The 57671-nt window shown below is 44.3% G+C and carries 54 protein-coding genes (1 of these 54 only partly in view); 16 read left to right on the top strand and 38 right to left on the bottom strand.

What is annotated here, in order from left to right:
• Positions 1–274: the 3' portion of an aspartate 1-decarboxylase gene (gene panD / locus RG47T_RS23655; RefSeq protein WP_074492403.1), read on the top strand. The gene continues 77 nt to the left of window position 1, outside the view; the window shows 274 of its 351 coding nt (coding positions 78–351); its start codon lies off the left edge, out of view; the stop codon is at positions 272–274.
• Here the strand turns inward: panD and RG47T_RS23650 are convergent.
• Entirely contained in the window at positions 267–539 is a 273-nt protein-coding gene (locus RG47T_RS23650; protein ID WP_074492400.1) for a hypothetical protein, read from the bottom strand. The genes panD and RG47T_RS23650 overlap by 8 nt on opposite strands.
• 68 nt (positions 540–607) lie before the next feature.
• On the opposite strand from RG47T_RS23650, the gene carB reads away from it, so the two are divergent.
• Positions 608–3427, top strand: a complete 2820-nt coding sequence (gene carB / locus RG47T_RS23645; RefSeq protein ID WP_074492398.1) for a carbamoyl-phosphate synthase large subunit — start codon at positions 608–610, stop codon at positions 3425–3427.
• 460 nt (positions 3428–3887) lie between these two features.
• Here carB and RG47T_RS23640 read toward each other — a convergent pair whose 3' ends face one another.
• Positions 3888–4364, bottom strand: coding sequence for a DUF4920 domain-containing protein (locus RG47T_RS23640; protein ID WP_074492396.1), 477 nt, complete (start codon positions 4362–4364; stop codon positions 3888–3890).
• 310 nt (positions 4365–4674) lie between these two features.
• Here RG47T_RS23640 and RG47T_RS23635 point away from each other — a divergent pair, with 310 nt between their 5' ends.
• Positions 4675–5955: an NHL repeat-containing protein gene (locus RG47T_RS23635; RefSeq protein WP_139235664.1), complete on the top strand. Its 1281-nt coding sequence runs from the start codon at positions 4675–4677 to the stop codon at positions 5953–5955.
• Between the two features lie 102 nt (positions 5956–6057).
• On the opposite strand, the gene radA is transcribed toward RG47T_RS23635, so the two are convergent.
• The 8 genes from radA to RG47T_RS23595 form a co-directional block, all read right to left on the bottom strand.
• Positions 6058–7527 (bottom strand): DNA repair protein RadA, encoded by a 1470-nt coding sequence (gene radA / locus RG47T_RS23630; protein ID WP_074492393.1) that lies wholly within the window; start codon positions 7525–7527, stop codon positions 6058–6060.
• Between the two features lie 157 nt (positions 7528–7684).
• A complete protein-coding gene (locus RG47T_RS23625) occupies positions 7685–8704 on the bottom strand; it encodes a ferredoxin--NADP reductase (RefSeq protein ID WP_074492391.1) in 1020 nt (339 codons plus the stop codon).
• Positions 8705–9700 carry a zinc-binding dehydrogenase gene (locus tag RG47T_RS23620; protein WP_074492389.1) on the bottom strand — a complete coding sequence of 332 codons (996 nt, stop codon included), beginning with the start codon at positions 9698–9700 and terminating at the stop codon, positions 8705–8707.
• Positions 9701–9848: 148 nt separating this feature from the next.
• Positions 9849–10460, bottom strand: coding sequence for a superoxide dismutase (locus tag RG47T_RS23615; RefSeq protein ID WP_074492387.1), 612 nt, complete (start codon positions 10458–10460; stop codon positions 9849–9851).
• Positions 10461–10533: 73 nt separating this feature from the next.
• The gene (locus RG47T_RS23610; protein WP_074492384.1) at positions 10534–11010 is read right to left on the bottom strand and encodes a nucleoside deaminase; all 477 of its coding nucleotides are present in this window, start codon (positions 11008–11010) and stop codon (positions 10534–10536) included.
• Positions 11007–11381 carry an SdpI family protein gene (locus tag RG47T_RS23605; RefSeq protein ID WP_074492382.1) on the bottom strand — a complete coding sequence of 125 codons (375 nt, stop codon included), beginning with the start codon at positions 11379–11381 and terminating at the stop codon, positions 11007–11009. Before RG47T_RS23605 ends, RG47T_RS23610 begins: the two co-directional genes overlap by 4 nt.
• Entirely contained in the window at positions 11382–11717 is a 336-nt protein-coding gene (locus RG47T_RS23600) for a tRNA-binding protein (protein WP_074492380.1), read from the bottom strand.
• A gap of 138 nt (positions 11718–11855) precedes the next feature.
• Positions 11856–12533: a hypothetical protein gene (locus RG47T_RS23595; RefSeq protein ID WP_074492378.1), complete on the bottom strand. Its 678-nt coding sequence runs from the start codon at positions 12531–12533 to the stop codon at positions 11856–11858.
• Between the two features lie 85 nt (positions 12534–12618).
• Between RG47T_RS23595 and RG47T_RS23590 the strand changes: the two genes are divergently transcribed.
• Positions 12619–13809 (top strand): class I SAM-dependent rRNA methyltransferase, encoded by a 1191-nt coding sequence (locus RG47T_RS23590; RefSeq protein WP_074492375.1) that lies wholly within the window; start codon positions 12619–12621, stop codon positions 13807–13809.
• Between the two features lie 340 nt (positions 13810–14149).
• On the opposite strand, the gene RG47T_RS23585 is transcribed toward RG47T_RS23590, so the two are convergent.
• The 9 genes from RG47T_RS23585 to RG47T_RS23545 all read right to left on the bottom strand — a co-directional run bounded on the left by RG47T_RS23585 (position 14150) and on the right by RG47T_RS23545 (position 22131).
• On the bottom strand, positions 14150–15448 hold the full coding sequence (locus RG47T_RS23585) for a hypothetical protein (protein ID WP_074492373.1): 1299 nt from the start codon (positions 15446–15448) through the stop codon (positions 14150–14152).
• A 44-nt stretch (positions 15449–15492) separates the two neighbouring features.
• Positions 15493–16860 (bottom strand): DUF4097 family beta strand repeat-containing protein, encoded by a 1368-nt coding sequence (locus RG47T_RS23580; RefSeq protein ID WP_074492371.1) that lies wholly within the window; start codon positions 16858–16860, stop codon positions 15493–15495.
• Positions 16841–17401 (bottom strand): hypothetical protein, encoded by a 561-nt coding sequence (locus RG47T_RS23575; RefSeq protein WP_074492368.1) that lies wholly within the window; start codon positions 17399–17401, stop codon positions 16841–16843. The genes RG47T_RS23580 and RG47T_RS23575 overlap by 20 nt, the downstream gene beginning before the upstream one ends.
• Positions 17398–17958, bottom strand: coding sequence for an RNA polymerase sigma factor (locus tag RG47T_RS23570; protein ID WP_074492366.1), 561 nt, complete (start codon positions 17956–17958; stop codon positions 17398–17400). The genes RG47T_RS23575 and RG47T_RS23570 overlap by 4 nt, the downstream gene beginning before the upstream one ends.
• Positions 17959–18021: 63 nt before the next feature.
• Positions 18022–18561 (bottom strand): AAA family ATPase, encoded by a 540-nt coding sequence (locus RG47T_RS23565; protein ID WP_074492364.1) that lies wholly within the window; start codon positions 18559–18561, stop codon positions 18022–18024.
• Between the two features lie 103 nt (positions 18562–18664).
• Positions 18665–18961 carry a GIY-YIG nuclease family protein gene (locus RG47T_RS23560; RefSeq protein WP_074492362.1) on the bottom strand — a complete coding sequence of 99 codons (297 nt, stop codon included), beginning with the start codon at positions 18959–18961 and terminating at the stop codon, positions 18665–18667.
• Positions 18962–19010: 49 nt separating this feature from the next.
• A complete protein-coding gene (gene pnuC, locus RG47T_RS23555; protein ID WP_091690827.1) occupies positions 19011–19628 on the bottom strand; it encodes a nicotinamide riboside transporter PnuC in 618 nt (205 codons plus the stop codon).
• A gap of 111 nt (positions 19629–19739) precedes the next feature.
• Entirely contained in the window at positions 19740–21794 is a 2055-nt protein-coding gene (locus RG47T_RS23550; protein ID WP_074492358.1) for a M13 family metallopeptidase, read from the bottom strand.
• Positions 21795–21888: 94 nt separating this feature from the next.
• The gene (locus RG47T_RS23545) at positions 21889–22131 is read right to left on the bottom strand and encodes a helix-turn-helix domain-containing protein (protein ID WP_074492355.1); all 243 of its coding nucleotides are present in this window, start codon (positions 22129–22131) and stop codon (positions 21889–21891) included.
• Between the two features lie 396 nt (positions 22132–22527).
• Here RG47T_RS23545 and RG47T_RS23540 point away from each other — a divergent pair, with 396 nt between their 5' ends.
• Both RG47T_RS23540 and RG47T_RS23535 read left to right on the top strand, forming a co-directional pair.
• A complete protein-coding gene (locus tag RG47T_RS23540) occupies positions 22528–23667 on the top strand; it encodes an acyl-CoA dehydrogenase family protein (RefSeq protein WP_074492353.1) in 1140 nt (379 codons plus the stop codon).
• A 115-nt stretch (positions 23668–23782) separates the two neighbouring features.
• The gene (locus RG47T_RS23535) at positions 23783–24985 is read left to right on the top strand and encodes a TlpA disulfide reductase family protein (RefSeq protein WP_074492350.1); all 1203 of its coding nucleotides are present in this window, start codon (positions 23783–23785) and stop codon (positions 24983–24985) included.
• Between the two features lie 124 nt (positions 24986–25109).
• Here RG47T_RS23535 and RG47T_RS23530 read toward each other — a convergent pair whose 3' ends face one another.
• The 6 genes from RG47T_RS23530 to RG47T_RS23505 all read right to left on the bottom strand — a co-directional run bounded on the left by RG47T_RS23530 (position 25110) and on the right by RG47T_RS23505 (position 32109).
• Positions 25110–26420 carry an amidohydrolase gene (locus tag RG47T_RS23530; RefSeq protein ID WP_074492348.1) on the bottom strand — a complete coding sequence of 437 codons (1311 nt, stop codon included), beginning with the start codon at positions 26418–26420 and terminating at the stop codon, positions 25110–25112.
• Positions 26421–26529: 109 nt separating this feature from the next.
• Positions 26530–26835, bottom strand: a complete 306-nt coding sequence (locus tag RG47T_RS26240; protein ID WP_171972592.1) for an FKBP-type peptidyl-prolyl cis-trans isomerase — start codon at positions 26833–26835, stop codon at positions 26530–26532.
• A gap of 396 nt (positions 26836–27231) precedes the next feature.
• Entirely contained in the window at positions 27232–28977 is a 1746-nt protein-coding gene (gene aspS / locus RG47T_RS23520) for an aspartate--tRNA ligase (RefSeq protein ID WP_074492343.1), read from the bottom strand.
• A gap of 256 nt (positions 28978–29233) precedes the next feature.
• Positions 29234–30019, bottom strand: coding sequence for a CPBP family glutamic-type intramembrane protease (locus tag RG47T_RS23515; protein ID WP_074492342.1), 786 nt, complete (start codon positions 30017–30019; stop codon positions 29234–29236).
• A gap of 115 nt (positions 30020–30134) precedes the next feature.
• The gene (locus RG47T_RS23510; protein ID WP_074492340.1) at positions 30135–30995 is read right to left on the bottom strand and encodes a 3-keto-disaccharide hydrolase; all 861 of its coding nucleotides are present in this window, start codon (positions 30993–30995) and stop codon (positions 30135–30137) included.
• Positions 30996–31095: 100 nt separating this feature from the next.
• Positions 31096–32109, bottom strand: coding sequence for a dipeptide epimerase (locus tag RG47T_RS23505; RefSeq protein ID WP_074493715.1), 1014 nt, complete (start codon positions 32107–32109; stop codon positions 31096–31098).
• 36 nt (positions 32110–32145) lie between these two features.
• Between RG47T_RS23505 and RG47T_RS23500 the strand changes: the two genes are divergently transcribed.
• Together RG47T_RS23500 and RG47T_RS23495 are read left to right on the top strand one after the other, a co-directional pair.
• Complete coding sequence (locus tag RG47T_RS23500; RefSeq protein ID WP_245770797.1) at positions 32146–33153, top strand: hypothetical protein; 1008 nt, start codon at positions 32146–32148, stop codon at positions 33151–33153.
• A 279-nt stretch (positions 33154–33432) separates the two neighbouring features.
• A complete protein-coding gene (locus RG47T_RS23495; protein ID WP_074492335.1) occupies positions 33433–34548 on the top strand; it encodes a hypothetical protein in 1116 nt (371 codons plus the stop codon).
• A 70-nt stretch (positions 34549–34618) separates the two neighbouring features.
• Here the strand turns inward: RG47T_RS23495 and RG47T_RS23490 are convergent, their stop codons facing one another.
• The 8 genes from RG47T_RS23490 to RG47T_RS23455 form a co-directional block, all read right to left on the bottom strand.
• Positions 34619–35233, bottom strand: a complete 615-nt coding sequence (locus RG47T_RS23490) for a rhomboid family intramembrane serine protease (RefSeq protein ID WP_074492333.1) — start codon at positions 35231–35233, stop codon at positions 34619–34621.
• A gap of 2 nt (positions 35234–35235) precedes the next feature.
• On the bottom strand, positions 35236–36978 hold the full coding sequence (locus RG47T_RS23485; protein ID WP_074492330.1) for a M14 family zinc carboxypeptidase: 1743 nt from the start codon (positions 36976–36978) through the stop codon (positions 35236–35238).
• Positions 36979–37000: 22 nt separating this feature from the next.
• Complete coding sequence (locus RG47T_RS23480) at positions 37001–40159, bottom strand: ATP-dependent helicase (RefSeq protein WP_074492329.1); 3159 nt, start codon at positions 40157–40159, stop codon at positions 37001–37003.
• 88 nt (positions 40160–40247) lie between these two features.
• Positions 40248–40874: a thiamine phosphate synthase gene (locus tag RG47T_RS23475; protein ID WP_074492327.1), complete on the bottom strand. Its 627-nt coding sequence runs from the start codon at positions 40872–40874 to the stop codon at positions 40248–40250.
• Between the two features lie 233 nt (positions 40875–41107).
• Positions 41108–42787: an alkaline phosphatase PafA gene (gene pafA / locus RG47T_RS23470; RefSeq protein ID WP_083627504.1), complete on the bottom strand. Its 1680-nt coding sequence runs from the start codon at positions 42785–42787 to the stop codon at positions 41108–41110.
• A 90-nt stretch (positions 42788–42877) separates the two neighbouring features.
• Positions 42878–43984, bottom strand: coding sequence for an acyl-CoA dehydrogenase family protein (locus RG47T_RS23465; protein ID WP_074492325.1), 1107 nt, complete (start codon positions 43982–43984; stop codon positions 42878–42880).
• A 2-nt stretch (positions 43985–43986) separates the two neighbouring features.
• On the bottom strand, positions 43987–44607 hold the full coding sequence (pnuC, locus tag RG47T_RS23460) for a nicotinamide riboside transporter PnuC (RefSeq protein ID WP_074492324.1): 621 nt from the start codon (positions 44605–44607) through the stop codon (positions 43987–43989).
• Between the two features lie 12 nt (positions 44608–44619).
• A complete protein-coding gene (locus RG47T_RS23455) occupies positions 44620–47055 on the bottom strand; it encodes a TonB-dependent receptor (protein ID WP_317041625.1) in 2436 nt (811 codons plus the stop codon).
• Positions 47056–47704: 649 nt separating this feature from the next.
• On the opposite strand from RG47T_RS23455, the gene RG47T_RS23450 reads away from it, so the two are divergent.
• The 3 genes from RG47T_RS23450 (at position 47705) to RG47T_RS23440 (ending at position 49118) form a co-directional block, all read left to right on the top strand.
• The gene (locus RG47T_RS23450) at positions 47705–47974 is read left to right on the top strand and encodes a hypothetical protein (protein WP_074492322.1); all 270 of its coding nucleotides are present in this window, start codon (positions 47705–47707) and stop codon (positions 47972–47974) included.
• A gap of 62 nt (positions 47975–48036) precedes the next feature.
• Positions 48037–48513, top strand: coding sequence for a hypothetical protein (locus tag RG47T_RS23445; protein ID WP_074492320.1), 477 nt, complete (start codon positions 48037–48039; stop codon positions 48511–48513).
• Positions 48514–48566: 53 nt separating this feature from the next.
• Positions 48567–49118: a GNAT family N-acetyltransferase gene (locus RG47T_RS23440; RefSeq protein WP_074492318.1), complete on the top strand. Its 552-nt coding sequence runs from the start codon at positions 48567–48569 to the stop codon at positions 49116–49118.
• Between the two features lie 74 nt (positions 49119–49192).
• On the opposite strand, the gene RG47T_RS23435 is transcribed toward RG47T_RS23440, so the two are convergent.
• From RG47T_RS23435 to RG47T_RS23425, 3 genes are read right to left on the bottom strand one after another with little or no spacing between them, the layout of a single operon-like run.
• On the bottom strand, positions 49193–50098 hold the full coding sequence (locus tag RG47T_RS23435) for a prohibitin family protein (RefSeq protein WP_074492316.1): 906 nt from the start codon (positions 50096–50098) through the stop codon (positions 49193–49195).
• A 27-nt stretch (positions 50099–50125) separates the two neighbouring features.
• On the bottom strand, positions 50126–50317 hold the full coding sequence (locus RG47T_RS23430; RefSeq protein WP_074492314.1) for a DUF6358 family protein: 192 nt from the start codon (positions 50315–50317) through the stop codon (positions 50126–50128).
• A 1-nt stretch (position 50318) separates the two neighbouring features.
• A complete protein-coding gene (locus tag RG47T_RS23425) occupies positions 50319–50633 on the bottom strand; it encodes a rhodanese-like domain-containing protein (protein WP_074492312.1) in 315 nt (104 codons plus the stop codon).
• Positions 50634–50755: 122 nt separating this feature from the next.
• On the opposite strand from RG47T_RS23425, the gene RG47T_RS23420 reads away from it, so the two are divergent.
• From RG47T_RS23420 to RG47T_RS23400, 5 genes are all read left to right on the top strand, one after another.
• Positions 50756–51874 carry a DUF4407 domain-containing protein gene (locus tag RG47T_RS23420; RefSeq protein ID WP_074492309.1) on the top strand — a complete coding sequence of 373 codons (1119 nt, stop codon included), beginning with the start codon at positions 50756–50758 and terminating at the stop codon, positions 51872–51874.
• Positions 51875–51898: 24 nt separating this feature from the next.
• Positions 51899–52192, top strand: coding sequence for a nucleotidyltransferase family protein (locus RG47T_RS23415; RefSeq protein ID WP_074492307.1), 294 nt, complete (start codon positions 51899–51901; stop codon positions 52190–52192).
• Positions 52182–52448, top strand: a complete 267-nt coding sequence (locus RG47T_RS23410) for a HepT-like ribonuclease domain-containing protein (RefSeq protein WP_083627503.1) — start codon at positions 52182–52184, stop codon at positions 52446–52448. The genes RG47T_RS23415 and RG47T_RS23410 overlap by 11 nt, the downstream gene beginning before the upstream one ends.
• Positions 52449–52583: 135 nt before the next feature.
• On the top strand, positions 52584–54449 hold the full coding sequence (locus RG47T_RS23405; protein ID WP_074492305.1) for a M61 family metallopeptidase: 1866 nt from the start codon (positions 52584–52586) through the stop codon (positions 54447–54449).
• A complete protein-coding gene (locus RG47T_RS23400; protein ID WP_083627581.1) occupies positions 54449–55753 on the top strand; it encodes a M28 family metallopeptidase in 1305 nt (434 codons plus the stop codon). The genes RG47T_RS23405 and RG47T_RS23400 overlap by 1 nt, the downstream gene beginning before the upstream one ends.
• Here RG47T_RS23400 and RG47T_RS23395 read toward each other — a convergent pair.
• Complete coding sequence (locus RG47T_RS23395) at positions 55746–56249, bottom strand: GNAT family N-acetyltransferase (protein ID WP_074492302.1); 504 nt, start codon at positions 56247–56249, stop codon at positions 55746–55748. The genes RG47T_RS23400 and RG47T_RS23395 overlap by 8 nt on opposite strands.
• Before the next feature lie 102 nt (positions 56250–56351).
• Positions 56352–57671, bottom strand: a 1320-nt coding sequence (locus tag RG47T_RS23390; RefSeq protein ID WP_216351100.1) for a glycoside hydrolase family 9 protein, incomplete at its 5' end; no start/stop codon positions are given.

Below are 57671 nucleotides of genomic sequence, written 5' to 3'. Positions count from 1 at the left end.
TACCATAGACGCAGATCTGATAGATGCTGCCAATATTATACCCAACGAGAAGGTGCAGATTGTAAACAATAACAACGGCGCACGCTTTGAAACCTATGTAATAAAAGGTGAGCGGGGAAGTGGTATTGTATGCCTTAACGGCGCAGCTGCACGCCTGGCCCAGGTGGGCGATATTGTGATCATAATCTCTTACGCATCTATGGAGATGGAAGAAGCGCGTAATTTTGAACCTGTTTTGGTATTTCCGGATACGGATAATAAATTAATTAAGTAGTACTTATTGCTTTCATTAAAATAAGAATAGGCGTATTTGTGTAAGCATGCCTGCTCCTGTTCAAAATACCACTAAACCCTATTTTCATACCGCACAGCCAAATATGATGTGCGGGTGGAGTATGGCAATCGTCAGCCTGCTTTAAGTATTTATTTTCAATTTTTATCATCTCATTATAAAAATCAAAATATTTCTCACGCGTAACCTCTAAAGTCCTATCTTTGCATCCCGACGCTGAAAGTCGGAATTTTTGCTTCCAGCGCATAGTATTTACCGGTAAAATATCATTGCTTTTTTGATGTTTGCCTAATAACTTTTGACTTTAAAAACACTATGCCAAAAGACACCTCCATTAAATCAGTTTTAATTATTGGTTCAGGCCCTATTATCATAGGCCAGGCTTGCGAATTTGATTACGCAGGTTCACAAGCTGCCCTTTCGCTGAAAGACGAAGGCATTACCGTGTCAATCATCAACAGCAACCCGGCAACCATCATGACCGATAAGGTTATTGCCGACCATGTTTACCTGTTGCCGCTTAACACCGCGAGTATCGAAAAAATACTCCAGGAGCAAAAGATTGATGCTGTGCTACCTACTATGGGTGGCCAAACGGCATTAAACCTTTGTATAGAGGCAGATGAGCAGGGGCTTTGGGAAAAGTATGGTGTCCGCATTATCGGTGTAGATATTGCAGCCATCGAAAAAACAGAAAACCGCGAGGCTTTCCGCCAGTTAATGGTTGATATCGGCGTAGGGGTGGCAACATCAAAAATTGCCAATTCGTTTTTAGAAGGTAAGGAAGCTGCGCAGATTATCGGCTTTCCGCTGGTAATTCGCCCAAGCTATACGCTGGGTGGTAAAGGCGCAGGCTTTGTACACAAAAAAGAAGATTTTGATGCCGCACTAAGCCGCGGCCTGCAGGCATCACCAACCCACGAGGTATTGGTAGAGCAAGCTGTTTTAGGCTGGAAAGAATACGAACTGGAGCTGTTGCGTGATAGCAATGATAATGTGATTATCATCTGCTCTATCGAAAACTTTGACCCGATGGGTATCCACACCGGCGACTCGATCACCGTGGCCCCGGCCATGACCCTAAGCGACCGCTGCTACCAGGAAATGCGCGACCAGGCAATTAAAATGATGCGCGCCATTGGTAATTTTGCAGGCGGCTGTAACGTACAGTTCTCTGTTAACCCGGCTGATGAGGCCATTATCGCTATCGAGATTAACCCACGGGTATCCCGCTCATCGGCGCTGGCATCAAAAGCAACAGGTTACCCTATCGCCAAAATAGCTTCTAAATTGGCTATCGGTTATAACCTTGACGAATTAGAAAACCAGATCACCAAAACAACTTCGGCTTATTTTGAGCCAACGCTGGATTATGTGATCGTAAAAGTTCCACGCTGGAACTTCGATAAATTTAAAGGCGCCAACAAAGAGCTTGGCCTACAGATGAAATCTGTAGGTGAGGTAATGGCTATTGGCCGCAGCTTTAGCGAGGCTTTACAAAAAGCTTGTCAGAGTTTAGAGATTGGCCGTGCCGGCTTAGGTGCAGACGGCCGTCAAAGCCGCAACCTTGAAGAAATTATGCACAGCCTGGAGCATCCAAGCTGGGACAGGTTATTCCACATTTATGATGCCTTGAGCCTTGGTGTACCTATCGAATCGGTGCGTAAGGCAACCAAGATAGACCGTTGGTTCCTGAACCAAATTCAGGAACTGGTTAACCTGGAGGCAGAGTTGCGCCGCTATTCGGTAAACAACATTCCACGCGATATCTTCTTCAACGTTAAACAAAAAGGTTTCTCAGATCAGCAAATTGCCTGGATACTGGGTGGCAATACTACCGAAGAGGATGTTTACCAACGCCGCAAGGTATTAGGTTTAAAACGTGTTTATAAAATGGTTGATACCTGCGCTGCAGAGTTTCAGGCTAAAACACCTTACTATTACTCTACCTACGAGGGCGAAAACGAATCTATCGTATCAGACAAGAAGAAGATCGTAGTATTAGGATCGGGCCCTAACCGCATTGGCCAGGGTATTGAGTTTGACTACAGCTGTGTGCATGGTTTGTTAGCCGCTAAAGAAGCAGGCTACGAAGCCATCATGATTAACTGTAACCCCGAAACCGTATCTACCGACTTTAACATGGCCGATAAGCTATATTTTGAGCCGGTGTTTTGGGAACATGTACGCGACATCATCGAACTGGAAAAACCGGAGGGTGTGATTGTGCAGCTTGGTGGCCAAACAGCTTTAAAAATGGCTGAGAAACTGCATGAGCATGGCATCAAAATTATCGGTACCTCATTTAACGATATGGATATCGCCGAAGACCGTGGCCGTTTCTCTGACTTGTTGAAAGAACTGGATATCCCTTACCCTAAATATGGTGTTGCAGAAACTGCTGAAGAAGCAATTGAAGTAGCGCACGAAGTTGGCTACCCTGTACTGGTTCGCCCTAGTTATGTATTAGGCGGGCAGGGCATGAGCATCGTGATCAACGACGAGGATTTAGAGAAAGCAGTAGTTAACCTGCTTAAAAACTTACCGGGCAACCGCGTACTGATTGACCATTTCCTGGATCGTGCATCAGAAACCGAGTCTGACTCGATCTGCGATGGTGACGATGTACACATCATTGGTATGATGGAGCACATTGAGCCTGCAGGTATCCACTCCGGCGATTCATTTGCGGTATTACCTCCATTTGATTTGAGCGAAAGCGTAATTAGCCAGATGGAAGAATACTCTGCCAAAATTGCCCGCGCATTAAATGTAAGAGGTTTGCTCAACATACAGTTTGCGGTTAAAAACGACAAAGTATTTGTGATCGAAGCCAACCCGCGTGCATCACGTACCGTGCCTTTCATAGCAAAGGCTTATGATGTACCTTACATTAACATAGCGGCCAAAATTATGCTGGGTGTTAACAAGCTTAAAGATTTTACCATAGAGCGTAAATTGGTAGGTTATGCCATTAAAGAGCCTGTGTTCTCTTTCGATAAATTCCCGGAAGTAAACAAAGAATTAGGCCCCGAAATGAAATCGACCGGCGAAGCCATCCGCTTTATCCCTAACCTCGAAGACCCTTATTTCCGCCACTTGTACAAAGAGAAATCGATGTACCTGAGCAAGTAAGTTTTTTTAGGATAAAGGACTAATGATATAAGGACAAGGGAGAAATTCCTTGTCCTTTTTTTGTTATTAAGCTATGACCGTCATTGAGGTGGTTATTTAACGGTTGCTACAAACTACTGTGATGAACCTTCAATAGCCTAATAATTGTGGCATCTTAATTTTCGGGCAGCATAACACTGGCCTCAGCACACCCTTTAATAGAAAATTGAGCAGCCACGAGTTTTCTTTTTGGTACTTTTTCTTTTGCGGAAAAAGAAAAAGTACATCCACTAACGATTCATAACTCACACTACATTCCTAATGGAAAACGGATTTCTGCTGTATTTAGGGGCAGGGCTAATTGCTCTGAGCTTGTTTCTACAGCAATTACGATTCCCCAATCTCAGGAGACACAAAGTATTGTGTCTCTACGGTGTACTTATCTTGTTTCTTGGCTCTTATTTCTTGTCTCTCTCCTCAACTATTTATTCACCATTAACCCCTTCACTTCAAAGGTTATTTTTTCTTTAGGGTTTGTTTTAACGCTGTGCTGCTTTTTACCTTGCACGGTATCACCGGCCAGGTGTTGCAGGTCATCGGCTATAAATTGTTTTTCGGCAACGCCATCTATAATTACCTCGCGGCCTTTTAGATCTACAGGGAGTTTGATGTTATAATCCCGAAAATGGGCAGCTATAATTTTGCCATTGCCTGCATCCATTTCAAACCAGCCGCCTTGCTGTTTGGTAACGCGTAGTACACGGCCATAAACTACCACACTGGTACGGGTACGTTTACCCATAAAAGCTTCGAGTTTGCCGGCCGGCATTTGGTTAATATTAGAGGGCGAACTGCCAAACACCATGCCGTGAGGCAAGGGGGTGTGCTTTTGAGCAAATGCAGTGGTTGTTGTTGTAAATAGTAATACAAACAGGGCCAGTTTGGTTAACGGTTTCATAACCAGATAAACAGCGTTAAACTCATTTCGTTTAGTTAATATTGTTATTTGGTTAAAAGAAAAGCCCGCAGGGGTAATAAAAATGTTAAAATATAGTTAAAGTGGCAGCTTACAGGATTGTATAACCGATACAATCATTTAGCTTTGCAAATAACCGGCATACACTATTTATATAGCCGCATTAAAATTCAGTAATTTAGTTTATACCTCAGTGAAGAAAAATCTACTCGTAAGGATTACGTTAACAACAGCCTTTATTTTCGTTGTATTATTTCAGTTTAGTTGCAGTAAAGATTCTAATACTACAACTGTGCCCACTGTTTTAACTAACAGCGTTATTGCAGGTGTAACACCAACCTCTGCCACAAGTGGCGGTAGCGTTACTGCTTCGGGTTCTGCTACCGTAACTGCCATTGGCGTTTGCTACAGCACAACATCACAAACACCCACTGTTTCCGACAGTCATACAACAATTACTACCATTGTTTCAAGTTTTTCGAGCGATTTAACCGGCTTAACATCCGGTGCAACCTATTATGTACGCGCTTATGCTACAAGTACTGCAGGTACAGGTTATGGGGGTGTTATTAAATTTACAACCACCACAACAGCCAATGCTACCACCGCTGTTGTAAGCACTTTTGCAGGTAACGGTGCAGGCGGTTTAGTAAACAGCACTGGCACAGGCGCACAATTTTACACCCCGCTTGGTATGGCGGCAGATGCGCAGGGCAACCTTTATATAGCAGATCAGTTTAACCACGTTATACGTAAAGTTACCCAAGCGGGGGTAGTAACTACCTTTTGCGGTAGCGGTGTTAACGGCCATGCAGATGGTTCTGCTACTACAGCGGCATTCTATAGCCCCAATGCTATTGCCTACGACTCGGCAACCGGCAACTTATATGTTACCGACCAGGGTAGTAATTTAATTATCAAAATAACACCCGATGGTACCGCAACTACCCTTGCCGGTATTGGCGCACCAGGTTATGTTAACTCTGCAACTGCCCTTAAGGCTGCCTTTAATAACCCGCAAGGCATTGCAGTTAGCAAGGCTAGTGGCAACATTCTGGTTGCCGATGCCGGCAACAATCGTATCCGTTTAATTACACCGGCTGGTGTGGTAAGTACTTTTACCGGAAGCGGCTATACCAATAGCCAGGTTGACTCTACCAGTGCTTATGCTACATTTAGCAAACCCAGCGGTTTGGCTTTCGACTCGAAAGGCAATTTATATGTGGCTGATAACCTTAATCACGCTATCCGTAAAATTACTACAGATGGTACAGTTAAAACTTTTATTGGCAACTCTGTACAAACAACCCTGGTTGGTAACCCTATCGCCATAGCTTTTGACAGCAGCGACAATCTGTATATTACAGATGTTACCGGCCGTGTGCTTAAATATAATTCTGCAACCAGTATTCTCTATGATCTGGCTGGCACCTCTGGTACTTATGGCTACGCCGATGGGGTAAACACAGCAGCGCAGTTTAGCTCGCCCAACGGTATTGCCGTTTTTGGTGGTAGTATTTTTATAGCAGATGCAGGTAATAACCGCATCCGTAAAGTAGTTGTGACTAACTAAATTTACAGTAACACGATATTGAAAGAGCCTTTCTGTTTTATGCAGAAAGGCTCTTTTATTTTATAATAAATTTCTATCCAGGTTATTTTTCCTCGTTTACATCTATCCAAATAACAGGCTAAAAACCTCTTCGATACTGGCCACAGGGATAATCTCTATCGTGTACCTCGACAAGTCTATCCGTTGATGCTTATCCTGCTTGGCCGATGGCAGGTTATATTTGGATATAAAGATCCGTTCGAAACCTAATTTTTGAGCCTCTGCAATCCGCTGTTCAACCCGGTTAACAGCGCGGATCTCGCCAGACAATCCAAGTTCTCCTGCAAAACAGGTTTTAAAGGGGATAGGCATATCCTCATGCGAAGATATAATAGCAGCCGCCAAACCAAGGTCAATCGCAGGGTCTTCTACCCGGATGCCCCCGGTAATATTCAGAAACACATCTTTAGCACCCAATCTGAAGCCACAGCGCTTTTCTAATACGGCAAGCAACATATTCATACGGCGGGTATCGAAGCCCGTAGCCGAGCGCTGAGGCGTGCCATACGGCGAAGTGCTCACCAGGGCCTGCGTCTCGATAAGCATGGGCCGTAACCCTTCCAGCGTGGCCGAAATTGTGATCCCGCTCAACGGCTCATCGCGTTGCGACAATAAAATTTCTGATGGGTTAGATACCTCGCGTAAACCAACGCCCAGCATTTCGTAAATACCCAATTCTGATGCCGAACCGAAACGGTTTTTCACAGCCCTTAAAATACGGTAAACGTGATGGCGGTCGCCCTCAAACTGCAGCACGGTATCCACCATATGCTCCAGTATCTTCGGGCCGGCTATCATACCATCTTTGGTAATATGGCCGATCAAAATTACCGGCGTACCGCTCTCTTTAGCAAAGCGCAGCAGCTCGGCGGTACACTCCCTAACCTGCGACACGCTGCCCGGCGTAGATTCAATATGCGACGAATGCAAGGTTTGGATCGAATCAATAACCACCAACTGTGGTTCCAACTGTTCTATCTGTTTAAATATATTTTGGGTGGAAGTTTCGGTAAGGATGAAGCATCCAGCCCCCCCACTCCCTAAAGGTGGCGCAGAAGTTGGATCTGCATCATTAGCTCCGCCTTTAGAGGGTTGCGGGGCAGTAGCCAACCGTTCAGCCCGCATCTTAATCTGCTTCTCGCTTTCCTCGCCCGATACATAGAGCACTTTAAGTTTGGGCATATTAAGTGCCAGCTGCAGCATCAGGGTAGATTTACCGATGCCGGGCTCGCCGCCAATCAGTATTAATGAGCCTGCTACAATGCCCCCACCTAATACGCGGTTAAATTCGCCGTCAGGGGTAACGTAGCGTAGCTCCTCATGCACGGTAATATCATGTACGGCTACGGCCTTGTTGGCACGTTGCTGGGTGGTAGATCCGGTATTTTTCCAATCGGGTACAGCAGCATTGGGCTTCTCTATAATTTCTTCAACAAAAGTATTCCATTGCTGGCACGACGGGCACTTGCCCAGCCATTTGGCCGATTCGTAGCCGCAGCTCTGGCAGAAGTAGGATGTTTTAATTTTAGCCAAAATCTTGATTGGTAATTTGTCGATTTAAAGATAAGAATAATTGCTAATATAATTAGCTTTTTAGTGGCAGATTTGGTAATTTTATACTTAAGCGCGTTTAAAACACGTGCGATATTTCAAGTGGCGGATTTGGTGTTGAACGAGAAAGTAATTTTATCTATCTAAATTCAATTACCACATCATCAGTCAACGCATGCCCGGTACAGGTTAATACATAGCCGTTTTTCAAATCTTCGGGTGTTAGCACTTCATTACTTACTACTTCAACTTTACCGCTGGTGCATTTGGCAAAGCAGGCCGAGCATGCGCCACTGCGGCAACTGTAAGGTAATGGGATATTGTTTTGCAAAGCCGCTTGCAGTATCGACTGGTTTTCGCCGGCTACCAGATCATGCCATTCGTTTTTAAAGAAGATCCTGATTTTACGGGGTGGGAAGTTGGTGATATTACTGATTACCGGGATGGTTTCGAGCACAAAGTTTTCCTTCCGGATATTGGCCGACTGTACGCCCATGTAATGCAGCGCAAACTGCACCATCCGCATATAAGGGAACGGCCCACAGATATAAAACAGCGTATCGTGGTAATGCTGATTAGTTAACTGCTTAACCAGTTTTTCGAGCATTAAATTATTGAGCCGGTTGGCTTCATCGCTAATGAGATACTTAACCAAAAACTTGCCGGGATGGGCGGCTGCCAATTCATCAAGCTGCGGCTTAAAAATAATATCGTTATTAGACTGGCTGCTGTAAATGAGCACCATTTGCAGATCTAAGCCCCTTAACAAAGCATGCTTCAGTTGGGCAAAAACAGGCACAATACCGCTACCTGCGGCGAAGTAAATTAATCGGCGATGGCTTCCACTTTCAGGAAGTATAAACCGCCCGGCGGGTTGTATGGCAGTTAACTCATCGCCCGGTTTGGTATGCGAAAGCATAAAACGGGAAATCTCCCCGTTAGAGATCCGTTTAATGGTGATGGATAACAGCTCCTCATCCGGCGAAGAACTTAAGGAATATGACCGTGTAATTTCTTCGTCGTGGTGGGTAAATATTAGCGTAATAAACTGGCCGGCCTCGTAATGTACCTGCTGACCGTTTGCCGGGCGAAGATAAAAGGTGGCCGTATCGCTGGTTTCCTGTTTTATACTGTCTACAATTAGCTGGATGGTATTCATTTAGTTGGTCAATACTAGCTTGCCAAATTGGGCTGCATATTCCATTTTACCAAAAGCCTTTTCGGCATCAGCCAGGGTAAATACCTCATCTACAACAGGTACAATATGGTGGTCGGTTACAAATTTCAACATGGCAGCAAATTCCTCGTCTGTCCCCATTGTGGTACCCAGTAACTGAATCTGTTTCCAAAATAACGGCCGGGCATTAAGCTCGGGAATATTACCCGCTGTGCCACCAAAAAACACCACACGCGCACCCGGATTACACAAATCTATCACCTTATTAAAATCACTTCCAAGAGCGCTGTCAATTACAATATCGAAGCCGCCTGCCATATGTTTTAATTCTTCGGCCCAGTCTTGCGCCTTGTAGTTTACCCCGGCAGATGCGCCCAAATGCCTGGCCCGTTCAATTTTTTCGCCACTGCCAGATGTTACAAATACTTTGCAACCTGCTGCTACAGCCCATTGCAATGCAAAGCTACCCGTGCCAGAGCCCACACCAACCACTAAAACCTTATCGCCGGCCTTGGCCCTGGCTTTGGTAAATAATGCCCTGTATGCAGTTAAACCTGCCAAAGGTATAGCCGCCGCCTGCTCCCAGCTTAAGTAAGCAGGCTTATGATGCAGTTTGGTAACGTTCACTTTTACATATTCGGCCAAGGTACCATGCTCAGGCAAACCCAGGATCTTAAAATCTTTACCCTGAAATTCGGGATGGTCGCCCCAGTCCTTACCGGGATTAATGATCACTTCCTGGTTTAGCCAATGCTTGTCGGCCTCGTCATACACCTCGGCTACAATACCGGCACCGTCAGACCCTAATACAGACGGATATTGGATGCCTGCATATTTACCGATGGTAATCCAGTAATCGCGGCGGTTAAGTGCCGCTGCCTTAACCTGCACCAATGCTTCGCCCGGGCCTAATATCGGCTTGTCAATCTCTTTATATACAATTGGCCGTTCGGCACTTTCTAATACTATTGCTTTCATAGAGCCCCCGACCCCCTAAAGGGGGAGAATGTTGTTTTATAAATGAATTACTTTTTACTTTAAACAAGAACACCATTGCAATGTGTGCAATGGTGTTCTTGTATTTTGCGCCTAAGCCCTCTCCCCCTAAGAGGGTTGGGTGAAGCAATTAGACCGTAGCTTTTTTATAAAGCTCAGCAACATGGTTCCAGTTAACTACATTCCAGATGGCTGCAAGATAGTCAGGACGACGGTTCTGATATTTCAGGTAGTAAGCGTGCTCCCAAACATCGATACCGAAAATTGGAGTACCTTTTACTTCAGCGATGTCCATTAAAGGGCTATCCTGGTTAGGGGTTGAAGTTACAGCCAATTTTTTATCCGGAGTAACAATTAACCATGCCCAGCCAGAACCGAAACGGGTTGCACCAGCTTCGCTCACTTTAGTTTTAAAATCGGCAAATGAGCCGAAAGTGCTTTTAATAGCATCAGCCAAAGCGCCTGTAGGTTCGCCGCCACCACTTGGTGAAAGCAAAGTCCAAAACATGGTGTGGTTAAAATGACCACCACCATTGTTGCGTACTGCCGGTGGAAATTTTGAAATATTTTTGATGATATCTTCAATATTACTGTTGGCTTCTGGTTTGCCCTCAAGCGCTTTGTTTAAATTGGTAACATAAGCCTGATGATGTTTGCCATGGTGAATTTCCATAGTCAATTTATCAATGTGTGGTTCCAGTGCGTCGGTTGCGTATGATAGCGCCGGTAGTTCGAATGCCATAATCGTATTTTTAAGGTTAAAAAGAATGTGTTACAAATATAAAGCCCAATGTTTAATATTTGTTCTCTTTATGTCAAGTTTTCTGCCTGCGGCTTTTAAAGAAGTCTTTTACCAGCTGGCCGCACTCGTTTTCAAGTATTCCGCCGGTAATTAAAGTTTTGGGGTGGGTTATTTTCTGATTTAAACGGCCAAAACCCAATTTAGCATCATAAGCGCCAAACACAATACGCCCCACCTGGAACCAATATGACGCGCCCGCGCACATTACGCAAGGCTCCATGGTTACATAAAGGGTACAGTCCGGTAGGTATTTACCGCCGATATAGTTGGTAGCAGCCGTAAGCGCCTGCATTTCTGCATGTGCCGAAACATCATTGAGCCGCTGGGTAAGGTTATGCCCCCGGCCAATGATTTGCCCTTTGCAAACCACAATGGCACCAATCGGGATCTCGTCTGCAGCCAGTGCAAATTTGGCTTCGCGCAGGGCCTCGTTCATAAAAAAGTCGTCGGGCGAAATCGTGGCTTCACCCTCAAAGTTGATATACCTCATAAGTTCTGTTTAGTACCAAACATCTTCTTTAAGTGCTTTTCGGTAAAGTAATGCATAATGATGGCCATAGCAAGCCCTGCCGCCAGCGTACTGAACGCTTGAATCATGTTCATTAGTTTTTCGGTTGTACCCAATAAATGCAATACCAAAGATAAGGCCATACCGATCAATACAAATAAAAACCCGATTTTGACCCATAATTTGGTGCTGTAGATATTGCCTTCGTCCCAGGTTTGCTGATTTTGCATAGAAGTATTAGTACGGTAGCCATACCAGCCGTTAATATATTTAGGTGGAAATGTTCTTTGTATAAGCCCGTTCAGCAGCATAATAACGCCAATGAATTGCGGACCAGAAACCCAGTTTATCATTTATATTAGTTTGCTTCCGTTGGGTACCGGGCGTTCAATTGCAGTTAGTACAATGTCGCCATTCTCGTCAGCCAATCCTGTCACTAAAAATTCCGACATAAATTTACCAATTTGTTTCTTCGGAAAGTTAATTACGCCCAAAATCTGCCGACCAACCAATTCTTCCTTCGTATAATGCTTGGTGATCTGTGCACTCGACCATTTAATGCCGTGCTCGCCAAAATCAACCCTTACCTTATAGGCAGGTTTGCGGGCCTCGGGATAATCAACCGCTTCCAATATAGTGCCGGCATGCAGGGCTACCTTCTCAAAATCGTTCCAGGTGATGGGTTCCATGAGGGCAAAGATACTTCAGTTGTCGGTTATCAGTTGTCTGTTGTCAGGAAAATTCATGGAAAATCTTGCCGTCGATGGGTACGGACAACAGATAAAACCATCAAATCTTATATTCTCTTCTTTTTAGAGGGTTTTAAATTAATGCTTTATTTTATAAAGGCTATCTATGAACTTAGGCAAATTGGTAACAGGCTTTAGGTTCCTATCCTTATTATTTCCCAAATCTTCAAAATCATAATACCGGACTTTAGTTACGCTATCATATTCACCCAAAACGTTATCCATCGCAATTAATCCATAATAATTGACTTTATCGCTATCATGGCTTTTGAGACCTTTAACATAAATGATTAGGTCTAAGCTGTCATTTTTTATTATGGGATAAAAAAACATTTGTGAAGGCCTGAAATAAATATCCTGATACTTTAAAGTAAAATTTTTATTAGCTCTCTGTCGAAATGCAGTAACCGTCCATCCTTTTATTAGCGGTGCACTATTCACGATGTTTTTAACAGCAGAAAAATTGTTTTTATCTCCATTCGCAGAGATCAAAATATCTCTAACTCCTTTATATTCGTCAGATACCTCAACGGCTAAACCTTCACTTATTGGATGTAGATGTTCTAAAATTAAATCCAATTTTTGATCACGATTTTTATCATCGAGATATTCAAATTCTGTTTTATGATTACTAAACCACTTCCAAAAGACACTCACTTTATCATCTTGTATCGACTTATTCGAATTAAACGAAGAAAGTAAAATGAATACTGTAAAGGCTAAAAGTATAAAGGGTTTTATATGATAGTTATACATTGTGAAAGATTTTCGATAAATATATAAATCTCCACGATGAAAATCATTGCACCGACAACTGCCAACCAAATCTTATCTTTGCACCATGATTGATGTGATCCTTAAAAAAGGGAAAGAAAAAGCGGTAATGCAAAGGCACCCATGGTTGTTCTCGGGCGCAATAGATAAGGTGAAGGGCAAGCCGGCCAATGGCGATGTGGTGCGCCTGCTGAGTACGGATGGTAAGTTTATGGCTTACGGCTTTTACAACGATCAATCGCGCGTGGCGCTGCGCCTGCTGGAGTGGAACGAGGATGTGGCTATTGATGGCGACTGGTTCCGCAAGAAAGTGGCGGTTGCAGTAGCGAGCCGTGCCGAATTATTGGCTGATGGCAGTACCAATACCTGCCGCTTGATTTTTAGCGAGGCAGATTACCTGCCGGGATTAATTGTTGATAAATACGCTGATTATCTTTCTTTACAGATCCTGACATCGGGTATAGAAAACAATAAAGCTGTTATTATTGATGAGTTGGAGAAGCTGTTGAAGCCTAAAGGCATCTTCGATAAAAGTGATGCATCATCGCGCGAACATGAGGGGCTTGGCGCATCTAACGGAGGCGTACTGGCCGGCAACCATCCACCCGAAATTGTGGAAGTAAAAGAGAACAATGTAGTTTACGGTATCAACATTGCCGAAGGCCAGAAGTCAGGCTTCTATTGCGATCAGCGCGATAACCGTCACCTCGTAGCTGCCCATGCTAAAGGCAAAAAAGTATTGGATTGCTTTTGCTATACCGGCGGCTTCACCCTCAACAGCTTAAAAAATGGTGCAGCATCTGTTACCAGTGTAGATAGTTCGGCATTGGCGATAGAGACGCTGAAACAAAATATTGAACTGAACGGCTTAAATGCCGATCTGATTAGAACCTTTCAATCTGACGTAAACAAACAACTACGTAAATTCAAAGAAGAAGGCGAAACGTTCGACCTGATCGTGCTCGATCCACCCAAATATGCGCCATCGCGCTCTGCGCTCGACCGCGCCGCACGTGCCTACAAAGACTTGAACCGCATTGCCATGCTGCTATTGAATAAAGGCGGCCTGCTGGCTACCTACTCCTGCTCGGGTGCTATGGATATCGATAACTTTAAACAGGTGCTTGCCTGGGCCGCTTTAGATGCTGGCAAGGAAGTACAGTTTATCCACCAGTTTTGCCAGCCCGAAGACCACCCCGTTAGGGCTTCTTTTCCGGAGGGAGAGTATTTGAAGGGGCTGCTGTGCAGGGTTTTGTAGGAAGACCGAAAGTCCGAAAGTAGACAGAAACACACACCGTGAATGTTGCCGCAATTTGCAGTGACCGTGCGTCCCCTCTCGAGAGGGGAATTGTAGGGTAGTGGTGTTTGCATTAACTTTAATAAGGGGTGTGTTGTGCACCGAGCATAGCCGCCCATCGTCCTGAGCTTGTTTCAGGGTCTCTCAGAGTTTACTACCTACCCATCTTATGGCTTAGCGTGTGGGATCCTGAAACAAGTTCAGGATGACGGATTGAGACTATAGTTTTAACAAAGCAACCCTGCTTTTAAGGGCAAGGGCTGCATTTAAACAAACTAATTATACGCTTCTTTAATTACGGCTACTGATCGAACTTAATGCTGGTAAAGTTTGATTTAATGGTAACTGTTTTATCTGCACCACCTTTGCCGGCGTGCCCTTTGTAGGTTTTGTTGGGGTTGTAGTAGGTGTGTTCACCCTCGGCAGGGGTTTTGCTGGTTACGTTAACATTGGCATCGTCATAATTAAAGCCACCCATTTTGGTGCTTACATCAAAGTCGAAACCATCGTTAGCGTTTAACAATACCTTGCTAAAAGAGGCATCAATGTTAAGCGTTTTCAGGTTCTTATCCAGCTCGCCTACTTTAAAGCCGGTGCCGCCACGGGTATATTTCAGCGTAACATCGCCGGATGAGGTGAGTTTATTAACATCTAAACCGGCAAAGCTAACTTTCGCTTTCAGTTTATCTGCCAAGCCTATTTTGGCCGTACCATAGGCAATGGTAAACTCGTCGCTGTTTAAGGTTGCTATGGTAGCATCACCAAACTTTATGCTGATGTCGTTTAGCGGGTTGGATAATTGCTGAGCTGCTAGGCTACCAAACTTCAGGTCTAAGGTTACTTTACCGCTCATATCGGGTATGGTAACATTGCCAAACTTGTTGGCAATATTTAGTGCATTTTTTGCAGGCATGTAAACGGTGTAGTTTATCACTACCCTCCTGATATGTGAATCGCCCGAATCGCCCCATGATCCCCAGTTGTTATCCTCTTCATTTTTTTCGATATCTGTTTTAAAGGCAACAACATCGCCTTCTTTACTGTCCCTAATGTTGACTCTATCCAATAGTTTCTGTGCGTCTGCGTCGTTATCGGCATCTGCTTTAACTTCTACATCTACCTTAACCTCGTTTTTGGCCCAGGTATTAACAACCACCTTACCGAAGGTGTTTTCTATCTGTACTTTGTCGGCACTACTAATAGTGTAGCTTTTGGTGTAGGGTTTAGCTTTCTCTTTAACCTCGCCGCTGGCTATCTTTTTATCGATAGATTCATCGCCGCGCATGTAGCTTCTGCTTCCGTTGCTATTGTCATCGTTTTCGTAACTTTTATTCATCCGGTCTGCTCTGGCCTGCGCCCGCTCAGATGTTCGCTTCGATTCTTCGTTCCGAAGCTCATTCATCTGCTTTTGCACAGTATGCATCTGGTCTTGCAGGCGGTGCATTTTTTCGCGATAGTTTGAGGTATCGGTTTGCGTAGTGTCGGTGTAATAGCTGCCTGTAACGGGTGCATTGTTGCCGTTGGGGCCTTGCTGTGCTATAGCATTGTTGGTAAAAATAAGGCATAGCATAGCCAGGATGGTGTTTTTAAACATCTTCATAATGATAATATTTGGTTTGGTATATCTAAAAAACGATGATGGTACTATTCGAATTTCACGCTGCCGAAAGTTGACCTGATGGTGATCAGTTTATCGGAGTTACCCTTGCCCACCTTGCCTTTGTAGGTTTTGGTTGGGTTAAAACCGCGCTCGCCATCTTCGGGCGTTTTGCTGGTAATAGTTACGGGTACATCGCCGTAGCTGAAGCTGCCGTAGCGCACGGTGATATCAAAATCGACATTCTGATTGTTGCTCAATCCCAGTTTTACGCTGGAGTAAGAGGCATTTACAGAAAGGCTTTTCACATTTTTACCTACATCACCAACCTGTACCTGGCCGCTGTAACGCGCGTTAATGGTGCCCGATGTGGTTAGCTTGCCAATTTTGGCCGAGCCGTAGCTTACATCGGCATTCAGGTTATCGCTTTCGCCAATGTTAAGGCCGCCGTAGGCTACGTTAATATCACTGCCTGTAAGGTTATCAATGGTTGCGCTACCATACCTTATCTTAATTTCGTTAGCAGAATTGGTAAGGCTTTTGGCTACCAGGCTACCGTATGAATTATTGATAATCAGCTTACCGCTCAGGTCTGGCAAATCTGTACTGCCGTAACGGTTGGTAATGTTAAGTGCCATTTTAGCCGGCATGTAAACGGTGTAGTTGATCTCTATTTTACGTACCCGCGATTTGCCAGAATCGAACCAAGTGCCCCAGTTGTTGCTGCCAGATTTATCGTAGTTGGTTTTAAATGATATCAACGACCCATCTTTACTATCGCTGATGTTTACATTATCAATCAGCTTCTGGGCTTCATCCGCTTCGTTGGCATCGGCTTTCATCTGCACATCTACCTTTACTTCATTTTTAGCCCAGGTATTTACAATGATCTTGCCGTATATATTGTCTAACTGCAATTTGTCATTGCCGTCTGCACTGTAGCTTTTGCTGTAGTTTTTTATCTTCTCGCTAACCTCGCCGCTTTGTACTCTTTTGGCAATATAATCATCGCCATGTACTACGGTAATGTTATTATTAATGCCCACACTATTTACAATAACCCCCAGCCCTTTGCTTAAGCCGGATATGTTATCTTCTATGCTATAGCTCATACTGGCCGAGCTTTTCTTTAACTTTTTGCTGGCCTCACGCATAGCCAGCGTGCTTTTTTTAAACTCATCGCTGCGCATGCTGTTCATTTGCTTTTGCAGGTCGCGCATTTTATCCTGCAGTTTGTGCATGCTATCGCGATAGTCTTTGCTTTGGTTAATGTCGCTATTGTTGGTATAGGGTTCGGCTGGGGCGGCTGGGCTTACCGGCGCGGCACTGGTTGCCGAGCTTTGCGCAAAGGTGATGCTACCTCCTAATAAGCACATTACTGTGAAAAGAGCCCTATTAAATATTTTTGTTTTCATCTTGATTTTTAACTTGATTGTACTGTTCAATAACTTGTAATTGCTGGTTTAAAACCTCTGATTGTACTTGCAAGTTCCGGATCATTGCTCGTAAAACACGCTCTTGATTGGGGCTGGTTTTTAACTCTGTGTTCAGCTTTTTATAGGTAGAATCCATTTTAGCGATCTCACCGCTAAACTCCTTATATAACTGCGGGTCTGATTTTGCAATCAAATGCAGTTCTGTTCTTCTGGCTTTTACCAGCGATGCATAATGCACTTGTTGTTTAGCGTACTCTGGGTTAATGGCTACCAGATTAACGCCGCCTGTTGTTTTTCCTGTTTTTAGGTAGAATACGAAACCTATGCCCATTACCATGATAATCATGGCGGCCACTCGTAATACGAAGCCAAGGGAGAAGGTTTTGGCTTCGCGCTTTTTTGGCAATTCCTCCGCAAAGGTTAGTCTGCTTTCTATATTATCCCATAAAGCGGCTCTTGGCTCCAGTTCATCAAAACCATCCTGGTTATCACGAATGAAATCTTCTAATCGCTTGCTCATGCTACTTTTCCTCTCTGTTTTAATATCTCGCTCAGTTTTCTTTTTGCTCTTAAAAACTGTGTTCTTGATGTGTTCTCGTTTATTTTCAATATCTGGCCAATCTCTTCATGGTCGTAACCCTCCAGCAGGTATAGTGATAACACTACCCGGTAGCCTTCGGGCAGCAACAGCATGGCCCGTTTAACTTCTTCAACCTGGTACTGCATTTCTTCGTCGTCGAAACTCTCGGTGTCTGCAATGTTTTCCAGTTGTTCGCTCTCCATCTCCACCAGGTCCAGCTTGCGTTTACGCAGCAGGTTGATAGATCGGTGAACAACAATTTGTTTCATCCACAGGCCGAAGGTTGTTTCCTGCCTGAAATCTTTCAGTTTGTTAAAAGCATCTACGAACGATTCCTGCAATACATCCTCAGCCTCTTCAACATTACCCACAATACGGTAGGCAACGTTAAGCATCGCTTTCGAATATAAACGGTAAAGCTCGTAGCAGGCTTTTTTACTTCCCTGCTTACACTCAGCCACCAGGCTGTAATGTTTGTCTATGTAAACGGCTTCCAATGTGATTAGCTTTCGAGTATAAGAGACGCACCGTTTTTTTCAACGTTGCACGAAAGCTAAAAATTAGTGAAAAGAATTGATAAAATCTGTTATGGCTGTTACAGCATTGGCATACCGACCGGCCCCCGTGCCCGAAATAACGGTATATCGGGCATTTAAAGCCTGTAATTCCTGGTGCCAAACGTCCATAAAATGTTCGCGCATATTTGGGAAATCGCGCAAAGGATCATCTTCCCAGGGCAGGTCGATGTTTAAAAGTAAGTATAAGTCGTAGGGATGTTTCGGCAATTCGTCTAACACCTCCTGCGGCGATTTACCAAAAAGCTGGTCGCTCCAAATCTTAACAGTTAAAAAAGTGGTATCGCAGATCAGCAATTTATTGGCCTGTGGCAGCATTTGCTCTTCCAGTTCCAGCTGGCCGTAAAACATGTTGATCTCATCCTGCCAGGTATAGTCGCCCGTCAGGTTTTCGCAATAGCCACGGGCAAATTCTGGCACCCAAACGGTTTTAAAATATTCAGCCAGGTGTTTAGACATGGTTGATTTACCTGTAGATTCGGGGCCTACGATGGCTATTTTGAAAATATTGTTCTGATTACTCATTTATTATATAATATCATCGCGAGTCACAACTACTGTGGGGACGGCAACCTCGTAGTGTAAATATCACAACCTTGTCATTGCGAGGTACGAAGCAATCTCGTCGCTAATCATACCAACTATTACTTAAATCATTCCAAGCAGGGTTCTCATTAACAATCAAATTGATTTTACTTTGCCTGGAACCGCCTTTTAATTGTTTCTCTCTTGCGATTGCGTCTTGCACCCATTGATAATCCTCATAATATACCAGCTTGTTGCAATCATATTTGGCCGAAAAGCCTTTGAATACTTTTTGCTTATGCTGCCAAACCCTTTCCTCAATATCACTTGTAACACCAACGTATAACACCGTGTTGGCCTTGTTACAAAGTATATAAACATAATAGCTATGAACTTTCATACTTACCCAACATGCTACGAGATTGCTTCGTACCTCGCAATGACAAATATTAATAGAGAATTTCTTGCTTTCTATACGCCTTCTGCCAATCCAAGTACCCTAATAACGCAATAATAGCGTAAATGGCATACATAAAGGCGGTAGGTTTTAAATCTTTTACAAAGTACACACCAACATATATTATATCTACAAATACCCACATCAGCCAGTTTTGATAAATTTTGCGGGCCATAAACAATTGGGCTATCAGGCTTACTGCGGTGCAAAAGCTATCCAGGTAAGGGTAAGCGGCTGGTTTGTAATGTAAAATGGGTGAGAGCTTAGTAAGCGTATAACCCAGGGCAGGGGTTATTAATGCAATGGCAAAGATGGTCCAGGTGATTTGTTTGGTGGTGATCGCTACTACGGGTACCTTAATATCGGGTTCTTTTTTGTGGCTCCAAAAATACCAGCCATAAATATTAGCGCCCAGAAAGTAAAACTGTAGTCCCATATCGGCATAAAGCCGGGCTTCAAAAAAAATGAAGATGTATAATGTTACGCTGATAATGGCAAAAGGCCAGTTCCAGATGTTGTTTTTGGCCGCCAGGTAAACACAAAGCAAGCCCGTAACCACGCCGATGAGCTCGATATAGCTTTGCTCGTGCCACCAGTTTGCAAGGTACATTTGAATTTGCTAATTAGATAATTTGTTGATTTGTCAATGGGGTAATTTGTCAATTAATTGCCTATTGCCAGGAATTAACAAATTGACAAATTACCTCATCAACAAATTACTTTACCAGATCTTTACCCGTTTATCAGGGTCGACCCACATTTTATCACCTTTTTTAATGCCGAAAGCTTCGTAAAACTCGGGCACATTACTAAACGGACCGTTTACACGTAAAAAGCCTGGGGCGTGTACGTCTGTTACGATCTGATTTTTCAAGGCTTCTTCGCGCTCCTCGCCTAACCAGCCCAGTGCATAACCCAAAAAGAAACGCTGCATTGGTGTTAAGCCATTGATCTTTTTACCTTCTTTATACTGCTCGGTTTTTTTGAACGCATCTACACCGATTACTATACCACCTAAATCGGCAATGTTTTCGCCTTGTGATGCTTTGCCATTAACATGCAGGCCGTATACGGTAAAGTTGTGAAACTGATCAATGATCACCTGCGCACGCTGTGTAAACTTAGCCGAATCCTGCAGTGTCCACCATGCCTTCAGGTTTCCTTTGGCATCAAACTGGCGGCCTTCATCATCAAAACCGTGTGTAATTTCGTGGCCGATGGTAGATGCTGCTGCATAACCATAAACAACGGCATCATCTACATCCTCATCTTTGGCGCCAGGGATCATAAACTGCGCAGCAGGTAATACAATCTCGTTGTTTGATGGGTTGTAGTACGCATTGTAGGTTTGCGGCGTCATGTCCCACTCGGTACGATCAACCGGTTTCCCTAGTTTGGCAGCTTCGCGTTTTTGCCAAAAAATATTGGCATTGATCACATTTTGCACATATGGGTTTTTAACAATGGTAAGGTCAGAGAAATCCTTCCATTTATCTGGGTAGCCCACTTTAGGGTTTACTTTAGACAGCTTATCCAATGCTTTGGTTTTAGTTTCGCTGCTCATCCAGTCCAGCTTCTCAATATGCTCTTTAAAGCTGCTGCGGATGGCTTCAACCAGCTTTACATAACGCTCTTTGGTTTTCTCTGGGAAGTATTCTTTTACAAATAGCTGTCCCAGTACTTCGCCCATCAGGCTGTTCTCGGCATCAATAACTTGTTTCCAGCGTGGCAGTTGTGTTTTTTTACCGGAGATCACCATGCCATAAAAACGGAAGTTTTCGTCGCGGAATGATTTGCTAAGCTGGCCGCTAAACTCGCTCACCAGGTTTTTGCGCAGGTAAACTTTCCAGTCGGCAATACTGTAGGTAGTTAAGGCTTTGCTTAAAGCGCGGTAATACTCTGGCTGGCCAACAATTACCGTATCAACTTTTTTATAGTTCATTTTCTCAAACAGATCTTTCCAATCTATTTGCGGTGTTAGCTTGCTTAAGCCGGCTAATGGCATTTTGTTGTAGTTTTTATACGGATCGCGCAAATCTTCCAGTTTGCGTGAGCTATCTGCCAAAAATTTCTCTAAAGCAAATACTTTCTGCGTACCGGCGGTAGCGGCGGCATCATCCAAACCCGAGAGCTTTAATACGGCAGGCAAATGCGTTTGCTGATAATCTGTACGGATTTTTACGCTTTGCGCATCTGTATTAAAATAGTAATCGCGGTTTGGCAGGCCAATGCCCGATTGGTATAACTGCAATATCATCTTGTCGCTATTTTTGGCATCCTGGCCAACGTAGCCACCCAGCGGCGTAGTTACACCAATGGTTGACAGATGCGCAAACTCATCCAATAATGATTTAATATCCTTTACCGCGTCTATTTTGTCCAGCTCTGGCTTTAATGGCGACAGGCCCTGTTTTTCGATGGTAACGGTATCCATACCGCTGTAATAAAAATCGCCGATCTTTTGCGAACTGGTGCCTTTTGCCGCATTTTCTTTCAGGGCATCCTCATTGATCTTTTTTAAACGATCGCGCAGCTCGTCGCTTACCAGGTTGCCGATACCCCAGCGTGAGTACGCAGCCGGGATGGGATTCTTTTTTAACCAGCCACCGTTGGCATACTTAAAAAAGTCGTCTCCGGGTTTAACGGTAGTGTCCAGATTTTTGTATACCGCATCGTTGGCGGCATAGTCTGGTGCCTTATTACTTTGGCAGGCACCTAATAGCATTGCTGCCGCCAGCGCAGCATACAGTGGGGTTGAGTTATTCTTTTTATTCATTTTAGCAGCTTGTAAATCATTCTGTACAGAATTTAGGATTCGTTGTATAGAAAAATGGAATTATTTAAAAATTAATACACTAATTTAGTAGTTTTTAATAAATACCCTGGAAAAATCCGGATAGGGAAACATCAAAGTAGTAACAAATCTTTCGCAGTGTATCTAAACGTACATCTATTTTTCCAGATTCGAGTCGGGCGATATTAATATTGGTTTCGCTGTAAAAGCGTTCCTGCGTAACTTGGTTTTGTCGTCGCAGGCGCTTAATCTGCAGGGCTACCTTCTTTTTAAAGGCATCTTCAGAGTTATTAAGGTATTCAAAATCAGTGAGTAGCATTTTTTAGTCAGTTAGTTTTAGGGGTATAGCTTATTTTACTTAGGTTACTGCTTGGTCAATTATACTTTTTTATTATTTACTGTAAATATAAGTGTGAAAATAATAAATTATGACGTATTAGTAAGTATAATATTAAAATTGTGGCTTTACTTTTGTATCGTTATTAATGACTCTACGTTACACCTGTGAAAAATATAAAACAACATCTACCTACAAAAAATATTTGTTTTTGAATTCTCAGACGCCCAAGCTGAGGTTTTTTGTTCTTTGTTTTGGGTTTAATCAATAGTTTAAATTAATTAGGGGAAAGGGAGCTTCGCAAGAGCTCTCTTTTTTTGTGCCAGTTTTTTACTATGCACGCATAGTATTATATTTGAAAACCAAATATGCTATTTTATGAATTTCGATTTTACTGAAGAGCAACTTATGATTCGCCAGGCTGCCCGCAATTTTGCCCAAAACGATTTAAAACCCGGCGTTATAGAACGCGACGAGCACCAAACCTTCCCTACCGAACAAATGAAAAAACTGGGTGAACTGGGTTTTTTAGGGATGATGGTTGCACCCCAATATGGCGGCGGCGGCATGGATACTACATCTTATGTGCTGGCCATGGAAGAACTTTCTAAAGTTGACGCCTCTGCTTCAGTAGTGGTATCTGTAAACAATTCATTGGTTTGTTATGGCTTAGAGAAATATGGCAACGAAGAACAGAAACAAAAATACCTGCTGCCCCTGGCCAAAGGTGAAGTGATTGGCGCTTTTTGCCTTTCTGAACCAGAAGCAGGCTCTGATGCCACATCGCAGCATACCACCGCTGTTGACATGGGCGACTATTATTTATTAAACGGCGTTAAAAACTGGATCACCAATGGTAACTCGGCATCTACCTATATTGTAATTGCACAAACCCACCCCGAAAAGGGTTCTAAAGGCATCAACGCCTTAATTGTTGAGCGCAGCATGGAGGGCTTTGCCGTGGGTGCTAAAGAAAACAAGATGGGCATCCGAGGGTCAGACACGCATTCGTTAATGTTTACCGATGTAAAGGTGCCCAAAGCCAACCGCATTGGTGAGGATGGTTTTGGGTTTCCCTTTGCCATGAAGGTTTTAGAAGGCGGCCGTATTGGTATTGCTGCCCAGGCATTGGGTATTGCTTCGGGCGCTTATGAACTTGCCCTTAATTACTCGAAAGAACGTAAAACCTTTGGCAAGCCGCTTTCAGACCACCAGGCCATTCAATTTAAACTGGCCGATATGGCTACCGAAATAGAAGCCGCCCGCCTGCTTTGCCTGCGCGCGGCCTGGCTAAAAGATAATGGGCAACCCTACGGAGCCGCAAGTGCTATGGCTAAGTTATTTGCATCTGAGGCAGCCATGAAAGTTGCTGTAGAGGCTGTGCAGATACATGGCGGGTATGGCTTTATTAAAGAGTACCACGTAGAACGCCTGATGCGCGATGCCAAGATCACCCAGATCTATGAGGGCACGTCTGAGATTCAGAAAATTGTCATATCGCGCGATTTGTTGAAATAATACGCCGCTGTTATTATCTTTGATAAGACTACTGTTTTGGTAGACTTTTAGATCTGCAATAAAAACAAACATAGCTCATGGCAGATCGCTATATTTAAAAAACAACCCATTGCAAATGAAAATCCGGATTATAACCTTAGCCCTATTATTAACGGCAGCAAGTGGCTTTGCGCAAAAAAAGCTAACCACGGGCATATGGCGCGGTACATTGCAAATACCTGCCGGCGAACTGCCTTTTAACTTTAATATAAAGGATACAGCCGGGCACCAGCAAATAGCCATTATTAATGGCAGCGAACGCTTTAAGGTTAATGATATTAAGATCAAGGATGATTCCGTACTGATCCAGATGCCCTTGTTCGATTCTGAATTTAAGCTGAAATTTGATGGTGCCAGCCTGAAAGGTAACTGGGTAAGGCATTTGGGCGAGCGCGATGTGCAAATTCCATTTGCTGCAGAACCGGGTGTAGCGTACCGCTTTAAAACTACCGAGCCTACCAAATATACCGTAGCAGGCAGATGGTCGGCCATTATTGGTGCAGATGAGCCGGATACCACCGTTGCTGAATTTAAGCAAACCGGCAACAAGGTTACCGGCACATTTTTAACCACCACCGGCGATTACCGCTACCTGGAAGGTTCTATTTCGGGCGATAAACTTTCCCTCTCATGCTTTGACGGAGGCCATGCCTTTTTATTCACAGCCACGCTGAAAGATGAAAACACTTTGGTTAATGGCTTATTCGGTAAAACGCCATGGCATGCCGTGCGTAAACCCGATGCCAAACTACCTGATGCTTATGCACTTACTTTTTTAAAACCGGGCTACAAAAAACTGGAGTTCTCCTTCCCCGATCTTGATGGTAACAAGGTATCGCTAAGCGACCCGCGTTTTAAAAATAAAGTGGTAATAGTAGAAATTATGGGCTCGTGGTGCCCCAACTGTATGGACCAAACCGCTTACCTGGTAAAATATTACAAAAAGTACCACAACAAAGGCGTGGAGGTAGTTGACCTGGCTTATGAGCGCACTACAGATTTCAACAAATCGAAAGCATCATTACTGCGGGAGAAAAATCATTTCAACATCCCATACCCGATACTGATAACCGGCCATACCAGCAACAAAAAAGAAACCGGAGAAAGCTTGCCTGCACTGGCCAATTTCTTCTCGTTCCCAACCACATTAATCATCGATAAAAAAGGTGACGTAAGAAAAATTTACACCGGCTTCAGTGGCCCCGGCACAGGCGATTACTATACCGAATTTATCAGCCAGTTTGAAAAGATAACACAGGACTTACTGGCAGAAAAGTAGTGCCTACAAGCACCGAAGTAGCTAAAACTTTCGAAAAAAGCATTACTTAAATGAGTAATACTTTTTTCAACAAAAAATGCGATTTATCTAATAGATAAATCGCATTTTTTGTATTGGTATAGTCTTATTTTGTTTTGCTCGTCATATATTCCAGCGTTAAATTACACATGGCTTTTACACCAAGGGTAAACCCGCTTTCGTCTATATAAAAATCGGGCGTATGGTGCGATGGCGCCTTCAGCGGATCGCCGCCTTTAGGCATGCCTCCTAAAAAGAAAAACAATCCCGGTACCTTTTGCTCAAAAAAACTAAAGTCTTCGGCGCCGGTTGCGGCAGGGCGTAACAGCACGTTCTCGGTACCGGCAGTCGCCTGCAGCGTAGGTAGCATTTTGGCGGTCAGGGCCGGGTCGTTATAAGTTACCGGGTAATGGTTGCTGTAAGGGATCTTAACTTCAGCCGTGGCACCGTTGGCCTCTGCTGTTTTGGTGGCTATTTGTTTAACGCGCTCAATCAGCATTTTTTCATCGGCTGTGCTCAAGGCACGCAGAGTGCCCAGCATCTCCACTTTTTCGGGGATAATATTAGAGCGATTACCGCCATTAATAGCCCCTATGGTTACTACAGCGCCATTTTGGGTTACATCCAGGTTGCGGCTCACAATGGTTTGCAGGTTATTGATAATCTGTGCCGAAACCACAATCGGGTCGATACTGCTCCAAGGGTAAGCACCATGTGCAGAACGACCCTTTACGATGATTTGCATATCATTAACGGCCGCCATGGTGCCACCTGGGCGGTAGCCTATTTTGCCAACCTCTGTCTGCGAGTTAATATGCAGCCCGAAGATCACATCAACTTTAGGGTTTTCGAGCACGCCTTCTTTAACCATTAGTTCGGCACCGCCATCTTCGCCTACCGGCGGGCCTTCTTCTGCCGGTTGGAAAATAAACTTCACAGTACCATGCAGGTCGGCTTTCATAGAAGCCAGGATCTCGGCAACCCCCATCAGTATGGCCACATGCGAATCGTGGCCACAGGCTGCCATTACGCCAACCTCGTTGCCATTGTACATGGTTTTTACTTTAGATGCAAAGGGAATGTTAACACGCTCGGTAACCGGCAGGCCATCCATATCGGCACGCAGGGCTACTACAGGGCCGGGCTTGCCGCCTTTGAGTATCCCAACCACACCGGTGTGGGCTACGCCTGTTTTTACTTCAATACCTAATGATTGTAAGTGTTTGGCAACAATATCGGCCGTGCGCACCTCGTGGTTACCTAATTCGGGGTGCTCGTGAAAATCACGACGCCAGGCAATTACTTTTTTCTCCATTGCATCGGCTTTTTTGCTCACCGCCGCCCTCATAGCGGGGGTTTGTGCAAAAGCGCCGATAGAAAATAAAGAAAAGATTAAGGGGTAAAGTTTTTTTATCATGCAGTCAGTAAGTTAGTGAGACTGAAAGATAATGAAAAAAACTCTTTTTATTTGTCAATTAGCCAATCATAGCTATATAAAAGCATTGGCTAATTGACAAATAAACAAATTAATTAAGCCCGATCAGATCAATGGTAAACATAAGGCATGAATTTGCCGGGATCTTGGTTTGTGCCGTAGTACCGTAAGCTAAGGCAGATGGAATGAAAAGCTGGATACGGCCACCCAGATTAATGTGCGGAATGCCTTGTTTCCAACCCTCAATGATGTTACTGGTTGAAGAGATGCCGGTTTGAAAGCTTTTACCACTGTCGAAGATAGTTCCATCGAGCAGGTAACCAGTATAGTTTACAGTTACTGTGGATGAGGCTGTTGGGTATGCACCTGTACCTGCTGTAACAACCGTGTAGTACAATCCGGTTGAAAGTTTAGTGGCCGTAATGTTATTAGCTGTTAAATACGCTTGTATAGTAGCATCGTCTGTTTTAGCTTGTGCTGCAGCAGTGGCAGCGGTAGCAGCGTCTGTAGCGTCAGACGAACTTTTCTTGCAAGACGAAATGCCGATTACGGCTAATAAGATTAAAGTAGGTATTTTTTCATGTGTTGTTTTTTTATGTGTATGGGGTTCAAAATGCTACACTCCTGTAACTACGTTTAACATGTAATTATTGTAACAATGAGTCGTAAAATTGCGGCTTTTTACAGTCTCAATTCTGTTTTTAACTCTTTTTAACAAAAAAAGAGGCCTAAACCTCTTCTTTCATTATTTTATTTAATCATGTGCACATCTCGCTGTAGTAGCTATGCACATTTATACAGTCGTCTTTATTTTCAGCTCGTTCATTTGCGCATCGGCAATGGTTGATGGCGAATCGATCATTACATCGCGGCCCGAATTGTTTTTAGGGAAGGCAATCACATCGCGAATAGAATCTAACCCAGCGAAGATAGAAGCTAACCTGTCGAAGCCGAATGCGATACCACCGTGCGGAGGCGCGCCATATTCAAAGGCATCCATCAGGAAGCCAAATTGTTTCTGTGCCTCTTCTTTACTAAAGCCCAAATGCTTAAACATCAGCCCTTGCAGATCTTTATTGTGGATACGGATAGAACCACCACCAATTTCGGTACCGTTTATGACCAAATCGTAAGCATTGGCACGTACATCGCCGGGGTTGGTATCCAGCAGTGAAATATCCTCTGGCTTAGGCGAGGTGAACGGATGGTGCATGGCGTGGTAACGGCCACTTTCTTCATCAAACTCCAACAGCGGGAAATCAACCACCCAAAGCGGTGCATAGGTGTTTTTATCGCGTAAGCCTAAACGGGTACCCATTTCCAGACGTAACTCGTTCATTTGCTTGCGTACTTTATCGGTATTGCCGGCAAGTATCAATATTAAATCGCCTTGCTCTGCACCAAAGGCAGCTGCCCAGTTGGTCAGGTCGTCTTCATTATAAAATTTATCTACTGATGATTTTAGCGTGCCGTCAGTATTGTAACGCATGTAAATTAAACCGGTGGCGCCAATTTGCGGGCGTTTTAAAAATTCGGTAAGCTCGTCCAGTTGCTTGCGTGTATAGCTGGCAGCACCTTTAGCGTTGATACCAACCACCAGTTCGGCGTTATCAAATACGCTGAAGTCTTTGCCTTTTACCAGGTCGTTCATCTCCACAAACTCCATCCCAAAACGGCGGTCTGGTTTGTCTGATCCGTATAAACGCATCGCATCTGCGTAGAACATGCGCGGAAACTCGTTTAGCTCGATACCCTTCACCTTGTTAAACAAGTGGCGGGTAAGGCCTTCAAATATATTCAGAATGTCTTCCTGGGTTACGAAGGACAGTTCACAGTCAATCTGGGTAAATTCAGGCTGGCGGTCGGCACGTAAATCCTCATCACGGAAACATTTAACAATCTGGAAATAACGGTCGAAACCGCTCACCATCAGCAATTGTTTAAACGTTTGCGGCGATTGCGGCAGGGCGTAAAATTCGCCCGGGTTCATGCGGCTTGGCACCACAAAATCGCGCGCACCTTCCGGGGTTGATTTTATTAATACCGGGGTTTCTACCTCGATAAAGTCCAGATCGCTTAAATAACGGCGAACCTCCTGCGCCATTTTGTGGCGTAAAATAAGGTTGTTACGGATAGGCGCACGGCGTAAATCCAGGTAGCGGTATTTAGCACGTAACTCTTCGCCACCATCGGTTTCGTCCTCAATTAAAAACGGAGGAATTTTAGATTCGTTTAATATCTCGATGCTTTCTACCGTGATCTCAATTTCACCTGTAGAAATCTTCAAATTCTTGTTAGAACGCTCCAGCACCTTACCGGTAACGGTGATCACATACTCGCGACCAAGCCCGCGGCCCTGATCTCGTAGCTGAGCATCTGTATCGGTATTAAAAACCAATTGCGTTAAACCATAACGATCTCGGATATCCACAAATGTGGTACCGCCCAAATCGCGCGATTTCTGTACCCAACCCGATAGGGTTACGGTTTCACCTAAATTACTGATGTTTAATTCGCCGCAAGTGTGTGTTCTGAGCATAGCCTCTTAAATTGTCAAAGTCTGCAAATGTATAAAATTGTAAAGAAGTGTATTAGTATATGCTATGTATTATACAAATTTTGTCAACCCGAGCGATAGCGATAGATTTTCCCCGTTATTTTTTGCGCCGTCATCCAGAGGTACTAGAAAGATAATATGTTGGCCATCTGCTCCCTGTCTTTAACCAGAATTTTTTAAATTTATAAATTAACAGAATTGCTTTTCAGCCTTGATTTCTGGCTCTCGTCCCTTAATTTTAATGATGATGCCCGATTAAGAAAACCAGAAACGGAACACTGTTGGTTAACCCGTGCAACAACATAGAATAAGCGACCCCATTACGCAACCTAACATAGCTTAAGCACCAGCCCATTAATATTTGCGGCATTACATACAAGGGATATAAAAACCAAACCTGGTAATGCAGCGGCTGATAATTGGTGATATGCATAAACCCAAATAACAGAATAGAAAATATAATAAAACCCCGTTTTGTGTTTAACGAGAGCCTTTCTGCAGCATAACGATCTGGGTTACCGAGATAAGTTTGCACTATGCCATACACCGATGAAGCAATTAATAGAGGCACTACAAAGTTGCCAGACATAAAATATTCGGGTTTTAATTTAAACCCCGATGCAAATAATGCGGCTAAAGATAGGCCAAGTGAAATATGCCGGGGTTTGAATGAGAGCGGTAAACGGCAAATTGTTTCTTCGAGCACTGGCGCACCAATACAAACTATTAAAAATACCGTAAGTGCCGAACCATGCATCGACTGCATTAGCCTGGCAATATCATTATGCATTAAAGGCGGCACATGGAATAAGGCGGGCACATAACTATCAATAGCTTTGAGCAATAGGGACGAAATAAAAAGCCCCATAAACATAACAGCATATGATTTTATGACGATCCTTAACCGCGCGCCAAAGCTTAGTGCCGGCCAATATTCAAACCGGCATTTAGAGAGGTAGCTTAAAAGATCTGATGTGACAGATTGCTTTACACGGTTGCTTTGTTCGATAGAAACTTCATTCATAGATGTATGATATTGGTTAAGGTATGGAGGCACTAAAGCTAATGCCCGGTATATTTCGAGTATTCCAAAGTGTTCTGCTTCTCAAAAACGGACTACACTGTGAATATAACGGTACTTATTTAAAATAAGCCGCATACTGCGACGGCATTGCAGTGATCTGCTGAATTTTAATATCCTTATAATCCACCTCTGCCGATTCGCATTGTAGTTGAATTTTACCGTGGGTAAGCGGCTTTACTACATCACCGTCTTTATAGCGCGAGTTTGATAGTGCCATGGCTACATGCCCGTTTACAATTTGCAGGGCTTTGTCGCCAAATACAATCAGCTCTAATTGTGTCCATGCACCTTCGCCTTTAGTTTCATAGTCGGCTATGGCCTGGCAGTAGCCGCCGTAGTCATGCTTTTCTCCTTTGGGGTCAAATATGTAAGTGGTGGTATCTCTTCTTTTGGTCGACCGGATATCCATATGTGCCGATGCAATAGGCCAGTAATCGCCCATGGTACCTTCACCTACCTGAAACTCTTGCCCCAGCATCCACGAATGCCAATAATCTACCCCCGAAGGGCCTTGTGAGTTATACAACACACCCGAATCCTTGTATTCATGCAGGCGCGGGATAAATTTATTTTTTCCCCATCTAACCTTAAGCATTAAACGGTAGTTACTAAAATCTTGTTTGGTAAATACGCAGCCATAAATTTCCCCGCTAATGTGGAGCATCGGCTGGCCGTTTTCCATTTTTACAGAAAATACATGGGCAGTATCTTTGTTATAACCAATTGCTTTAATATCCTTACCGTTGGCATCTTTCGGAATTTTGCCACCATCGCCATCGGTATGTTTAAAGCTGAGGTATTTGTTCCATTGCGAAAGGTCTTTATCTAACAGGTTCACCCATTTGCCCGCAGGCTGAAACGAGGTGCACAACAGCAGGCAAAGGCCAGCACAAAAACAGGTTGTTAAAGTTCTCATAAATTGGTTTAAGATTATTACAAACTTAGTTATTACAAAGCCGCAATTATGCTGATATTTTAACAAATGATTGTTCAATAGTCACTTCGGCGGTAATTGTCTAAGCTAATTTAAGGCCCAGGCCGGCATCATTATTAAGCACCCATTTACCTTTTGTAAACTCAGGTTTGGCAAAGGGGTTGTTACTTGTTAAAAATGGCCCATCCAGATCGGCCCAGTCACATTGCGGTGCCAGGGCGGCGGCGGCCAGGGTGGCACAGCTGGTTTCGCTCATGCAGCCAATCATAACTTTCAGATCCAATTCTCGCGCTTTGGCAATCATGCGCTGGGCTTCGTATATACCTGCCGATTTCATTAGCTTAATGTTTATACCGTGGTAAACTCCCTTCGCTTTGGCCACATCATCCAGGCGCTGCACAGCCTCATCGGCAATAATGGGGATGGGGCTGCGCTCGGTAAGCCATGCATTGCTATCGGGGTCGGTTTTAAGCATGGGTTGTTCTATCAGTAATACGCCTTGCTCATGCAGCCAGTAGGTCATGTCCAGGCTTTGCTGCAGGTCTGTCCAGCCTTGGTTGGCATCTACAAAAAGCGGTTTGTCAGTTATCGAGCGAATGGTGTTAATCAATTCTTTATCGCTATCGCGGCCCAATTTCACTTTGATGATCCGGCATTCATCTGCCCCCTTAATTTTCTCGCGAATAACCTCGGGTGTATCAATACCAATGGTGAAACTGGTAACCGGCATTAGCGCAGGGTTGCTGCCGAATAGCTCCCAGCAAGGCTTGCCTTGCAGCTTGCCATCCAGATCATGCAGGGCTATATCTATGGCGGCTTTTATGGCGGGCTGGCCGGGCGCAATGCTATCCAGGTAGGCTAATATGCTGTCGAAATTAAACGGGTATGCAAAATTATTAACATTTACGCGGCTTAAAAAGTCGATAGCAGTTTGGTTGTTCTCACCCATATAGGGTACCATCGAAGCTTCGCCATAGCCTGTAAAACCCTCGTGTTCAATTTTTAACAGTACAATTGGTGTTGAGGTGCGCGAAAATTTAGCAATGGTGAAACGATGTTTCAGCTCAAGCTCATATGGGCGATAAGTCAGTTTCATGTTAAAAAGTAAAGCTAAAAAATTAAGGTAAAAATCATGATTATCTTTGCACCCATGGCCGAGCAAATTTATTACCCGTTTCAAAGCTTTAAAGCAAGTAAAAAGCTATGCTTTTTAACCGGTAAACCATTAAATAGTTCTGAAGAGCAGATCCACGTTTTTCCGCAATGGCTTATGAGCCGTTACAAACTCGAAGACCAGCCTTTTAAACTGCTTGATGAAAGTATCCAGACCTATAAAGACCTTAAGCTGCCTTGCAGTGCAGAAGCCAACGAGCTTTATGTAGAACCCTTGGAACGCGACATAGAAGCGGCTTTTACCATTGGCTACGAAGCCGTAAAAGAACTGGACGAGCTGCGCCTTTTTCAATGGGCTGCCAAGTGGCTGCACGGTATTATTTTTAATGAGCTACAGGCTGCCATGCGGCAGCAAAATGCCGAGGGCGAAGAATTTAGCGTGTCGCAATCTATTTTGCAGCGCTTTACTAACCTGCATGTAATGCTGCAAACGCTCTCGCTGCCCATTAAGTTTGATGAGTTTAAGCCTTACAGCCTTTTTTTATTTAAGGTAAATAATCTCGAGAATGAGTTTGGCTACCGCGATGAGGTAAGTACGGTTACCTTCGCATTAAGAATAAATGATTTCGGGCTGATTATTAATTTGCAGGATAACGGCACCATTGGCCGATACCTGCAAGAAACTTACGATAAGATCAAAGATCGAACGCTGCATCCCATTCAGTTCGAAGAGTTTTCGGCAAGGGCATTTTACGCAGCATACCTGTTTAACCGTTTGCCCAATTATGATATTATGCCAGTTGGCGACGACATTTTTATCGAAGCTAACCAGTTGCGCGGCAACAGCACTAAACCCCTGTTTGATGAGTGGCAGGTAAGAACCTACGGCCAGGTGCTGGAAAGTTTCTGGAAGAAATGGGGCTACCTGTTACTGGAGATCATTAAAGATCCTGATAACCCGGTTAGCCACCTGTTTGATGCCGATGGTAACTTTATACCTGCGGATAGTATAGATCTGGGCCTATAACGGTCGCGGATGTCATCTACCTTTATGGTGGTGATGTGCAGCACGGTGCCTGTTAAAATGAACGGCATGGTTGCGAATCATCTGCGCGGCTGCTGTATTGTAGCAAAAAACCACTAAAAGTGTCATTGCTGGGATTCTTAAAAACTTCATATCAATATGATGTGCTAAATAACATCATCGTAAATACGCTGGCAACGCGAAAATATTACGCTAAATGCGGATTATCAGATAATAAATTTTGTACAGTTAAGTTTACAGGGTATATAATTAATACCCCAAATGAAAATAACTAATTACTGTTTACCGGCAGCCTTAATTTTGTGCTTATCGTTGGCATTAACCTCGTGTAAAAAAGATAAAGCCAGCGATTTAACAAACACAGTAACCACAGCAACGCCAACAAAACTGGGCTTGTACGAATCTGATTCATCTATCTACAAATTGCTCTTTATTTCTGTTCCCAAAATTGGCACCCAAACCATTAATCAATACTTGATATTTGACACCGGGTCTGGCGGGATGGTGATTGATGCGCACGAGATTTTGCCGGCATCTATGATTACCAGCAGTGGATTTAATTTTACAGGCGACTCGACCGTGGTAGATGGCATTACCATAACTAACCAAACTTCAACCATTTCGTATGGCGCAGATGATGCAACAACAGAAAAGGTATATGGCAATCTGGCCTATGCTTCAGTAACAGTTGGCGACCATAACGGTACCATTACCGTGAAAAGGCTGCCCTTCTTTTTATATTACAAGGGTACAGATAATGCGGGCAAAACAGAGGATACCGGTGCGTTTGATATCTTCGGGGTAGATTCTGAGTATGATGTTACCTTTAACAACGGCGCTTACATTACCAGTCCGTTTAGTTATTTTGATCCCGGTACGGGCCTTACCAAAGGTTTTAAAATGGCGGCGCTTGGCACCAGCAATTTTTCTTTATCGGGTACCTATGTGCCCGATGTGCTTACACTGGGTTTAACCTCGGCCGATTTAGGTTCGTCATCGGGCTTTACGATACATACGCTTACAACAGATGCTCAATATGGTGCTTCGGTGGTTATCCCTTCCAGCTTTACTTATGGCAGCAAAACGGTTGCTAAAGCTTATACCGTTTTTGATACCGGTACAGAACCTTACACTTACCTGGAAGACCCTACCGCGACAAGCAAGGTTGCTTTGCTGCCAACCGGCACATCGGTAGCCATTACCACAGGCGTTGGGTTTAACTACAATTACAGCGTAAGCGCTGCCGATAATTTAACCTATGTAGAAAATTCAACCTCGTCTGGCAGTGACATTTCGATTATCAGCCTGGCGTATTTCCTGAATAACGAGTACCTGCTGGATTATACCGACCATAAGCTGGGGCTGAAGAATAATTAAACCTCACCCCACCCTCTCCAAAGAAGAGTGAGGTAAGTATTGGTCTTAATTCTCTTTTCTTGGTTCTGTTCTAAAGTCCAAATTGGTTTAAAAAAGCCGGGATAATATGCGGGTTTAATATAATGGTAATGGCCAGGCCGCTAATAGCGCCAAAAAAGTGGGCATCGTGGTTAATGTTATCGCGCGATTTTTTGGATGCCCAGGCACAGTATACCAGGTAAAGTACACCGAACAAAATAGCAGGGATTGGTACCGGGATAAACATGAGGTACATTTTACTAAGCGGGCTAAATAAAATATAACTAAAAATTACAGCACTGATGGCCCCGGAAGCACCTAAACTGCGATACCACATATCGTTTTTGTGTTTCTGCACCGTTGGTAAATCGCTTAACACCAGGCTGGCGGTATATAATACCCCAAATTGCCAATGCCCTAAATAATTTGCCTCTAATTGGAAGGCAAAAAAGTAGTACGACAGCATGTTAAAAAACAGGTGGCTCCAATCGCGGTGAATTAAGCCGCTAGTAATTAGGGTATAAATTTGCGACCCGCGCGAAACACTGTAAGGGTGAAGTGTTGCACGGGCATAAAATTCTTCGTTATAAAAGGCAAACAAAGAGGTAATTAGCGTAAGGGCAAATATGGCCGAAGCAACCGGCGCAGCATTAAGATATTCGAGCATTGTTAGTTTAAATCAAGTTTAGTATCGGTAAGCAAACGCCCAACCGGGTAACGAAGATAGGTTTTTTCGAACCAAGGCGAATTACGGTAAACAAAATCCAGTTGCATGGCTGCGCTTGCGCCCAGTTTAGGATTTACCGCTTTTTCGGCGTCTAGCTTTTTTTGCAAATCAGCATTGTGTTTCAGGTAATCGGCAGCAATATCTTCAAATACATAATCAGAAAAATATTCCTTTTGGCCTAATATCGAATCAAAAAAGTTCCAGGTAAAAAAAGAATCTACACCCTGTGGCTCCAATGTTTCTACAATATAACGGTTAATGGCCTGGTTAGTATACACCACGTAATCGCCGGCATAAAATTTCACCTTCATTTGCACCGGGTTCAGCTTTACAGCGCTATGGGTGTAATGGCCCTCGTACGGGCGCTGGCTGGTTTTGTAATCGGCTATGTAATACATTTGCAGGTTCAGCGTAGTATCGTGGCTTAGCTGATGCATAGTCACCTTGTTCAGTTTAAACAGGTCGATGATCTTACCCCAGGCTTGCGGAATCACATAAGCCAACGGCTTATCTGCAGTGGCAGTTACTTTGTAGGTATTGTAATATTTAATGGTTTTGGTGTAAGGCTTGCTGCGGTCGTAATACAATCGTGGCAGTCCGCTGATCTCGCTAGGTTTGTGGCCAAATTCATACCCTTTAAAGGTAATGGTGTCGAAGTGGCTTTCATCCAGATCCCAGTCCAGAGCAAATGTTTTTTGCTGGGCAACCGAAGCATCGGCCTGCTGTTTTAACCGGCCAATCTGTTGGTGATCGCGCTCTACAACACTGATTAGGTGATCCATAAAATCATAAGTAGAATATACGCGCTTATCATACTGTTTCAGCATGTGGGTTTCTGTTATATAACTAATGATATTATGCTGAACAGTGTACCCTGAAGAAAAACGTGGGGTTTCCAGAAAGGCCACAATGCCCGAATCCGGCGTACCCTTTTCGCTCTCTACATAAGGGACCATCTCGTAGCCGCTTTTCTTCATGCGTTTATACAACTCGGGCGATAGTGTTTCTGAGGTGTACTTGGCCAGTATCGGGTTTTGCTTGTCTTTTTGTGTTTCAATCAGCGTCATCACATACTGGTAATCGGCACCATCGCTGGTGTGATTGTCCAGAAATACTTCGGGCTGCCAGGTGTTCAGAATTTGTTCAAAAGCAAGCGCATTGCGGCTATCAGCCTTAATGAAATCGCGGTTAAGATCGAGGTTGCGCGAGTTACCACGAAATCCATAAGCACGCGGACCATTCTGGCTAATTCTCGATAGGCCCCGGTTAAGGCAACCATCAATATTGTAAACAGCAATCATGCAAACTACCACATCTGCAGGCAGCTTGTTGCCCTTTAATAAATCGCGGCTTAGCATCATGCTGGCATCAATACCCTCCGGTTCGCCGGGGTGGATACCATTGTTGATGAGTATAACCCGTTTGTTTTGCTTCTTAATCAGCGCAGGGTCAAACACTTTATCTTTTGACAGGACGATCAGCGTTAATGGCTTGCCTATATCCGTCATGCCATAATTCATCAGCTTCATTTGCGGGTAATTGGCCGCCAGCTGATGGTAATAAGCTATTATCTCGCTATAATTGGCGGTATAGTTTTTATCCTTGCTTTGCTCAAAGGGGGTAAGCTGGGCAACAGCCATTGAGTATGAAAAGAGGCAGCAAAGCAACATTATATATTTTTTCATAGTTGTTATAAAAGTATCTAAATTATTCTTCGCCCGCCTCCAAAATATTGCCCGGTTGTTTAAAGTTGGTGCGTACAAAACGGCACCAATCGCAGTCTGCCTTGCCGCAGCCGGTACTAAACTCGTGGTTCATTATCTTTTGGTAAACGTCTTTAATTTGGTTGCTTACCAACATCAGGTCGTTAGGGTTAATTACAAATTTCTCCTGGTAGTATTCGCCCTCGCTTACCGGCTCAATAAAATCAAATATAGCGCTTACAGCGTACCAATCGTTGGTACGGTCGTTATCTACCAATAGTTTATAGAATACTGCCTGTCGCCAGTAATCGCCGCCGTTCGGGTTATCCGGGTCGGGGCGGGCCAGTTTTTCTTTGGCGTATTTGAGCTTGCCGGTTTTATAATCTACCACGGTAACCTGGTTACCGCTAAACTCAATTTTATCGAGGTTGCCTTTTACAGGCACGCCTTCAATGGTTAAGTTTTTAATGCTGCGCTCGGTAACGGCTACTTTATTCCAGATGGGGATGTGCTGCTCGTAGTATGGTGGTAATATCTTTTCGCCATAACTTAAGCGCAGCTTAAATTCATCCTGCGAAAACAGATCGCTGTTGCGGTACATAAACCAGCGAAACTCCCGCAGAAAATCATCTACAGGCATAAACTGGTCGTTGTTATCCTTTAGCTTTCTGAACACCCGGTTAAGCGCATAATGCACTGCCGAACCGAACGCTGCCGCCGAGCTTAAACCTGATGGAACGCGGATCAAGTTCTGGAAATAGAACTTTAGTGGGCAATCCAGGTAACTGTTTAAATGTGAAACCGACAGGGTATAGTTTTGTAGCAGCACGTTAATGTAACTGCTGTCAATAAGCTCCAGCACCGGTTTATCATCCTCATTAAACTGGGTGGCCATGTAGGTGAAAAGCGCATCGGCACTTACCTGTGGCCGCTGTACGGTTAAATGCGTTTCGGCCAGTATTTCGCCCACAAATTGGGATGCTTCTAGAGGCTTACCTTTTCTATCCTCTGCCGGATACGAGATAAACAAATGCTGCTTAGCCCGGGTAACCGCCACATAAAACAACCTGCGCGACTCTTCCCGCTGTGCAGAATCATCTGCCGAAGCCTGCATCAGCGTATCGGGATAGCTGTAGCCCATGTTACGGCCCTTGGTGTCCCAAACCTTTTTGTTGCAACCTATCAAAAACACATACTCATACTCGAGCCCCTTAGAGCCGTGCGCGGTAAGGAAATTGATACCGCTTTCTGAGTAGATCATCTGGTTAAGATCCAGCCTGATGTTGTTGCGCTTCATCAGATCTATGGTGGAGATGATGTTTTTAAGGCGGGTATCGGCGTCTTTACGGTGCTCGTCTTTAACAAAATTAAATAAGTTGGTGAGCACCTCCATGTGCCAGCCTTTATCGGGCTGTTTCATAATATAGGCCAGGATACCCAGCTTGGTTACTACCTGCTGAAAAAACTGCTGTAAGCTCAGGCTTGCCGAGGCTTTCAGCAATTCTTCGATATCGCTTACCAGTCGCTTCATTTCTGGCTGCTGCAACGAATCGAACAAACCCGGCTGTCGGGGCTCGCTCATTTCGCTGATGTACCGGCGGATGGAGGTTTTTTGCCCGTTCTCTAAAGCGCTGTAATTTGCTTTAGATACCGCTATGCTGGCCCTCGCCACATCAACCGGTTTAATGTTGAAGAAATCATAGTGCATGATCTCGAACAGCAGGTCATCTCCGCTATAAGGCGAATCAAATTCGGCTGCAAGGTAACGCAGTATATTGATAATCTTTTCGCCAAATGGCAGCGTCAGGATGTCGATCTTCCGTTTGGTGTTAACGGCAATCTTTTGCATGTCCAGGTAATGGATCAGTTCCTCGGCCTGGTTATGGTTACGGTATATTACCGCTATCTCACCAGGTTCTACCCCTTGCGATACCAGTTTTTCTATTTGGTTACCCACATCAACCAACTCATGGTCTATATTATCATATTCTCTTATCTCCGGCTCTGCCGCAATGGTGTCAAAGCGGGGGTGCGAAGCAACAAGGTTTTTATTCAGCTTTAGCTGACGGGTTAGGCGTTCCTGGTTATTATCGATCAGTACTTTAGATATATCCAGAATGGCCTGGTTAGAGCGGTAGTTGTTTTTTAATACTACCGTGCTCAATACGCTTTCGTAATCGTTGGCAAAGTCGAGGATGTTTTTCATGTTGGCACCCTGAAAACGGTATACCGACTGGTCGTCATCGCCTACCACAAATACGTTTGGTGTATCCCAATAGTTGAGCAAGTGTTTCAGCAATTCGTTTTGCGAACCACTGGTATCCTGAAACTCATCTACCAGGATGTATTGATAGCGCTCCTGGTAACGGCGCAGCAAATCTTCATTCTCGCGAAAAGCACGCAGCACCCAGATGATCATGTCGTCATAATCATAGCGGTTGCGCAGTTTCATTTTAGCTTCGAAGTTGCGGTATTCGGCTACGGCGGCCAGCAGCTTCTTCATCACCTCGTGGGCGGCATCTATATCTTTTTGTTTGAGATCGCCTTTTTGGATACCACGGGTAGCGTTGGCTTTTTTATAGATAAACGCTTCGCGGTTGGGCAAATCGGCCAGGTATTCATTTACTGCCTTTTCAATCATCTCGGCATCCCAGTTCTCGTTTTTCATGGTCGAGAACAGCCTTTTCAGGCGTGGGGCTTCGTAGTAGATATCGCCGGTGAAGCGTTTCAGCAAATGTTCATTCGGAAACTCGTCTACCAGTTCGCGGAACAGCATGGCCGATTCTAGGTCTGTTAGCGGTTCTAAAGTTAGTTTGCCAAAGTAGTCCAGGTTTTCCTGGATCACCTCGTTACAAAAAGCGTGGAAGGTGTAAATGCCAATACGGTAGGCATCGGGCCCAATAAACTCGAACAGGCGTTTGCGCATGGCAACCGCGCCGGCATCGGTATAGGTAAGGCAAAGTATTTCATCGGGGCGGGCATCGGTATCTAACAATATTTTACCAATGCGGGCGGCCAATATCTGGGTTTTGCCTGTGCCCGGGCCGGCTACCACCATCACCGGGCCGTCTATTTTGTTTACTGCCGCTAATTGTTCGTCATTCAGTCCCGAAATGATGTCCTGAAACTTAGCGTTATATCTATCTGACAGTGTTTGATTCATGAATAGTAAAGTTACAAAAACGTTTACGTTAGCCCGCCCAAACTACCGGCAAAAATATTGAAGTGTTTATTTTTATAACGTAGAAGTGTTAATAAATCGACTGGTAAAAAGCCTTTACCGCACTGCCGGGGTTGGGTGCTAAATTAATGGCAGATGATACCGCAATACCATCAATAACCCCGGTGTTTAATAAAGGTTCAACATCTGTTAGCTTAATACCGCCAACAGCAATAATTGGGATATTCAGCCGCAGTTTTTCTAATTCGCGATAACCGTTAAAGCCAAGCAATGGCAGATCGTGAGTTCGGGTAGTGGTGCCGGCAAACGGCCCGTATCCGCAGTAATCAACAATGCCGGCAGTGTTTAATTGCAAGAGCTGCTCTTGACTGTAGGCTGAAGCACCCAGTGTTTTTTCGTCGGTGATCTGTTCGCGGATAGCCGCAAAATCAGCATTGGGGTTTTCTATATGTACGCCCTGTGCATCAACCCGGTTTAATAGGTGATAATGGTTGGTGAGGATGAGTGTTGCGCCCCAATCATCACAAATGGATGCCACCTGATTAAGTTCTGCTATCAGTTCGTCCTCTGGCTTGGTCAGGCACCTGTACTGTACCCAGTTTGCCCCGTTCTCGCAGGCTATTTGTACCTGCTCAATATGCGAACGATCAGGCAAATCCTGGGTGAGGTAATGGAAACGGGAAATGTATTTTTTCATAAAGAAGTCCGGAAGACCGAAAGTCGGAAAGTCCGGAAGACATTAAAACTAAAAAGTCCGAAAAACCGAAAGTCCGAAAAACCGGAAGACAAAGATAGTGGAAGTAGTTGGAAGAAAGTAAGTCCGAAAGACCGGAAGTCGGAAAAGTCCGGAAGTCATTAAAACTAAAAAAGTCCGAAAACCGAAGCTTAGCTTTCGGACTTCCGGACTTTCCCGTCTTTCGGACAAAATAATTATTTCTTAATCAGCTCGGTGATCGGTTTGCCGATGCAGCCGTCTGGCATTTGAATGTGCAATATCGCCGCCATAGTTGCCGAAATATCGGTCATGTGGGTTTCGCGGTTCAGGCTGCCGTGTTGTACACCCCAGCCCATAAATACCAACGGGATGTGGGTATCATAAGGCGTCCAGGTGCCATGTGTTGTGCCGGTAGCGTTAGGGCTGCCTGCATAATAGCCCGGTTTTAGTATCACTTGTATAGCGCCGCTGTAATCTTTGCTATAACCATTAATTACGCGTGATTTAATCCACTCGGGCAGGCTTTGCTGTTCTACGTTTTGCATATTAACCGCGTATAACACACCGGGTTGCTGGCTTAACCAGTTAACGCTCTCTGCAATAATAGCATCGGGGCTTAGACCTTTACTTTTAATCAGCACGTTGTTAAGGTTAACCATGTAATTGTTGGCATCCAGCACCAAGCCTTTGGCATCAAATTTCTTTTCCAGCAAGGCGTTCAGGTCGCGGGCCATAGCGCCTGGGTTTACATAACCTGCAGGCACGCCATGGTCTTGCAGAAACTTAGGGTTGTGTGCAGCGCCATGGTCGGCGGTTAAAAATGCGGTATAGTTACCCTTGCCCACTTTAGCATCCAGGTAGCTGAAAAATGCAGCCAGGTCTTTATCTAAACGCAGGTAAACATCTTCAGTCTCGATGGCGTTAGGGCCAAACTGGTGACCAACGTAATCTGTTGAAGAAAGGCTCAGTGTAAGAAAATCGGTAACCGTATTCTGACCTAGTTTTTCGCTTTCAATGGCTTTCTCAGCAAAATCAACGCTCAGGCTGATACCAAATGGCGAGCTACGGATTGCGCTGTTGCCGTTGTTCTCTTTTTTGCTGATAACAGACAGATCATGCGGGAACACCGGTGCGTTTTCGCCGCGGTATTTGCCCTCGTAAGGAGAGTTATCGGGGTTACTTTGCACATAAGTATCGATAGGATACAGCGGGTTCCATTTCTGACTTAAATATTGCTGCAATTTACCACTAGCGTTAAATGTTTTAACCCAGGCGGGTAAATCTGTCATGTAGTAAGTACTGCTGATAAAATTACCGCTAACATCATCAAACCAGTAAGCCGCATTGGCGGTGTGGCCAGCAGGCAGGATAGCGCCGCGATCTTTCAACGAAATGCCGATTACTTTAGAGCGGAAATTAGTGCTTAACCGTAACTCGTCTGTAATGGTGGTTACCTGCAAATTGCGCGGCGACATTTGGCCGGCTAAAGAAGTTGTACCCACAGATTGTACGGTCGAATCGCCTGCACAATACATGTGGCGACCTGTTGCCTGCTCAATAAAATCGTTAGAGGCAATGCCGTGTATAGCAGGTACAGAACCGGTGTAAATACAGCTGTGGCCGGGGCCGGTTTCTGTTGGCAGGTAATCTATCTGTGTATTTTCGCAGGTAAAACCTTCATTTAGCATGCGTTTTAGGCCGCCTGTTTGGTAACGGTCGTAATAGCGGTACAGGTAATCCCAGCGCATTTGGTCAATCACGATACCAACCACCAGTTTAGGGTGTGCAAGCGATGTTGAAGCTGCGGCAGGCGCCGTCGTTTTTTTATGGGTTTGAGCTGATGCGGCTGCACCTGCGAACATTAAAATACCAAATACAAAATGTTTGATCTTCATTTAAAGGGGCGTTAATATGCCGCAAATATCAGTAATGTAAATAAAAACCCGTGTGATATTTTTGTTATGAATGGATAAAGACAGTGATAACTATTCGGGGAAGGTTAACAGGGAATGCTGGCTGGCCGTGTGCAGATCGCGCCAAACCTGGTTGATCTCTGTATCTGGCGACGCCGCCATCAAACCGCAATAGGGGAATATTTTATCTACACTTTCGCGTGCTGCTATAGCCAGCTGGCGGCTGGTATGGCTTACGGCCTGCAACTCCTCCGGCGATTCGAAACCCGATGCAAAGTTTCGCCATGAAGTATCTAATGCTGCGTAAAAATCATTGCGAATGTTTTGCAGATTAGTTTTCACTTCTTCCAGCGCATACATTAAGGTTACGCGGTTGGCGGTTGTGAGTTTGGCTAGCTTAGCTCTTTCTTCAAAAATCGGCCCGCACAGATCAACAAAATGCAGGGCCATGCCCGATAAGTTAGCTGCCAGCGTACCCTCTGCCAATTGGCGAAAAGGGTAATTATATAAAGGCGAATCAATCGCTTTGGCATCTGCATCAATTTTAAAACAGCGATTAGCAGCTACCTCCAAATTATTGATCTCGAAAGCATGGCTGCCTGTGCCCATCATGCCCACATATTTCCAGGCGGGTATCAGGGTGGCGTGGTGGCTATCTATTACAAAGGGGAGTATTAGCGGTGTACCATCTTCATTTAACACGGTTTCTTCACCCTCTTTAATCACACAGTTAGCGGTAAACTGGGTAGCATGCTTTACACCGCTGGCATATTTCCAGCTGCCGTTAAGCATGTAACTACCGGTTGAAGTTTTGGTCGCTGTGCCCGTAGCTGCGCCGCTCCCGGCCAGGCAAACTTTAGGATCTGCAAAAATCGATTCAGCTATTTCCGGGTTAATAAAGCCACCAAACCAGCCTGCACCCGCACAAAGTGTAACCACCCAGCCTAGGCTGCCATCGGCCCAGCTGAGTGCTTCTTCCATGCGGATGAGATCGGGAAGATCTAGCTCCAGTCCACCATAAACTTTGGGAACCAAAAGTTTAAACCACTGCTGCTGATAAATGAGTTCCAGTTGTCCAGCTTGTAACATGCCTTCCTGCTCGGCAGCCATGGCTTCTTTACGGATTACATCCACCCATTCTGCTTTTAATAAAACTGCCGGGTGTGCTATATCGGTCATGATCATTGTACTACAGGTTGGAGCTTTTGTTTACGGTAAACCTTTTGCCAGTCGAAATAGCCGAAAATGGCAATTACAAACAAAAACAGGGTTAATAGGGCAAACAGCGGCAAGTGTTTATAAAATAATAAGGGGATAGCAAACAGGTTACTTACATTAAGTATAACCCAGTTCTCTATCCGTCGGCGGGCCAGCAGCCAAGTGCCTGCCCATGCCGATGCCGATACCCAAGAGTCCATTACCGGCACGGTGGATGGCGTAAAGGTGATGAGGATCCAGTAGATCACTGCCCAGCCGCCAAAAGCGATGAGCAAGGTCATCATCCATTCCTGCCGGGTAGCGTAGGCTATCTGCAAAGGTGGCTCATTCTTCCGTCGGCTCCATACAATCCAGCCATATATGCTCAATATCACATAATAAAGGCTCAGCCCGGCATCGGCAAATAAACCGGCTTTTAAAAATAGTAATATAGTAATAGCCGAGCTGCCGATACCTGCCGGATACAGCAAAATGTTGTTCTTCCTGGCCAGCAAAACTTCGGTTACGCCTAAAATAACGGCAAGCCACTCTATAAAAGTGGTTTGCCGCATTTGTTCGGCTAATAATTCAACCCATTGATTCATCGTATCGGCTGATTAAAATTTTAAGTTAAGCGATGCCAAAAAGTTACGCGGCGCTTGCGGGTAAAAGTAGTTGTAGTTAACCACCTGCCCGCCTTCAATATCCGGGTACGTGGCACCATTAGCCTCGTATTTTTTGCTTAATATGTTATTAACCAGTAAGGTTATCCCAATGTTCTTAACAGATTTTATGCTGAAATTATAGTTAAGCCTTACATTGTTTATAAAGTAAGAGTTCAAATAACGGTTTTGCGCAAACGAACTGGTACCTGCCGATACTACACCTGGTGCGTTGGTATTGGAGGTATTATCCAGATATTGCCTGCTTACATACTTGCTGATCAAAGCAATCTCGCCATTCTTAATCGGGCGGAAACTGATCTCGCTGCCTGCAACTACGCTTGGCGAAAAAGCGATATCCGTTTTCTTATAATCAGTTTCTACATAGGCCCCGGTATCGTAGCTGTACAGAAAGCGTTTAAAGTTTTTTACTTTATTACTGCTAAAGGCGGCATTGGCTGCCCAGCTTAGCTGTTTGGTAATCCGCAAGCGGCCGTCGAGCTCAATGCCTTCGCGGTAGCTGTCTTTAATGTTGGTACGGATAGCCGCGCCCACATCATTGAGCGAACCGGTTAACACCAGCTGGTTTTTGTACAGCATGTAAAAGCCGTTAATGCCGCCGGTAAATATACCCTGGCTGGTGCGGTAACCTACTTCAAAATCTTTCAGGTTTTCAGATTTCGGGCGACTGTCGGGCGTAGAATTCGTATAATCATCGCGGTTAGGCTCGTGGTTACCCACGGCAAAGGATGCGTATACGTTGTTATGCTCGTCAAACTCATACGTAACGCCTGCTTTGGGGTTAAAAAAGTTAAGCGTAACGGCCTGCTGTACGTTGTTCAGATTTCGGTCAAAACCCAGAAAAGAGTAGTAAATGTGTCGGTATTGCAAATCACCATACAACAGAAACTTACCTGCCTGCCATTCGGCACGCATAAAGGTGTTAAAGTCGTTTTTCTTGGCATTGTCGCGCGAGTACTCGTAATCGGGCGGGATGTTTGTGCTTTGCTGCGTCCACTCAATGTTGTTGTAGTGCGCACCTTTGTACTGGTTATAGGCACCGCCTAAAATTATATTCAGCGCATTTATCGGCTGGTATTTAAAGTTATACGTTAGGCCGTAAAATTGATTGTTAAGCCATAAACGCCTTACTAAATCTGTAGCGGCAAACGTAGTGCCGCCTATGGTTACCGGTACTATATTATAATTTTTAAGCGAATCGGCATTTTTATATTCTTCGTAATAACCATAACCTTTGGTATAGTGCAAAGCCCCGTTAAAGGATAGCTTACTGCCCAGTTGCTGGTCATACAATAACTGGTAATGATTTTGGGTGTAGTTATCGGTCTGATTTTTATAGTAAGTACCGCTCGATTTAATGTAACCCAGCTCATTATAAGTGCGGTTGCCTGCAGCCATGCTATCGGCATTTACACCATTCCAGGCCTGGTAGGTTTGCTCCTGACCAGAGAATACATTTAACCTGATGATGCTGGTTTTGCCATAATAAGCACCGCTTAAAAAGTACGATTTGAGCTTAGAAAATGCCCTGTCGATATACCCATCAGAATTAATACGCGATAAACGGCCATCGAAGCTAAAGTGCCCGCCAAGCAAGCCGGTACCCAGCTGCACGGTGTTTTTCACCGTACCGTAAGAGCCTGCCGAGTTGTTTAGCTCCACGTAAGCAGAATCGCGGCGGGTAGTGGTTTGTATATTAATACTGGCACCGAATGCACCCGCGCCATTGGTAGAGGTACCTATGCCGCGCTGCACCTGGATATTATCGATAGATGAAGCAAAATCGGGAAGATCTACAAAATAACTCCCCTGGCTTTCAGAATCGTTCAAAGGCACGCCGTTAACGGTAACGTTGATCCGTGTACCGTCTGACCCGCGAATACGTATACCCGTATAACCTATACCTGCACCGGCATCTGATGTGGTTACTGCCGATACCGTTTGCCCCAGCAACATGGGTAAATCCTGGCCGAGGTTATTTTTTTGGACATCTTTGCGGCTTAAATTGGTAAATGCCGTTGGCGATTTACTGCTGGCCCGGGTAGAGGTTACGTTAACATCTTCGGTAACAATAGCGCCGCTGGTCAGCACAATATCCGTATTGGTGTTAGCTTCCAGATTAACCTCGCGGTTAACGGTGCCGTAACCAATAAAACTTACACGCAGGTTGTAATAGCCGGCTTTTAAGTTGCTGAATTGATAATGCCCGGTAGCATCGGCAATTATAGTTTGTGTTTTAGTAATGCTTACGGTAGCGCCGGGTAAGGCGCTGCCGGTTTGGCTATCGGTAACGGTGCCCGATAGCGTAAATTGAGCCGATGCCATAAAAGGCAACAGCAGGGCTGTAATAGCCAGTAGTAAATTTTTCACAATAATTTGTCAATAACAATGAGTTAAACCATCTGCCCGTAAGGGAGTCAACGAGCAGTACACTTAACTTTTTACCATCCCTACGCCGGCATTATCCGGATCAGGTTCAGGAGCGGAGTTTACAGTTGATGCTTTATAGTTCATAGCCGGAAACCGACTCGAAACTCAAAACTCATTACTCAAAACTTCTCTCCATGGGTATGATCTCAGCCTGTCTTTCAGTTTGGTAAACAATCTGCAGTTTGTTTGTAACCAAAGCAAGGCACCCCTTAAGAATATGCGACAAATATAGTATTTGGTTTGGAATATTAAGGAATTGTGAAAATTGGCAACCCGTCGTACTGAATTTATTTCAGGGTGACGGATGCTAAGTCTGCCATTTCTCTGCTGTATACCTACCATGTGGGGTCCTAAACAGGTTCTGTAGGGCGATTTGTTAATGATAATGGAACTTTTTGCGTTAGATAGAAATGAAAAGCCAGGAGCGAGGGTTTGCAACTGATATGAGCCTTGGGCCGGAGGCAACGCCTTATTTAATAGAACTCTGGTAAAGCACCATTAAAAAGGTGATTTCACGGGTTGTTTTTCATTCAATTTGTAGTTAACTTTAATATACTAATTTGTTAACGCTCCCTAAATCTTTATCATCATGTCAATACAAAAAATCTTGAGTGAAGACTGGTCATGGGTTGATGACAGGAAGAAACCGGAAGACCGTGGGTTTGTATCTTGCGAAGAAATTTATGAGGTTGAATACCTGATAGATCTTTTTAAGAAGCACTATCCCGTTAAATCAGAAAAAGAGATCATCTACGCCATAGCTGCCGGTTTAAGATCAATCGAAGGGTATAAACCGCGCCAACAATTTATTGAAATTGTAAGCTCCAAGCTATTTGCCCGCGAGGCCATGATTGGTTAAACTGTACTGTAACAGCTATAATTTGCAACAAATGGGTATATTAGTAAGTATACACTACTACTATGAAATACCGGGTGCTTCACTATACTTTAAAGGTTTGGCTCAGCAGTGTTGTATTAACACCGCTGATACAAATTGCGGTGCAGTTAATAACCCAGGTGCCGTACAAATTTAATTCGGTACGTGATATAGCTGTGTATTTTGTATACATGCTGGTATGCGGCTGGCTGTTCTCCATCCCCTGCTGGTTCCTGCTTTGGTTAAGCACCTGGCTAAGCAACCTCTTAACATCAAATACAAGGCTAATAAAAACTATTATTACTGGTGCCGGGATATTGATAGCCATACTTCCTTTTGTAACGTATGCTGGCAAATCATTACCCCAGTATGATAGCACCGATTTTATTTGGGTAATGCTTTACCCTTTAACCATTGTTACGGGCATTTGGGTATTCAGGCTTAAGCCAATAGTGCAACCGGCCTCGGCGCATGATATTGATGAATCTATTGCAAATACAGATGGACCGATAGATGCCTAACTATTATCGTGGTTGACAGATAAAGCTTACTAAGCTTTATACTATATTGCAAAGTGGAAACAGACATTAAGCTTAGGCAGGAAAGCCCGTCGGATTATATTGAAATAGCTAACGCGATTATAGATACCTATGAGGCTGTGCCCTATAGCAACCATAAAGAGCAGGAGATGGTTGACAGGTTAAGGAAATCTGAGGCCTTTGTACCGCAGCTATCCATAGTGGCACATGATGCGCAGGGAACAATAGCCGGGCATATTTTGCTAACTAAAATTGAGATTAAAAATAAAGGAGAAGTTTATGAAGCACTTGCTTTGGCTCCGCTCTCTGTAAGGCCCGCATATCAAAACAAAGGCTTAGGTGCCAGGTTAGTTTTAGAAAGCCACCGGATAGCAAAAAGCTTGGGATACAATTACATCGTTGTATTGGGTATTTCTAATTACTATCCAAAATTTGGCTACCAGTTTACCAGTAAATACGATATTAATTTACCGATCAAAATAGCCGAACAAAACGCATTGATTATTTCTCTGAACGGGAGCAATTTTCTGGACATTACCGGCGGTACGGTTATTTATTCAAAAGAATTTTTTGGCGATAACCAATAAGAAAGGCCTTCGGTTGCAACCGAAGGCCTTTCTTATCAAAGCAAAAATCTTGACTCTTACATCTCGATTCTAAACTACTGTTTGTCGCTCAAAATAATCGGTGTTTTCCCGCCGCCCATAATAATAACTTTGGCATTTGGCGATAATGCAATTTCCTTTTGAGCTTTGATGCTTTCGTATTGCAGTTGCTTGTCAGATAAACCCGTCGAAAGGATCTTCTGATAATCGGCTATACCTTGTGCTTCTACGCGTTTACGATCTGCCTCCTGGCGCTCTTTGGCCAGTACAAACTGCATTTTCTGTGATTCCTGCTCGGCATTGATCTTTGATTCGATACTGGCTTTTACAGATGCCGGCAGGCTGACGTTACGCACCAATATCTGCTGCAGCAGCAACCCATTTTTGGCAAAATTAGCCGTAATAGTACGGTTAATCCTGTCCTGAAACTCCTGGCGTTTTACCGAATACAGATCAACCGCCTGGTAATTAACCGCATTATCGCGTATGGCGGTACGGGTAACCGGGCGAACAATTTTCTCTACATAATCCGCACCGATGTTTTGGTATATAAACGGCGCCTTATTGGGGTCTACCTTGTATAGTACAGAAAGATCGATAGTTACTTCTAACCCGTCAGACGATAATACCCTGATGGCATCATCACCCTCTTTTTGGCCTTCGCTGTTTACGCCGCTCATGGTATAGTTCTCTGTTTGGATGCTAAACGTGGTTACATCAACCAGCGGATTAATAACATGCAGCCCGCTCGGCAGCACCTGGTCTTGCACCTTACCAAATAAGGTTTGTACACCAACCCGGCCCGGGTCAATAATTTTAAATGACGACAGCACTACGCCCAAAACAATAATGGCGATACCTACCTTGGTAATAAGGCCGCCATAATGGCTGGCATCAGATGGCGAACGCTTTACCCCAAAACCTGCTATAAGCAGTATGAGGCCAACAATGGCAATAAACATGATGGGTTAGGGGTTAAAGGATTTAATTTATTTTTTATTGTTGATCATGCCGCGTACTTCTTTAAGCAGCTTTATTTTAAGCACAACAAATACAGCAGCCACCAGTGCGGCGGCCATCACAAACTCATAGCGTTTGTTTTGTATGCCCCAAATTAGTATGGCCAGGCAAACAACTATACCAACGGTATAGACTGTATTTAAAAGCATTTTTTTACCCATATTAGTATACGGTTATATTAGGGTCTATATCATGCTGCCAGGCAAGTATGCCACCTTGCAGGTTGGCTAAATTAGTATAGCCTTGCTGCTCTAACTGGTATAAAGCCACTGCGCTGCGTTTACCGCTGCGGCACATAATAACTACCGGCTTATCGTGACTTATTTTATTGGTTTCAATTAAAATGCCGCCCAAAGGGATGTTCTCGCCATCAAGATTAGACATTTGGTATTCAAAGTCTTCACGCACATCTATTAATTGAAAATCGTCACCGCGATCTTTCATTTCTTTTAGTTCCTGAACTGATATTTCTTTCATGGTCAAATATTATATTTCAAAGGTATGTTTTTTTAGGATTAATTATTGCTGTAAGCAGTTTGTAACAATCAGGGGGTAAGAGCGTTTTATAGATAACAAATGTGTTTTAACATATTATTACAATGAATAAAATCACCCGCTTCTTTTGGTTCTGTTCGGGCGCACATATAGGTACCTTAAAAAAATACCCTATCGAGCACAATAAGTATGTTGGTATAGGGGCAACTATCTTCTTTACAGCGCTATTTGCGTCGCTTTCGGGCGGTTATGCCATGTATTTTGTTTTTAGCGGCAATGCATTTGCTGTTGGGTTTGCCATTCTTTTCGGCCTGCTCTGGGGCACCGCCATCTTTAATATGGACCGCTACATTGTATCCAGCATTAATAAACAGGGCAGTACCAACTCCCAGATTCTACAGGCTTCGCCGCGGATTTTGCTGGCAATTATGATCGGCGTGGTCATTTCACGCCCGCTGGAATTGAAGATATTTGATAAAGAGATCCGCCAGAAATTAAAAACCGCCTACCTAAAAGGGCAGCACAGCAAAATAGATACGCTGCAAAAAACGTATCAACAAAAGTATGCCATGGAACTTGGCCACAACCTCGACCTGAAAAAGGAAAAGGATTCGCTGGAGAAAGACATTAACCACTCGCGCTTCGAATTAAACCAGGAAGTTTTTGGAGATAAAACCAATCAAACCTCCGGCTTATCGGGCTATGGTACTTACGCCAAGCAAAAGCAGGCCGTATTGCAGGAAAAAGAAACCAGGCTAAAAACAGTAACTGACGATTTGGGTAAAATGGACAATTATCTCGGCCAAAGAAAGGATTATGAGGGATTAAACAGCACCCGGCTTTTCTCAGACAAGCAGCTCGACAGCCTGGCCAATGTGGCCGGTTTTGCCGACCGTAACTGGGCCCTGGGGCAACTGGCCTATAATGCCAACGGCACCCGCGACCTGGATACTTACCTGGCCGAATCTTTTATTGGCTACCTGTTTATCTTGTTTGAATGTTTGCCGGTATTTGTAAAGCTGATGTCGCCCAAAGGCCCTTATGATGTGGCAGTTGCCAAAACCGCCGAAGCCAACATGCACTTTGCTGAGCGCGATAAAGACCGTGATATGGCCGTTACCGACGAGGTTTATGATTACCAGTTGGAAAATGACGTGGAGCACCGCAAAAAGATCATCACCGGTCAATCGGCGTATGACATTGAGCGGCATAGTTATGAGTAAGCATTAATATTATTATATTTGGATATGCAACTTTCGGCAAATGAACTTCAGATCATAAGTGATTATTTCTCGGGGAAGCCGGTTAATAAAGCTTATTTATTTGGTTCTTATTCGCGCAATGAAGCAGAAGCCGAAAGTGACATAGATATTTTGGTTGATCTGGATTATAGCCAGCATATAGGTTTTGGCTTTGCTAAAATGCACCTGGACTTGCAGGATAAACTATTTAAAAAAATAGACATAATACCCTCAGATGCTGTTTCAGAGTTTATACAGCCCTTTATTGATAAGGATAAGGTTCTGATCTATGAAAGATAAGATCGGAGATCGCCAACGGTTACATCATATTCTTAAAGCTATAGATGAAATTAAATTTTATAGCGCAGATACCGATCTGGACGCATTTTTACTCAACTCGATGATGCAGTATGCCTGTATAAAACAAATAGAAATTATAGGCGAAGCAGCAAATCATATCTCTCCTAAAATTAAATCAGACTATCCGGATATCGCATGGACAGAAATAGTAGGGATGAGACATGTTCTCGTTCATGAATATTTTGGCTTGCTATAAAATTGATTTGGCAGGTCATCAACGATGATTTATCTGTATTAAGAGCACAAACGCAGCAAATTATTGACAATCTTCCATCGGCAGACAAATAATTACAGTTAAATCTTAAATTCGAGACCTATTGTTAGGTATCCAATGAAAAAATTATTACTTGTTAGCGCCCTCGGGTTGTGGTCTGTTGCTGCCATTGCGCAGGAGAGCCCCGTATATTATTCTATCGCATTCCCCAATGCGGTGCATCACGAAGCCGAGGTCAGTATGCGGTTAACGCAGGTACCCGGCGGGCCTTTACGCGTACGCATGAGCCGCTCGTCGCCGGGCAGGTATGCCACGCACGAATTCGGTAAAAACGTTTATAACGTAAAAGCTTACGATAAAAACGAAAAACAACTGGTGGTAAACCAGGTGGAGGGCGATGTTTACGAAATACCCAGCCATGACGACGGCGTAAAAATAACCTATACCCTTTTTGGTAACTGGGTTGACGGTACCTATGTGGGCATAGACGAAAGCCACGCCCACCTTAACATGCCTGCCACATTGATGTGGGCCTATGGCATGGATAAAAGGCCTATCCGTATCCAATTTCCGGATGTAGAAAAACATGGCTGGAAAGTAGCCACACAACTAAAGCCAGAAGGCTACAATACTTACTTTGCAACCGACCTGCAATACGTAATGGATAGCCCAACCGAGCTGGCCGACTATAAAGAATACAGCTGGGATGTGGTGAATACCGATGGCAAAAAAGAAGCTATTCATTTAACCACACATTCAGACGATGACCAGGCAGTAGTTGATGGCTTCGGTAAAAGTTTACAACGTTTGGTGCTCGAAGAGAAAGCCGTTTTTGGCGAATTACCAACTTATGATTTTGGCAACTATACCTTCCTTCAGGATGTTTACCCAACCAACTCGGGCGATGGTATGGAGCACCGGAATTCTACCTGTATTGTACAGCCTGCAGCACATATTGCCGGTAATGAAAAACGGTTGTTAGGTACGTTTGCTCACGAGTATTTCCACAGTTGGAATGTGGAGCGCATTCGCCCCAAAACACTGGAGCCCTTTAACTTTGAGCATGCCAACATGAGCCACGAGCTTTGGTTTGCCGAAGGTTTTACACAATACTACGGCGACCTATTATTAAGCCGCGCCGGTTTTAACACCAACGAAGATTTTTATGGTAGTGCAGCCGGGCTAATTAATTCGGTATTAAATACACCGGGGGCAGCCAATTTTTCGGCAGTACAGGCCAGCAATTATGCTGTATATGCCGATGCCGGGGTGGCTATTGACCCTACTAACAAAAACAATATTTTTAATAGTTATTATGTGTATGGTGGTGCCATAGCGCTAGCACTCGACCTGCGCCTGCGCACCGAGTTTAATTTAACGCTGGATGATTATATGCGCCAGGTATGGCTGGCACAAGGCAAGGTAGAAAAGGCTTACACCATCCCCGATCTGCAAAATATATTAGCCAAATTCACTAAGAACCCAGCCTTTGCGGCCGATTTTTTTAAGAAATACATTTATGGTTTAGAGAAAAACAATTACGCCGCTTTGCTTGATAAAGCAGGCCTGCTATTACAACGCGCCAACCCGGGCAAGGCATGGGCAGGCCGCATTGCTGCGCCTTCTTTCCGTGGCAGCGAGGGTATGGCCCGCAGTACAGGTACCAACGGTTTAATTATTACATCGAGTACCCTGCAAGGCACACCGGCCTACAAAGCAGGCCTTGATGCAGGCGACCGCATTACCCAGGCAGATGGCCAACCCGTTAAAGACGGCGATGCCTTTAATACCATTGTTGCGGCCAAAAAACCGGGCGATAAAATTGAGGTGATCTACAGCAACCGTACCGGCGAGCATAAAACGACAATAACGCTGGAAGAAAACCCGGCTTACGAAATAATTACCTACGAAAAAGCGGGTAAAACCCCTAACGAATTGCAATTGGCTTTGCGCAATGCATGGCTATCAACCAAAGTAAAATAATGATGAAGAAAACCCTTATCGCAACCGCGCTGATATTGAGCAGTGCTTATGGCTATAGCCAGGATGTTAACAAGTTGATTAAAGAAGATGATGTACGCAAGGTAATCAGCACCCTGGCCGATGATAATATGCAAGGCCGCGCTACCTTTACGCCGGGCATTGAAAAAGCTGCCCAATTTATAGAAAGCGAATATAAAAAAGCCGGACTAGAGCCATTACCGGGCAATTCAGATTTCCGTCAGAATTTTAAGATGACCCACATTATCCCGGTAAAAGTACAGGCTAATATTAACGGAGCAGATGTAGCTGCAGATCATGTTATAGCGATGAGCAATAGCAGCTTCAGCTGGACTAATAATGCCAATGTACAAGTTATAAAAGTTGGTGCAGATCAAAACTTCCAAACGGAGTTTCGTAATATCAGAAAAAGCGGTAAGAATGCGCTGGTACTGGTTGATCCAAAATTCCAGGACTTTTTTGATCGCATTCGCGGAGCATTTGGTAAAGGGACTAACTCTTTAAAACCAGCCGAAGGAGGCCCGCAAATTGTATTTGCATTAGGCACTTTTGCCGATGTAAAAACTTACACTGTAAACGTTGATATTAAAAGCGAACAATTACCGCTGTTTAATATCACCGGTATGATAAAGGGTAAAACCAAGCCCGACGAATATGTGATCTTCGGCGGCCACTACGATCACCTGGGCATCCTTAAACCGATGGAAGGCGATAGTATTGCCAATGGTGCAGACGATGATGCATCGGGTACAACAGCGGTAATTACCCTGGCTAAGTACTTTAAAAAGTTAAATAACAATGCCCGTAGTATTATTTTCGTCGCATTTACTGCCGAGGAAATTGGCGAGTACGGATCTCAATATTTTGCAACCCAGGTTGATCCGCTAAAGGTTTCGGCTATGTTTAATATCGAAATGATTGGCAAGGCATCAAAATTTGGAGAAAACTCCGCTTTCATAACTGGTTACGAGCGGACAGATTTTGGTAAAATCCTGCAAAAAAACCTGGAAGGTACCGCCTTTAAATTTTACCCTGACCCATACACAGAACAAAACCTGTTTTACCGAAGCGACAATGCCTCACTGGCCCGTGTAGGCGTACCAGCGCATACCATTTCGACAGATCAGATCGATATCGACAAATTTTACCACACTGTTAAAGACGAACTGAGCACCTTGGATGTTAAAAACATTACATCAACAATTAGGGCTATCGCTTTAAGTTCGCAATCAATTATTGCAGGTACAGATACGCCAACACGTATACCGCCACTTACTGTTAACTAAGCGGTAGCGGTTTCTGCAAAATATAATCATTCATCCAATATGGGCCTATGGCAATGTCCTCTTCGCGGGCAATGCCAAAGCCCATTTTTTGGTAAAAGGCCAGGGCGTTGTTATGCCGGTTTACGTTGAGCAATAATTTGGTAGCGCCTGCATTGGCTGCTATATTGCTTACATTATCTATCAATATCCGGCCATAGCCTTTGCCCTGTGTTTGTGGCAGGCAATAAAGTTTATGCAATTTATAAGCGGCAGGCTCGCCTTTATAGGCCGAATAGGCAGCAAAAGCAACTGCGCTGTCGCCCTCTTTCAGCAATAAAAAAGTTTGTTCGTTGGTGGTTATTTGCTTTTCAATCTCTTCGGCGCTGTACAGCAGATCCAGCATGTATCTAATTTGCTCTTTCTCTAATATAGGCGAATAGGTTGGCCACCAGGTTGCCTCTGCCAGTTGGCGGATGGTTTCTACATCATTAATGGTGGCGGTGTTAATAGTATACATGGCAATGATTTTAACTTCACAAATCACGTTAAAATAGGTTGTTTAACTGTTTACTTAAATCAAAAAAAGGCAATTATTATTCAACCTGGTTAAATAATTTATCTACCTATCCACACTCAATGCCGTAACCGCATCCAAAAACCAGGCAGCGTGCGGTAGCCACTGCTCGGTCCAGCGCCACTCTTCGCCTTTGTCTTCTTTTTTAAAATCAATACCGCTGCCGTCGGGGCTGCCTTCTTTACCGGTAATGCCGTTAGAGATCCCTCCACGCTGTGATCCGTGGCCATAGTTAGAGCTCATATAAGGCACATTGTTTTTACCAAACTGGTACATAAAACACATGGCATAAGGGTTGCAACCCAATATCCACGACAGTTGCTGCGAAGCATACACGGCAAGCGAATCTTTACGAGCCTGGTTATGATCTACTGCGTAAAGTACTTTGCCGCCTTCAATGGCGGCAGTAGCCAGCGAGCCTAAACGGGCATTTTCGCCCTGCCACCACCAGCCGGTCTCGTTTTCGTGCGGAATAAAAAAGCCTTCCTGTATTTTATCTTTAAACCTGAATGTTTGCCTGGCATAACCAAAAGAATTGCTTACATCATTAGTTACATGCAAATTGTATTCGAGCGCTTTGCTAATCACCGAGATTGATCTGGTCCGCAAAGCAGTATCTGTTTCTTTAGTCAGGTACCGGCATAATGCCACAACAGGCAACCCGGCATCGGCTGCATGCCAGTATGGTCGGGTACCATCATCTGCAATAAAATACCCTGCCGGTGTAAGGCGTTTTTGCAGGTTGGCGGCACGTTTCCGGGCTTCGGTTTTGTATTGCAGGTCATTAGTGCTAATCCATAGCTCAGTGGCAGCCATCAGGGCACAGTAGTCGTCAATAATATTTTCCTTGCCGTCATCATCGTACTTCAGGTTGTTTTTTTGCAGGTGGGCAAAGGCCCGCCTGGCAGCAGCAAGGTATTGTTGTTGGGTATAGTCGCCATGCTTAGCCCAGCGGGCAACCCGGGCCAGTGCGGCAATGGCCATACCGCCACCTTCGCGAAAAGCACATTGATATTCATCGGTAGTAACACTGCTGGCATGCAGGCCCACTACCCGGCGGGCATCGGGATCTTTTTTAAAATAGCTGAAAATGATCATCCGGAAATAGCCCTCTTTAGAGAGCGCACGCATCATATAATCGGCACCATATAAAGCCTCGCTGCGGATGGAGTCCTGTACCTTCAAATCAGCCATTAGCTTAGGCAAACGTTCGGCCGTATTAATCATAGACCAGGTAACCAGCGGTATTTGCTGCGGCGACACAAAATTGGCATAAGCCAGGTGCGAAAAATATTTACTTACATCGCCGGAGGCATCACACCAGCCGCCGTGCATATCAACCCGTTTCTTACTGCCATAAAGCAG

It is taken from the genome of Mucilaginibacter polytrichastri, from assembly GCF_001911425.1.
GTDB lineage: Bacteria > Bacteroidota > Bacteroidia > Sphingobacteriales > Sphingobacteriaceae > Mucilaginibacter > Mucilaginibacter polytrichastri.
Note: the sequence above shows the minus strand (reverse complement) of the source record. Positions and strands in the feature narration are given on the sequence as shown.

Coding starts and splice junctions, on each gene's coding strand:
- RG47T_RS23650 (WP_074492400.1), bottom strand. CDS start 539: ATGCGCTGGAAGCAAAAATTCCGACTTTCAGCGTCGGGATGCAAAGAT.
- carB (WP_074492398.1), top strand. CDS start 608: ATGCCAAAAGACACCTCCATTAAATCAGTTTTAATTATTGGTTCAGGC.
- RG47T_RS23640 (WP_074492396.1), bottom strand. CDS start 4,364: ATGAAACCGTTAACCAAACTGGCCCTGTTTGTATTACTATTTACAACA.
- RG47T_RS23625 (WP_074492391.1), bottom strand. CDS start 8,704: ATGAATACCATCCAGCTAATTGTAGACAGTATAAAACAGGAAACCAGC.
- RG47T_RS23620 (WP_074492389.1), bottom strand. CDS start 9,700: ATGAAAGCAATAGTATTAGAAAGTGCCGAACGGCCAATTGTATATAAA.
- RG47T_RS23615 (WP_074492387.1), bottom strand. CDS start 10,460: ATGGCATTCGAACTACCGGCGCTATCATACGCAACCGACGCACTGGAA.
- RG47T_RS23610 (WP_074492384.1), bottom strand. CDS start 11,010: ATGAGGTATATCAACTTTGAGGGTGAAGCCACGATTTCGCCCGACGAC.
- RG47T_RS23605 (WP_074492382.1), bottom strand. CDS start 11,381: ATGATAAACTGGGTTTCTGGTCCGCAATTCATTGGCGTTATTATGCTG.
- RG47T_RS23600 (WP_074492380.1), bottom strand. CDS start 11,717: ATGGAACCCATCACCTGGAACGATTTTGAGAAGGTAGCCCTGCATGCC.
- RG47T_RS23595 (WP_074492378.1), bottom strand. CDS start 12,533: ATGTATAACTATCATATAAAACCCTTTATACTTTTAGCCTTTACAGTA.
- RG47T_RS23590 (WP_074492375.1), top strand. CDS start 12,619: ATGATTGATGTGATCCTTAAAAAAGGGAAAGAAAAAGCGGTAATGCAA.
- RG47T_RS23585 (WP_074492373.1), bottom strand. CDS start 15,448: ATGAAGATGTTTAAAAACACCATCCTGGCTATGCTATGCCTTATTTTT.
- RG47T_RS23580 (WP_074492371.1), bottom strand. CDS start 16,860: ATGAAAACAAAAATATTTAATAGGGCTCTTTTCACAGTAATGTGCTTA.
- RG47T_RS23575 (WP_074492368.1), bottom strand. CDS start 17,401: ATGAGCAAGCGATTAGAAGATTTCATTCGTGATAACCAGGATGGTTTT.
- RG47T_RS23565 (WP_074492364.1), bottom strand. CDS start 18,561: ATGAGTAATCAGAACAATATTTTCAAAATAGCCATCGTAGGCCCCGAA.
- RG47T_RS23560 (WP_074492362.1), bottom strand. CDS start 18,961: ATGAAAGTTCATAGCTATTATGTTTATATACTTTGTAACAAGGCCAAC.
- pnuC (WP_091690827.1), bottom strand. CDS start 19,628: ATGTACCTTGCAAACTGGTGGCACGAGCAAAGCTATATCGAGCTCATC.
- RG47T_RS23550 (WP_074492358.1), bottom strand. CDS start 21,794: ATGAATAAAAAGAATAACTCAACCCCACTGTATGCTGCGCTGGCGGCA.
- RG47T_RS23545 (WP_074492355.1), bottom strand. CDS start 22,131: ATGCTACTCACTGATTTTGAATACCTTAATAACTCTGAAGATGCCTTT.
- RG47T_RS23540 (WP_074492353.1), top strand. CDS start 22,528: ATGAATTTCGATTTTACTGAAGAGCAACTTATGATTCGCCAGGCTGCC.
- RG47T_RS23535 (WP_074492350.1), top strand. CDS start 23,783: ATGAAAATCCGGATTATAACCTTAGCCCTATTATTAACGGCAGCAAGT.
- RG47T_RS23530 (WP_074492348.1), bottom strand. CDS start 26,420: ATGATAAAAAAACTTTACCCCTTAATCTTTTCTTTATTTTCTATCGGC.
- aspS (WP_074492343.1), bottom strand. CDS start 28,977: ATGCTCAGAACACACACTTGCGGCGAATTAAACATCAGTAATTTAGGT.
- RG47T_RS23515 (WP_074492342.1), bottom strand. CDS start 30,019: ATGAATGAAGTTTCTATCGAACAAAGCAACCGTGTAAAGCAATCTGTC.
- RG47T_RS23510 (WP_074492340.1), bottom strand. CDS start 30,995: ATGAGAACTTTAACAACCTGTTTTTGTGCTGGCCTTTGCCTGCTGTTG.
- RG47T_RS23505 (WP_074493715.1), bottom strand. CDS start 32,109: ATGAAACTGACTTATCGCCCATATGAGCTTGAGCTGAAACATCGTTTC.
- RG47T_RS23500 (WP_245770797.1), top strand. CDS start 32,146: ATGATTATCTTTGCACCCATGGCCGAGCAAATTTATTACCCGTTTCAA.
- RG47T_RS23495 (WP_074492335.1), top strand. CDS start 33,433: ATGAAAATAACTAATTACTGTTTACCGGCAGCCTTAATTTTGTGCTTA.
- RG47T_RS23490 (WP_074492333.1), bottom strand. CDS start 35,233: ATGCTCGAATATCTTAATGCTGCGCCGGTTGCTTCGGCCATATTTGCC.
- RG47T_RS23485 (WP_074492330.1), bottom strand. CDS start 36,978: ATGAAAAAATATATAATGTTGCTTTGCTGCCTCTTTTCATACTCAATG.
- RG47T_RS23480 (WP_074492329.1), bottom strand. CDS start 40,159: ATGAATCAAACACTGTCAGATAGATATAACGCTAAGTTTCAGGACATC.
- RG47T_RS23475 (WP_074492327.1), bottom strand. CDS start 40,874: ATGAAAAAATACATTTCCCGTTTCCATTACCTCACCCAGGATTTGCCT.
- pafA (WP_083627504.1), bottom strand. CDS start 42,787: ATGAAGATCAAACATTTTGTATTTGGTATTTTAATGTTCGCAGGTGCA.
- RG47T_RS23465 (WP_074492325.1), bottom strand. CDS start 43,984: ATGACCGATATAGCACACCCGGCAGTTTTATTAAAAGCAGAATGGGTG.
- pnuC (WP_074492324.1), bottom strand. CDS start 44,607: ATGAATCAATGGGTTGAATTATTAGCCGAACAAATGCGGCAAACCACT.
- RG47T_RS23450 (WP_074492322.1), top strand. CDS start 47,705: ATGTCAATACAAAAAATCTTGAGTGAAGACTGGTCATGGGTTGATGAC.
- RG47T_RS23445 (WP_074492320.1), top strand. CDS start 48,037: ATGAAATACCGGGTGCTTCACTATACTTTAAAGGTTTGGCTCAGCAGT.
- RG47T_RS23435 (WP_074492316.1), bottom strand. CDS start 50,098: ATGTTTATTGCCATTGTTGGCCTCATACTGCTTATAGCAGGTTTTGGG.
- RG47T_RS23430 (WP_074492314.1), bottom strand. CDS start 50,317: ATGGGTAAAAAAATGCTTTTAAATACAGTCTATACCGTTGGTATAGTT.
- RG47T_RS23425 (WP_074492312.1), bottom strand. CDS start 50,633: ATGAAAGAAATATCAGTTCAGGAACTAAAAGAAATGAAAGATCGCGGT.
- RG47T_RS23420 (WP_074492309.1), top strand. CDS start 50,756: ATGAATAAAATCACCCGCTTCTTTTGGTTCTGTTCGGGCGCACATATA.
- RG47T_RS23415 (WP_074492307.1), top strand. CDS start 51,899: ATGCAACTTTCGGCAAATGAACTTCAGATCATAAGTGATTATTTCTCG.
- RG47T_RS23410 (WP_083627503.1), top strand. CDS start 52,182: ATGAAAGATAAGATCGGAGATCGCCAACGGTTACATCATATTCTTAAA.
- RG47T_RS23405 (WP_074492305.1), top strand. CDS start 52,584: ATGAAAAAATTATTACTTGTTAGCGCCCTCGGGTTGTGGTCTGTTGCT.
- RG47T_RS23400 (WP_083627581.1), top strand. CDS start 54,449: ATGATGAAGAAAACCCTTATCGCAACCGCGCTGATATTGAGCAGTGCT.
- RG47T_RS23395 (WP_074492302.1), bottom strand. CDS start 56,249: ATGTATACTATTAACACCGCCACCATTAATGATGTAGAAACCATCCGC.